Origin of the sequence: Streptomyces sp. AC555_RSS877, assembly GCF_019049245.1 — a bacterium.
Taxonomy (GTDB): Bacteria; Actinomycetota; Actinomycetes; order Streptomycetales; family Streptomycetaceae; genus Streptomyces.
Genome location: NZ_JAGMUK010000038.1, coordinates 72,287 through 127,184, shown reverse-complemented (window position 1 = coordinate 127,184; position 54,898 = coordinate 72,287). Strand labels below are relative to the sequence as shown.

Annotated in this window: 53 protein-coding genes (1 of these 53 only partly in view); 19 read left to right on the top strand and 34 right to left on the bottom strand. The window is 71.5% G+C overall.

The features are described 5' to 3' along the window. The 7 genes from egtC to KUM49_RS16745 all read right to left on the bottom strand — a co-directional run. Positions 1–98: the start of an ergothioneine biosynthesis protein EgtC gene (egtC, locus tag KUM49_RS16775; protein ID WP_217237656.1), read on the bottom strand. Its footprint begins 694 nt before the window's first position; only the first 98 of its 792 coding nucleotides appear in the window; the start codon lies at positions 96–98; its stop codon lies off the left edge, out of view. Then, a complete protein-coding gene (gene egtB / locus KUM49_RS16770) occupies positions 98–1,444 on the bottom strand; it encodes an ergothioneine biosynthesis protein EgtB (RefSeq protein ID WP_217237655.1) in 1,347 nt (448 codons plus the stop codon). Before egtB ends, egtC begins: the two co-directional genes overlap by 1 nt. Continuing rightward, complete coding sequence (gene egtA, locus KUM49_RS16765; protein ID WP_217237654.1) at positions 1,441–2,778, bottom strand: ergothioneine biosynthesis glutamate--cysteine ligase EgtA; 1,338 nt, start codon at positions 2,776–2,778, stop codon at positions 1,441–1,443. The genes egtB and egtA overlap by 4 nt, the downstream gene beginning before the upstream one ends. Positions 2,779–3,145: 367 nt before the next feature. Beyond that, the gene (locus tag KUM49_RS16760; RefSeq protein WP_217237653.1) at positions 3,146–3,592 is read right to left on the bottom strand and encodes a type II toxin-antitoxin system PemK/MazF family toxin; all 447 of its coding nucleotides are present in this window, start codon (positions 3,590–3,592) and stop codon (positions 3,146–3,148) included. A gap of 417 nt (positions 3,593–4,009) precedes the next feature. Beyond that, positions 4,010–5,497, bottom strand: a complete 1,488-nt coding sequence (locus tag KUM49_RS16755; RefSeq protein WP_217237652.1) for a flotillin family protein — start codon at positions 5,495–5,497, stop codon at positions 4,010–4,012. A 135-nt stretch (positions 5,498–5,632) separates the two neighbouring features. Next, positions 5,633–5,851: a hypothetical protein gene (locus KUM49_RS16750; protein ID WP_254401349.1), complete on the bottom strand. Its 219-nt coding sequence runs from the start codon at positions 5,849–5,851 to the stop codon at positions 5,633–5,635. Positions 5,852–5,877: 26 nt separating this feature from the next. Then, on the bottom strand, positions 5,878–7,302 hold the full coding sequence (locus tag KUM49_RS16745) for an amidase (RefSeq protein ID WP_217237651.1): 1,425 nt from the start codon (positions 7,300–7,302) through the stop codon (positions 5,878–5,880). Between the two features lie 256 nt (positions 7,303–7,558). On the opposite strand from KUM49_RS16745, the gene KUM49_RS16740 reads away from it, so the two are divergent. Continuing rightward, positions 7,559–8,947, top strand: a complete 1,389-nt coding sequence (locus KUM49_RS16740) for a glycoside hydrolase family 43 protein (RefSeq protein ID WP_217237650.1) — start codon at positions 7,559–7,561, stop codon at positions 8,945–8,947. Between the two features lie 31 nt (positions 8,948–8,978). Here the strand turns inward: KUM49_RS16740 and KUM49_RS16735 are convergent, their stop codons facing one another. The 4 genes from KUM49_RS16735 to KUM49_RS16720 form a co-directional block, all read right to left on the bottom strand. Next, a complete protein-coding gene (locus tag KUM49_RS16735; protein WP_217237649.1) occupies positions 8,979–10,010 on the bottom strand; it encodes a LacI family DNA-binding transcriptional regulator in 1,032 nt (343 codons plus the stop codon). Positions 10,011–10,085: 75 nt separating this feature from the next. Next, positions 10,086–10,922, bottom strand: a complete 837-nt coding sequence (locus tag KUM49_RS16730) for an ATP-binding cassette domain-containing protein (protein ID WP_217237648.1) — start codon at positions 10,920–10,922, stop codon at positions 10,086–10,088. Next, entirely contained in the window at positions 10,919–11,914 is a 996-nt protein-coding gene (locus tag KUM49_RS16725; protein ID WP_217237647.1) for an ABC transporter permease, read from the bottom strand. Before KUM49_RS16725 ends, KUM49_RS16730 begins: the two co-directional genes overlap by 4 nt. 179 nt (positions 11,915–12,093) lie before the next feature. Further along, the gene (locus KUM49_RS16720; protein ID WP_217237646.1) at positions 12,094–13,122 is read right to left on the bottom strand and encodes a sugar ABC transporter substrate-binding protein; all 1,029 of its coding nucleotides are present in this window, start codon (positions 13,120–13,122) and stop codon (positions 12,094–12,096) included. A gap of 261 nt (positions 13,123–13,383) precedes the next feature. Between KUM49_RS16720 and KUM49_RS16715 the strand changes: the two genes are divergently transcribed. Together KUM49_RS16715 and KUM49_RS16710 are read left to right on the top strand one after the other, a co-directional pair. Then, positions 13,384–14,346, top strand: a complete 963-nt coding sequence (locus tag KUM49_RS16715) for a carbohydrate kinase (RefSeq protein ID WP_217237645.1) — start codon at positions 13,384–13,386, stop codon at positions 14,344–14,346. Positions 14,347–14,551: 205 nt separating this feature from the next. Further along, positions 14,552–14,860: an antibiotic biosynthesis monooxygenase family protein gene (locus KUM49_RS16710; RefSeq protein WP_217237644.1), complete on the top strand. Its 309-nt coding sequence runs from the start codon at positions 14,552–14,554 to the stop codon at positions 14,858–14,860. On the opposite strand, the gene KUM49_RS16705 is transcribed toward KUM49_RS16710, so the two are convergent. The 6 genes from KUM49_RS16705 to KUM49_RS16680 form a co-directional block, all read right to left on the bottom strand. Continuing rightward, positions 14,853–17,135, bottom strand: coding sequence for a cation-translocating P-type ATPase (locus tag KUM49_RS16705; protein WP_217237643.1), 2,283 nt, complete (start codon positions 17,133–17,135; stop codon positions 14,853–14,855). The two genes, KUM49_RS16710 and KUM49_RS16705, sit on opposite strands and share 8 nt — an antisense overlap. A 111-nt stretch (positions 17,136–17,246) precedes the next feature. Beyond that, positions 17,247–17,540 (bottom strand): heavy-metal-associated domain-containing protein, encoded by a 294-nt coding sequence (locus KUM49_RS16700; RefSeq protein WP_217237642.1) that lies wholly within the window; start codon positions 17,538–17,540, stop codon positions 17,247–17,249. A gap of 491 nt (positions 17,541–18,031) precedes the next feature. Continuing rightward, positions 18,032–18,892 carry a DUF5134 domain-containing protein gene (locus KUM49_RS16695; protein WP_217237641.1) on the bottom strand — a complete coding sequence of 287 codons (861 nt, stop codon included), beginning with the start codon at positions 18,890–18,892 and terminating at the stop codon, positions 18,032–18,034. A gap of 157 nt (positions 18,893–19,049) precedes the next feature. Next, entirely contained in the window at positions 19,050–20,075 is a 1,026-nt protein-coding gene (locus tag KUM49_RS16690) for a C40 family peptidase (protein ID WP_217237640.1), read from the bottom strand. 158 nt (positions 20,076–20,233) lie between these two features. Continuing rightward, on the bottom strand, positions 20,234–21,145 hold the full coding sequence (locus tag KUM49_RS16685; RefSeq protein WP_217237639.1) for a M56 family metallopeptidase: 912 nt from the start codon (positions 21,143–21,145) through the stop codon (positions 20,234–20,236). Beyond that, positions 21,142–21,510 carry a BlaI/MecI/CopY family transcriptional regulator gene (locus tag KUM49_RS16680; protein ID WP_217237638.1) on the bottom strand — a complete coding sequence of 123 codons (369 nt, stop codon included), beginning with the start codon at positions 21,508–21,510 and terminating at the stop codon, positions 21,142–21,144. The genes KUM49_RS16685 and KUM49_RS16680 overlap by 4 nt, the downstream gene beginning before the upstream one ends. 98 nt (positions 21,511–21,608) lie before the next feature. On the opposite strand from KUM49_RS16680, the gene KUM49_RS16675 reads away from it, so the two are divergent. Then, a complete protein-coding gene (locus KUM49_RS16675) occupies positions 21,609–22,052 on the top strand; it encodes a hypothetical protein (RefSeq protein WP_374200164.1) in 444 nt (147 codons plus the stop codon). Continuing rightward, positions 22,049–23,140 carry a serine hydrolase gene (locus tag KUM49_RS16670; RefSeq protein ID WP_217237636.1) on the top strand — a complete coding sequence of 364 codons (1,092 nt, stop codon included), beginning with the start codon at positions 22,049–22,051 and terminating at the stop codon, positions 23,138–23,140. Before KUM49_RS16675 ends, KUM49_RS16670 begins: the two co-directional genes overlap by 4 nt. 90 nt (positions 23,141–23,230) lie before the next feature. On the opposite strand, the gene KUM49_RS16665 is transcribed toward KUM49_RS16670, so the two are convergent. The 3 genes from KUM49_RS16665 to KUM49_RS16655 all read right to left on the bottom strand — a co-directional run bounded on the left by KUM49_RS16665 (position 23,231) and on the right by KUM49_RS16655 (position 27,089). Continuing rightward, complete coding sequence (locus tag KUM49_RS16665; RefSeq protein WP_217237635.1) at positions 23,231–24,595, bottom strand: carbohydrate-binding protein; 1,365 nt, start codon at positions 24,593–24,595, stop codon at positions 23,231–23,233. A 167-nt stretch (positions 24,596–24,762) separates the two neighbouring features. After that, positions 24,763–26,427 (bottom strand): alkaline phosphatase, encoded by a 1,665-nt coding sequence (locus KUM49_RS16660; RefSeq protein WP_217237634.1) that lies wholly within the window; start codon positions 26,425–26,427, stop codon positions 24,763–24,765. A gap of 170 nt (positions 26,428–26,597) precedes the next feature. After that, entirely contained in the window at positions 26,598–27,089 is a 492-nt protein-coding gene (locus KUM49_RS16655) for a nucleotidyltransferase domain-containing protein (protein WP_217237633.1), read from the bottom strand. 467 nt (positions 27,090–27,556) lie between these two features. Between KUM49_RS16655 and KUM49_RS16650 the strand changes: the two genes are divergently transcribed. Beyond that, positions 27,557–28,843 carry an MFS transporter gene (locus KUM49_RS16650; RefSeq protein WP_254401348.1) on the top strand — a complete coding sequence of 429 codons (1,287 nt, stop codon included), beginning with the start codon at positions 27,557–27,559 and terminating at the stop codon, positions 28,841–28,843. Between the two features lie 311 nt (positions 28,844–29,154). Here KUM49_RS16650 and KUM49_RS16645 read toward each other — a convergent pair whose 3' ends face one another. The 3 genes from KUM49_RS16645 to KUM49_RS16635 all read right to left on the bottom strand — a co-directional run bounded on the left by KUM49_RS16645 (position 29,155) and on the right by KUM49_RS16635 (position 31,068). Beyond that, on the bottom strand, positions 29,155–29,418 hold the full coding sequence (locus KUM49_RS16645) for a helix-turn-helix transcriptional regulator (RefSeq protein ID WP_217237631.1): 264 nt from the start codon (positions 29,416–29,418) through the stop codon (positions 29,155–29,157). Then, positions 29,418–29,900: a DUF2975 domain-containing protein gene (locus KUM49_RS16640; protein WP_217237630.1), complete on the bottom strand. Its 483-nt coding sequence runs from the start codon at positions 29,898–29,900 to the stop codon at positions 29,418–29,420. The genes KUM49_RS16645 and KUM49_RS16640 overlap by 1 nt, the downstream gene beginning before the upstream one ends. 91 nt (positions 29,901–29,991) lie before the next feature. Continuing rightward, positions 29,992–31,068 carry an acyl-CoA desaturase gene (locus tag KUM49_RS16635; RefSeq protein ID WP_217237684.1) on the bottom strand — a complete coding sequence of 359 codons (1,077 nt, stop codon included), beginning with the start codon at positions 31,066–31,068 and terminating at the stop codon, positions 29,992–29,994. A 673-nt stretch (positions 31,069–31,741) separates the two neighbouring features. On the opposite strand from KUM49_RS16635, the gene KUM49_RS16630 reads away from it, so the two are divergent. Then, the gene (locus tag KUM49_RS16630; protein WP_217237629.1) at positions 31,742–32,929 is read left to right on the top strand and encodes a N(5)-(carboxyethyl)ornithine synthase; all 1,188 of its coding nucleotides are present in this window, start codon (positions 31,742–31,744) and stop codon (positions 32,927–32,929) included. Between the two features lie 58 nt (positions 32,930–32,987). On the opposite strand, the gene KUM49_RS16625 is transcribed toward KUM49_RS16630, so the two are convergent. Both KUM49_RS16625 and KUM49_RS16620 read right to left on the bottom strand, forming a co-directional pair. Beyond that, positions 32,988–33,860, bottom strand: coding sequence for an LCP family protein (locus tag KUM49_RS16625; RefSeq protein WP_374200162.1), 873 nt, complete (start codon positions 33,858–33,860; stop codon positions 32,988–32,990). Between the two features lie 313 nt (positions 33,861–34,173). Continuing rightward, positions 34,174–34,830, bottom strand: a complete 657-nt coding sequence (locus KUM49_RS16620) for a pectate lyase (protein ID WP_374200161.1) — start codon at positions 34,828–34,830, stop codon at positions 34,174–34,176. On the opposite strand from KUM49_RS16620, the gene KUM49_RS48345 reads away from it, so the two are divergent. The 4 genes from KUM49_RS48345 (at position 34,817) to KUM49_RS16605 (ending at position 37,901) form a co-directional block, all read left to right on the top strand. Continuing rightward, positions 34,817–35,212 carry a hypothetical protein gene (locus tag KUM49_RS48345; RefSeq protein ID WP_254401375.1) on the top strand — a complete coding sequence of 132 codons (396 nt, stop codon included), beginning with the start codon at positions 34,817–34,819 and terminating at the stop codon, positions 35,210–35,212. The genes KUM49_RS16620 and KUM49_RS48345 overlap by 14 nt on opposite strands. A gap of 336 nt (positions 35,213–35,548) precedes the next feature. Then, positions 35,549–36,166 carry a hypothetical protein gene (locus KUM49_RS16615; protein WP_217237628.1) on the top strand — a complete coding sequence of 206 codons (618 nt, stop codon included), beginning with the start codon at positions 35,549–35,551 and terminating at the stop codon, positions 36,164–36,166. A 100-nt stretch (positions 36,167–36,266) separates the two neighbouring features. Continuing rightward, complete coding sequence (locus KUM49_RS16610) at positions 36,267–37,160, top strand: hypothetical protein (RefSeq protein ID WP_217237627.1); 894 nt, start codon at positions 36,267–36,269, stop codon at positions 37,158–37,160. Between the two features lie 63 nt (positions 37,161–37,223). Further along, positions 37,224–37,901, top strand: coding sequence for an SUMF1/EgtB/PvdO family nonheme iron enzyme (locus KUM49_RS16605; protein ID WP_217237626.1), 678 nt, complete (start codon positions 37,224–37,226; stop codon positions 37,899–37,901). A gap of 57 nt (positions 37,902–37,958) precedes the next feature. Here the strand turns inward: KUM49_RS16605 and KUM49_RS16600 are convergent, their stop codons facing one another. From KUM49_RS16600 to KUM49_RS16585, 4 genes are all read right to left on the bottom strand, one after another. Next, a complete protein-coding gene (locus tag KUM49_RS16600; RefSeq protein ID WP_217237625.1) occupies positions 37,959–39,152 on the bottom strand; it encodes a CaiB/BaiF CoA-transferase family protein in 1,194 nt (397 codons plus the stop codon). Continuing rightward, the gene (locus KUM49_RS16595; protein ID WP_217237624.1) at positions 39,149–39,607 is read right to left on the bottom strand and encodes a MarR family winged helix-turn-helix transcriptional regulator; all 459 of its coding nucleotides are present in this window, start codon (positions 39,605–39,607) and stop codon (positions 39,149–39,151) included. The genes KUM49_RS16600 and KUM49_RS16595 overlap by 4 nt, the downstream gene beginning before the upstream one ends. Positions 39,608–39,766: 159 nt before the next feature. Continuing rightward, positions 39,767–40,759 carry a helix-turn-helix domain-containing protein gene (locus KUM49_RS16590; protein ID WP_217237623.1) on the bottom strand — a complete coding sequence of 331 codons (993 nt, stop codon included), beginning with the start codon at positions 40,757–40,759 and terminating at the stop codon, positions 39,767–39,769. A 412-nt stretch (positions 40,760–41,171) separates the two neighbouring features. After that, positions 41,172–42,155, bottom strand: coding sequence for an alpha/beta hydrolase (locus tag KUM49_RS16585; RefSeq protein WP_217237622.1), 984 nt, complete (start codon positions 42,153–42,155; stop codon positions 41,172–41,174). Positions 42,156–42,401: 246 nt separating this feature from the next. On the opposite strand from KUM49_RS16585, the gene KUM49_RS16580 reads away from it, so the two are divergent. After that, positions 42,402–43,370 (top strand): TerC family protein, encoded by a 969-nt coding sequence (locus tag KUM49_RS16580; protein WP_217237621.1) that lies wholly within the window; start codon positions 42,402–42,404, stop codon positions 43,368–43,370. A gap of 28 nt (positions 43,371–43,398) precedes the next feature. Here KUM49_RS16580 and KUM49_RS16575 read toward each other — a convergent pair whose 3' ends face one another. Further along, complete coding sequence (locus KUM49_RS16575) at positions 43,399–43,626, bottom strand: hypothetical protein (protein ID WP_217237620.1); 228 nt, start codon at positions 43,624–43,626, stop codon at positions 43,399–43,401. A gap of 113 nt (positions 43,627–43,739) precedes the next feature. Here KUM49_RS16575 and KUM49_RS16570 point away from each other — a divergent pair, with 113 nt between their 5' ends. Continuing rightward, the gene (locus tag KUM49_RS16570) at positions 43,740–44,645 is read left to right on the top strand and encodes a LysR family transcriptional regulator (protein ID WP_217237619.1); all 906 of its coding nucleotides are present in this window, start codon (positions 43,740–43,742) and stop codon (positions 44,643–44,645) included. Between the two features lie 122 nt (positions 44,646–44,767). Here the strand turns inward: KUM49_RS16570 and KUM49_RS16565 are convergent, their stop codons facing one another. Further along, complete coding sequence (locus tag KUM49_RS16565; RefSeq protein WP_217237618.1) at positions 44,768–45,331, bottom strand: NAD(P)H-dependent oxidoreductase; 564 nt, start codon at positions 45,329–45,331, stop codon at positions 44,768–44,770. A gap of 118 nt (positions 45,332–45,449) precedes the next feature. On the opposite strand from KUM49_RS16565, the gene KUM49_RS16560 reads away from it, so the two are divergent. From KUM49_RS16560 to KUM49_RS16545, 4 genes are all read left to right on the top strand, one after another. Continuing rightward, positions 45,450–46,118 (top strand): TetR/AcrR family transcriptional regulator, encoded by a 669-nt coding sequence (locus tag KUM49_RS16560; RefSeq protein ID WP_217237617.1) that lies wholly within the window; start codon positions 45,450–45,452, stop codon positions 46,116–46,118. Positions 46,119–46,189: 71 nt separating this feature from the next. Then, entirely contained in the window at positions 46,190–47,224 is a 1,035-nt protein-coding gene (locus KUM49_RS16555) for a LacI family DNA-binding transcriptional regulator (protein WP_374200160.1), read from the top strand. Between the two features lie 18 nt (positions 47,225–47,242). After that, the gene (locus tag KUM49_RS16550) at positions 47,243–48,421 is read left to right on the top strand and encodes a 4-hydroxybenzoate 3-monooxygenase (RefSeq protein ID WP_217237615.1); all 1,179 of its coding nucleotides are present in this window, start codon (positions 47,243–47,245) and stop codon (positions 48,419–48,421) included. 30 nt (positions 48,422–48,451) lie between these two features. Next, on the top strand, positions 48,452–49,888 hold the full coding sequence (locus KUM49_RS16545) for a benzaldehyde dehydrogenase (protein ID WP_217237614.1): 1,437 nt from the start codon (positions 48,452–48,454) through the stop codon (positions 49,886–49,888). A gap of 18 nt (positions 49,889–49,906) precedes the next feature. On the opposite strand, the gene trxA is transcribed toward KUM49_RS16545, so the two are convergent. Continuing rightward, positions 49,907–50,293: a thioredoxin gene (gene trxA, locus KUM49_RS16540; protein WP_217237613.1), complete on the bottom strand. Its 387-nt coding sequence runs from the start codon at positions 50,291–50,293 to the stop codon at positions 49,907–49,909. 119 nt (positions 50,294–50,412) lie between these two features. On the opposite strand from trxA, the gene KUM49_RS16535 reads away from it, so the two are divergent. Then, entirely contained in the window at positions 50,413–51,846 is a 1,434-nt protein-coding gene (locus KUM49_RS16535; protein ID WP_217237612.1) for an NAD(P)/FAD-dependent oxidoreductase, read from the top strand. 162 nt (positions 51,847–52,008) lie between these two features. Here the strand turns inward: KUM49_RS16535 and KUM49_RS16530 are convergent, their stop codons facing one another. Continuing rightward, positions 52,009–52,710 carry a peptide deformylase gene (locus tag KUM49_RS16530; RefSeq protein WP_217237611.1) on the bottom strand — a complete coding sequence of 234 codons (702 nt, stop codon included), beginning with the start codon at positions 52,708–52,710 and terminating at the stop codon, positions 52,009–52,011. Positions 52,711–52,859: 149 nt separating this feature from the next. On the opposite strand from KUM49_RS16530, the gene KUM49_RS16525 reads away from it, so the two are divergent. Next, positions 52,860–54,308 (top strand): PepSY domain-containing protein, encoded by a 1,449-nt coding sequence (locus KUM49_RS16525; RefSeq protein ID WP_217237610.1) that lies wholly within the window; start codon positions 52,860–52,862, stop codon positions 54,306–54,308. 82 nt (positions 54,309–54,390) lie between these two features. Here KUM49_RS16525 and KUM49_RS16520 read toward each other — a convergent pair whose 3' ends face one another. Then, positions 54,391–54,738: a tetratricopeptide repeat protein gene (locus tag KUM49_RS16520; protein WP_217237609.1), complete on the bottom strand. Its 348-nt coding sequence runs from the start codon at positions 54,736–54,738 to the stop codon at positions 54,391–54,393. Positions 54,739–54,898 lie beyond the last annotated feature (160 nt).

Genomic DNA, 54,898 nt, shown 5'->3' with positions numbered 1-54,898 from the left:
CTCGGCGCCCAGGACTGCCGGTACAGACTGTGCGGCGGCTCGACGAGGATCCGTCCGAGCGGCTCCTCTGGGCCCAGATAGGCCAGGTGACGGCACATCAGACGGCCTCCGAGCGGGCCGTGCGGAATCCGGAGAAGATCTGCCGCCGGATCGGGTAGTCCCAGTTGCGGAACGTGCCCCGGCAGGCCACCGCGTCCACGGCGAACGAACCGCCGCGCAGCACCTTGTGGTCGGGGCCGAAGAAGACCTCCGAGTACTCCTTGTACGGGAACGCCTCGAAGCCGGGGTACGGCAGGAAGTCGCTGGCCGTCCATTCCCAGACGTCCCCGATCAACTGCCGTACGCCGAGCGGGGACTCGCCCTGCGGATAGCTGCCGGCCGGCGCCGGGCGCAGGTGCCGCTGGCCCAGGTTGGCGTGCTCCGGCGCCGGGTCGGCGTCGCCCCACGGGTAACGCGTCGAACGGTCGCCGGCGGGGTCGTGCCGTGCGGCCTTCTCCCACTCGGCCTCGGTGGGCAGCCGGCGCCCGGCCCAGCGGGCGTACGCGTCGGCCTCGTACCAGCACACGTGCAGCACCGGCTCCTGGGGCGGGACGACCTCGGTCACGCCGAAGCGGCGCCGCAGCCACTGCCTGCCGTCGCGGCTCCAGTACAGCGGCGCGTGGATGGAGTTGCGGCGGATGTGCGCCCAGCCCGCCGCCGTCCACCAGCGCTCGTCGTCGTAGCCGCCGTCCTCGATGAACGCCTGGTACGCGCCGTTCGTGACAGGAGTCGTGTCGATGGAGAACGACGCCACCTCGCGCCGGTGCGCCGGGCGTTCGTTGTCCAGCGCCCACGGCTCGGTGGAGGTGCCCATCGTGAACGGGCCGCCCGGGACGAGGACTTCGGCCGGGCCGGTGAACAGCGGCACCGGGTCCGGGGCCGGGGCGGTCAGGGCCTGCGGCCCCGTGCGGAGCTGATGGGTGATCAGCATCGTCTCGTCGTGCTGCTGTTCGTGCTGCGCGACCATCCCGAAGGCGAATCCCGCCTCCGTCAGCCGCGTCCCGTGGAACGCGGCGCGCTCCAGCACGTCCATCACCCGGCCGCGCACGTCCGCCGCGTACGAGCGGGCCTCGGCCGGAGCCAGCAGCGGCAGCGAGGGCCGCTGCGAGCGCGGGTGCTCGAACGCGTCGTAGAGGCTGTCGATCTCGGGCCGTATCGCCTCCTGCCCGGCGACGGCCCGCAGCAGCCACTGCTCCTCCTGGTTGCCGATGTGCGCGAGGTCCCACACCAGCGGCGACATCAGCGGGGAGTGCTGCGCCGTCAGGTCCGGGTCCTCAACGCAGCTGGTCAGCAGCGTCGTACGGTCGCGGGCGGTGGTCAGGGTGGTGAGCGCCCGGTCGCGGAGCGCTTCGGCATCGAGGGCCTCGTCGACGACGGGTTCGGTGTCGAGGGCGGGGTCGGTCATGTGCGGATGTCCTTCCCGTGGGCGGTGGAGGTCCCCTCGGTCGAGCCGAACCGGGACGGGGCGAGGTCCATGCCGTACAGGTGTTCGAGCAGGTCGTCGGCGGGGCAGCGGCCGGGGACGACGTACCGGTCCCGGTACGTCGTGACGGCCGCCGTGACCTCGGCGGTGGCGCCGAGCCGGGGCAGGGCCTTAAGGGCCGCCTCGAAGCAGGCGAGGGCCGCCTCGTGCAGCTCGGGGTCGGTCAGGCCGTGCCGGGCCGCGTCGATCCACAGCGGATTGTGCGGCGCGGGCAGCGACAGGGCCCGCTCGGCCAGCGGCTTCACGATCCGGTAGGCGCTCTCGGCGGCCTCCGGGTCGTCGAAGAGCGCCGTCGTCACCGCCAGCGGCACGATCCAGCCGTCGTCGCCGGGCTGGGCGTCGATCATGCGCAGCTCGAGATGGCCGCGCGGCCTGACCGGCGGGAACAGCGTGCTGACGTGGTAGTCGAGGTCCTCCCGGGTCGGCGGCCTCGGCGCCCCCGACCTGGTCCACTCCCGGAACGTCAGCTTCTCGGGCACCTCCCACGGGCCGCCGTCGCGCCGTACGCACATCACCGGGGCGTCCAGCACGTGGCGGGCCCAGGCGGTCCGCGGATCGACGTCGAGCGAGGGAGCGCCCGCGCGGCCGGGGCCGATGTCCATCCACAGCAGCTGGCGGCTGGAGAGCCAGCCGGTGGGCTGGTGCCCGGCCGCCGGGGAGTTCGCGAACGCGGCCACCAGGACCGCCCCCAGCTGGTGCGCCAGCCACCAGCGCCGCCCGAGACCGAGCGGCCCGGGCTCCTCGTGGCCGGCGTCCAGGCACACCTGGACGGAGGCGGAGGTGCACATCATGGCGCGGCCGGCCGGGCCGGTGCGGTCCAGGCAGGCCTCCATGGCGTCGTAGCGCGGCTCGCGCAGGAAGCGGCGGGGCGTGTGCCAGGGGTCCTGGCCGATGCCGACGAGGCCCAGGCCGTCCTCGGCCAGCACCGTGCGGACGGCGGTCAGGTCGGCGGAGACGGTACCGATGCACTCCATCAGGGAGGCGGCGGGCGGCGAGCTCAGTTCCAGCTGGCCGCCGGGCTCTGTGGTGAGCGCCGACCTCAGGGGCACGGTACGCAGTGCGGCGTAGGCCGCTTCGAGGCGTTCGGGTGTCACGGGGAGCTGCGGTGTCCGCAGCTCATGGACGAGCCATTCCACTTCGACCCCGACGGTGCGGGGCGGACCGGTCTTGAAGCAGATGCCCCGGACCAGGGCCTCCACCTCGGCTTCGGTGACAGCGGTACGGGTCTCCGTACAGTCACTCGGCGTATGGGACATGTCGGGATCCTCCTGAGATTCCACCATGTCACCGGCCCGGAGTCTGATGGGGCGGGCCGGCGTCACTCGTTCCACCCAAGACCCTCGCGTCCGATCGCACAAGGGTGCACATCGTCGTATTAGGGGCCGAGGATCTCCGTTTCCTGGCTGTTCTCGAGGAGTTTTCCGGGCACGTCCGGCACGGAAAACCCTGTTGCGGGGCAAGACCAGAATCGCTCAGGATGCGTCTGTGAGCACGACGGGGGAGGTCGCGCGGACGCGCGGTCGTGGCGCGCACGGGGGTCGAGCCGCGAGCGCGCATCAGCGCGGCCTCACGTCGTCCGCGGCGATCGGCGGGAACGCTGGTGTGTTCCCGGCCCGGTGGCCGTCAGCTCCAGCCGTAGCGCTCCCGCAACCGGTGCCGGACGAGGTTGAACCGCATACGGTCCAGGGCGCACGCCTCTCGGCGCATCCCGGCCTCGTGCAGCCGCAGTACGCGGTCCACGTCGACCCACGAGTCCCGCCCCGACCGGTCCCAGGGTCCGCTGCCGATCGGCACCCACTCCCGGTCGCCGTCGTGCCGCTTGCTCGACAGCTGGACGGCCAGGAAGGTGCCGCCGGCCTCGCGGGCGACGACCAGCAGGGGGCGGTCCTTGCCCCGGCCGTCGTTCTCCTCGTAGGGGACCCAGGTCCAGACGATCTCGCCGGGATCGGGGTCCCCGTCGTGCGCGGGCGAGTACTCCGTGCGCACCCGGCCCACCTCGCGGGGGTCGGCCTCGGTGGTGGCGGAGGGGCCGAACCGGCCGGGGGCGTTCTCATCGATAGGCGCAGTCACGGACGTAACATTAGAGGCCGCGCCCCGAGCCGGTTCTCTCACCGTTCCTGTGGACTGAGCGGGAGTGAGTCCGTTCAGCCGCGCGCCCCGAACGGTCTTGGGCGAGCTGGTCCCCGGCGTTCTCGACCCCGGGTGGCGACACGCATCCTGTGCGTGGTCCGTGCCAGGGAGGCCAGTTCCCTCACCACCTGGCCAAGTGGGTATGGCCAGAGGCGACGGGGAGACCCTGAACCATCCTCTGGTGGAGCAGGGCCCCGCATGCTGACGCCGTACCCGGTGTCCCAGGTCGCACGATCACGTTAGCCCGATCAGCCCAGGGCACCGCAAGCCCGCAAGCGGACGATCACACGATCGAGCTGATTCGGCCCTTGTGCGCACTCCTTGGTGAGCAGTTCCACCCCTGGGCCCGGTCGTCCGTCATCCTCCGTCCTGCTCCACCGGCACCTTCTGGAGCGGTGGCGGCACGACCCCGTTGCGGGGCGAAGTCCCGTTCGCGGCAGGCCCGTTCTGGTTCATCGAGGCGAGCAGCTGGCGGGCCAGGCCGAGGCCCGTGCCGCCCATGGTGAGCGCCTTGGTGAGCATGTCCGCCATGCCGTCGGCGCCGTTGAGCACCACCATGTTGTCGACGCTGCCGAAGGCGGACGCGCCGGCCCTGACGATCTCCGGCCAGTTCTCGGCGAGTTGCTGGGCGACGACGGCTTCCTGGTTCTCGGCGAGGGCGGCGGCGCGGGCCTTGATGGCGTCCGCCTCCGCGAGCCCCTTGGCCTTGGCCGCCTCGGCCTCGGCGAGGCCCCTGGCCTGTGCCGCGGCCGCCTCGGCCTCGCCGGTGGCGCGGGTGGCCGCCGCCATGGCGGTGCCCCGGGCCCTGGTGGCTTCCGCCTCGGCGCCCGCGGCCGTCTTGACCCGGGTCGCCTCGGCCGCTGCCGCCAGCTCCGTCTCCTGCGCCTTGGCCTGGGCCGCGGAGATGCGTGCGTCGCGCTCCGCCTCGGCCATCGTCCGCTTCTCGTAGGCCTGCGCGTCCGCCGGCTTGCGCACGTCCGCCTGGAGCTGCTGCTCACGCCGCTGGGCCTCCAGCTCGGCGACCCGCGTCTCCTGGACGACGACTTCCTGCCGGGCCGCGGCGTCGGCGAGCGGTCCGGCCTGGCGGGACTTGGCACCCGCCTTGTCGCGCTCGGCCTGGTAACCGGCCTGCAAAATCTCGCTGTCCCGGGTTGCCTCGGCCATCCGGGCGTACGACTGCTGCTCCGCCTCGGTGGCCAGCCGGTTCGCCTCCGCCTGCGCGATCCTCGCGTCCCGCTGGACGGCCGCCGCGTGCGGCATCGCCAGGTTCTGGATGTACCCGGTCGGGTCCTCGATCTCGTGGATCTGCAGCGAGTCGACGATCAGGCCCAGCTTCTCCATCTCCGTGCCGCAGGCCGCCCGGGTCTGCCCGGTGAGCTTCTCCCGGTCGCGGATCATGTCCTCGACCGTCAACCCGCCCACGATGGAACGCAGATGACCGGCGAAGACGTTGTGCACCCGCTCGGACATCAGCTTCTGCTGGTCGAGGAAACGGCGGCCCGCGTTCGCGATCGACACGAAGTCGTCGCCCACCTTGAAGATGACCACGCCCCGCACCTTGAGCGGAATGCCCTGGTGGGTCACGCAGTCCACGTGCAGTTCGGTCTCGTTCAGGTCGAGCGAGAGCTTGCGCACCGCCTGCACTCCGGGCAGCACGAGCGTGCCGCGTCCGGTGACGATCCGGAAGCCCATGCCCGCCTCGAGGCCCTCCGTCTTGTGCTTGGAGCCGGAGATGATCAGTGCCTCGTTCGGTTCCGCGACACGCCACATCATCTTGAACAGACCGATCAGAACGAGGGCGGCGGCAACCGCCACCCCCGCAACGACGCCGACAATCATCGGCATACGCCCCCTTGTGATGGTGCCCTTTCGGCACCGAACGAAGGGAGTGTGCGCCTGTGCGAGGCCCTGGGTACAGACGCTGACCCATCCTTGTCGAAACCTTGATACAAACCCGGTCTCACCTGCGGGGAAGCGGGCTCAACTGTCGTACGCCGCTTGCACGTAGACCGTTCTCGGCGGCAGGTACTCCACGACCATGACCACCGTGCCCCGCTCGATGCGGTCCGTAGCGGTGGCGGGGTAGGCGAGGAAGTGCTCGGCGCCACCCCGCACGCGGACGATCACCTCACCGACCAGTCCGGGCCCGACCGCCCCGGTGACCCGTCCCATGAGCCCGACCATCGACGCGTCGTCCATGGTCACAGGGTACGGGCCGAACGCCGTTATGCGGCCGGTGAGTCCGTGACCGCGTGCTCCGGCGGCCACGCCGAGTGCCAGCGCAGTTCGGCCTCCAGCTGCGCGGCGAGGCAGACCAGCAGCGGCTCACTGTTCGCCGGCCCCAGCAACTGGGCGCCGACCGGCAGACCGCCGCCCACGAAACCGGCGGGCACGTTCACCCCCGGCCAGCCCAGCACGTTCCACGGCCAGGCGTAGGGACAGGCCGCGATCATGGCCCGGTCGGTGGCGAGGCCGCCCAGGCTCAGCAGCGCGCCGATGCGGGGCGGGGGAGCGGCCGTGGTCGGCGCGAGGATCACGTCGTACGTCGTGAAGAACGCTCCGATACGCCGGTGCAGAACCGCCTCCGCGCGTCGCGCCGCCCGCAGCGGCACCCCGCCGAGGAGCCCGCCCAGCCGGGCGGCGTCGCGGGTGCGGCGGTCGAGCAGGGCGGGGAAGGGTGCCTCGCGGACGCGCTCGGCGATACCGGCAGTGGCGCGGGGCACGAAGGTCAGCCCGATCTGGCCGTACGGAGGGTCGGCCTCCTCGACGACATGCCCCAGGTCGCTCAGCTTCTCGGCGAGTTGCACGACCCGAGCGCGCACCTCCGGCCGCAGCCGCGCGGGCATGGCGGTGAACGGCGGCTTCAGGGAGAGCGCGATGCGCAGCCGGCCGGGGTCCCGCTTCGTCGCTGCCAGGGCGTCGACGACCGGCGGCCGGTGCGGGTCCCGTTCGTGGTTGCCGGCCGCCGCGTCCAGCAGGAGGGCCGCGTCGGCGACCGTACGGGCCAGCGTGCCGTTGACCGTGATGCCGTGGAAGGACTCGCCGCGCGGCCAGGTGGAGATCCGGCCGCGCTGCGGCTTGATGCCGACGAGATGGGTCCAGGAGGCCGGAATGCGCACCGAACCGGCGCCGTCCGAGCCGAGCGCGGCCGGCACCAGACCGGCGGCGACGGCGGCGGCCGAACCGCCGGACGAGCCGCCCGGGGTGTGCTCCGTGCTCCACGGGTTGCGGGTCGCGCCGAAGGCGGGCCCCTCGGTGAACGGCCACTGCCCGAACTCGCAGGTATTGGTCTTGCCGACGATCACGGCTCCGGCCGCGCGCAGCCGCCGTACCGCCTCGCCGTCCTCGGTGACCGGCGGGAACTCGCCCCGGCAGCCGAACGCGGTCGGCTCGCCCGCCACGTCCATGTCGTCCTTGACCGCCACCGGCACCCCGAGCAGCGGCCTGCGCACGCCCGCGGCCAGCTCCTCGTCCGCTGCCGCCGCCTCGGCGAGCGCCGCCTCGGTCCGTACGATCCGGAAGGCGTTCAGCGTGGTCTGCGTCGCCTCGATCCGCGCCAGCGCCCGCTCCACGAGCGACCGGGACGTCACCTCCCCGTCGGCGAGCGCACGGGCCAACTCCGCGAGGCCTTCGGAACGGTCGAGCGTCATGCGGGACACCTCCGGGACGGCGTTGTCTACCGAACGGTAACGTCCGGTGGGGTCGCGGCGGAATGCCCCGGCGCTTGATACCGGTGGCAGCTCGCCGCATCAGTGCACGCCACAGCTTTCCCGCAGGGCCCATGAGTCCTGCGCGAACCATTGACGCGTCCCACCCTCGGCCCTACCTTCTGATCGACTTTCCGAACTTGGTTCGGAATATCGAACATCAGAGTCGCATGTGTTTGTGTCCGAGGGAGAGCCGCCCGTGACCACACGACCCCCCGCGCCGTCGCGCCGCACCCTGCTGCGGGCGATGGCCGTCCTGCCCGCCTCGGCGCTGGTCCTGGGCGAGATGCCCGGACTGCTCGGCACGGCCTCGGCCGCCGCCCCGCCGAGCGGCTCCGCCACCCGCTACACCATCGTGCCGTTCCTCGACAGCAACGACGGCACCGTGAACGTGTACCAGTCCGACGACGCCACCGACTTCCGGCTGGCCAAGTCGTCCGCCTACACCCCGCCCAGCAACCGCATCCGCGACGCGAGCATCTTCAAGCACACCAACGGCTACTACTACATCACCTACACGACCCACACCTGGCAGGACCCGAGCACCACCATCGGCTTCGCCCGCAGCACCGACCGGGTCAACTGGACCTTCCTGTACGACTACACGGTCCCGATCGCCAACCTGTCCCGCGCCTGGGCGCCGGAGTGGTTCGTCGACAGCGACGGCAGCGTGAACATCATCGTCTCCTGCTCGACGGCCAACGACGAGTGGATCTTCACCCCGTACCTGCTGAAGGCCACCAACACCGGCCTCACCGCGTGGAGTTCACCGGTCGCGCTGTCCGGCATCGGTGCCAACCACATCGACACGTACATCGTGAAGATCGGCTCGACCTACCACGCCTTCACGAAGAACGAGACGGCGAAGTACATCGAGTACGCGACGGCGACCAGCCTCACCGGCCCCTACACCATCAGCCGCACCGGCAACTGGGCGGGCTGGGGCAGCTACCGCGAGGGCGCGGCGCTGGTGCAGCTCGACAACGGCGGCTGGCGGATCTTCTTCGACGGCTACGGCGACGGCACCTACTACTACAGCGACAGCTACGACACCTTCGCCACCTGGTCCGCCCCGGCCGCGCTCCCCGTCGTCTCCGGCACGGCCCGGCACTTCACGGTGATCAAGGAGACCGTCTCGGGCGGCCCGAGCCTGGCGAAGAACGTCACCCGCTCCTTCCGCTCGGTCAACTTCACCACCCGTCACTGGCAGAACCAGTCGTCCCTGCTCAACCTCCCCGTGGTCAGCGCCTCCAGCACCACCGCCGAGAAGCAGGCGTCCACCTTCACGGTCGTCGCCGGCCTCGCCGACGCGAACGCCTACTCCTTCCGGGACGCCTCCGGCAACTACCTGCGCCACTGGGACTTCCGCGGCCGCTTCGACGCGAACGACGGGACGTCGACCTTCGCCAAGGACGCCACGTTCATCGCCCGCACCGGCACGGCGAGCGGCTCACTGCGCTTCGAGTCGTACAACTACCCGGGCTACTACCTGCGCCATTACAACTACCAACTCCGGGTGGCCCGGACCGACGGGACGGACCTGTTCCGGCAGGACAGTTCGTTCGTGCCGGTGACCGCCTGGGCCTGAGCCGTACCCCTGCCCACCCGGTGACGGGGGGTCATGCCTCGCGCAGCGCGAGAGCCGGCCGCTCCCCCGACCCCCGGACGATCAGCCGGGTGGGCACGGTGATCGTGCGGGCGCGCGAGCGGTCGCCGTCCAGGCGCGCCAGGGCGGTGGTCGCCGCCGTTCTGCCGATCTCCTCGGCGTCCTGGGCGACGACGGTCAGGGCCGGCTCGAGCGCCTCGGCGAGCTCCACGTCGTCGAAGGCGACGACGGCGACGTCCTTGCGCTTGCCGCGGGCGAGTTCGGCGACGATCCCCAGCGCGACGATGTTGTTGCCGGCGAACAGGGCGGTGGGGGGATCCGCCAGGTCCAGGAGCTGGGCGGTCACGGCGGAGGCCCCGTGCCGGTCGTGGGCGTTGGCGACCAGGGCACGGTCGGCGGGGAGGCCGGCTTCCCGCAGGGCGGAGCGGTATCCGGCCAGTCGCTCGCGGCGTGTGTAGAGCGTGGTCGGCAGATCGCCGATGAAGCCGATGCGCCGGTGTCCGTGGGCGATCAGATGGGCGACGCCGTCATGGGCGCCCGCACGGTTGGAGCTGACGACGCTGTCCGTGGCCAGACCCACGCCCGGACGGTCGATGAAGACGACGGGCAGGCCCGTGGCGCGGTGGGTCTTGAGGTGGGAGTGGTCGGCGCCGACGGACGGCACGACCAGCAGGATGCTGATGCGCCGGGCGAGGAACTTGTCCGTCAGCGCGCGCTCGCGGCCCGGATCGTCCGCGGAGGAGCCCATGAGCAGGGTCAGGCCGCGGTCGCGGACGCTGTCCTCGATGCTCCGGGCCACGGCTCCGAAGAAGGGGTTGCCGAGGTCCGGGATGACCAGTCCGATGGTGGTGTCGGGCCCGCCGACGCGGATGTTGCGGGCCATGAGGTTGGGCTGGAAGCCGAGCTTGGCCACGGCGGCGAGAACCTGCTCCCGGGTCTGCGCCGAGGCGGGCCCGTCCTCGTTGAGGACGCGGGACACGGTCTTGGCGCTGACGCCCACTTCTCGGGCGACGTCTGCCAGGGTGGGGCGGCGGTTCGCTGCCATGGAGGAAACGGTCTCCTGTGCTCGTCGGTTCCGGCCGCGGCCTCGGCCGGAATCGGTGAGTGCTTCAGTCGTACGTCAGGTGGCCTGGACGCCCGCGGCCTTCGCCGCCTTGGAATCCGCTACGACAGTATCTCCGGCCTCGTCGACGGTGAGCGCGCCGGTCATGATGGCGACGACCTCCGCCATGGAGTAGTCGGAGGGCTTGATCACGGCGGCCCTGCGGCCCAGCCGGTGGACGTGGATCCGGTCGGCGATCTCGAAGACGTGCGGCATGTTGTGGCTGATCAGGACGACCGGCATGCCCTTGTCCCGGACGCGGCGGATGAGGTCCAGGACCTGACCGGACTCCTTGACCCCGAGGGCGGCGGTGGGCTCGTCCATGACGACGACGCTGCGGGCCCAGGCGACGGAACGGGCGACCGCGACGGCCTGCCGCTGCCCTCCGGACAGGGTCTCCACCGCTTGCGTCAGCGAGCGCAGACCGATCTTCAGGTCGGCCATGTGTTCGGCGGCCTCCTGGCGCATCCGCTTCTTGTCCAGCATGCGGAAGACACTGCCGAGGGCGCCGGGGCGACGCAGCTCACGCCCGAGGAACATGTTCGAGGCGATGTCCATGGAGGCGGCCACGGCAAGGTCCTGATAGACCGTCTCGATGCCGTGGGCGCGTGCGCTCTGCGGCCCGGAGAAGGTGATGGGTTCGCCGTTGAGGCGAATCTCGCCGGCGTCGGGGACCAGCGCGCCGGTGAGCGCCTTGATCAGGCTGGTCTTGCCGGCTCCGTTGTCGCCGATGACGGCGAGGACCTCACCGGGCAGCAGGTCGAAGTCGGCGCCGTCGATGGCGGTGACGTGACCGTAGCGCTTGACCAGACCGCGGGCCTGCAGCACGGGGGCGGGGGAGGAGGTGGCGGTCATCGTGCCTTCTTCCGGGAGAGCTGGTCGACGGTCACCGCGAGGATCACCAGGACTCCGGTGATCAGGGTCTGGTAGATGGAGGCGACGCCCATCAGCTGCAGGCCGTTGCGGAAGACGCCGACGATGAGGACGCCGATGAAGGTGCCCAGGACCGAACCGCGTCCGCCGAAGAGGCTGGTACCGCCGAGGACCACGGCCGTGATGCTGTCGAGGTTGTCGGTCTGTCCCGCCTGGGGGTCGCCGACTCCGGTGCGGGAGATGAGCAGCAGGGCGGCGATGCCGTAGAGGACACCGGCCACGGTGTAGACGCCGATGGTCAGCCGGGAGGTGCGGATGCCGTTCAGCCGCGCCGCTTCCGGGCTGTCGCCCAGCGCGTGGACGTGCCGGCCCCAGCCGGTGCTGCTCAGCGCGTAGGCGAGCAGCAGGAACAGGGCGATGGTGACCAGGGAGCCGTACGTGATGTCGGTGCGGCCGAGCGGGAAGGTCTGCCCGAGGGCCGTCAGCGGGCCGGGCAGGTTGGTGACCGTCTGCTCCTCGGAGTAGATGTGGGTCAGCGCGAACGCCACGTTGAGCATGCCGAGGGTGACGATGAACGGCGGCAGCGGGATCTTCTGCACCAACACCCCGTTGAGCAGCCCGAATCCGCCGCAGACCGCCAGGCCCAGGGCGATCGCGACGAGCGGGGGCAGGGAGCCCTCGGCGGCCATCTTGGCGATCACGATGCTGCCGAAGGCCATCACGGCTCCGCACGACAGGTCGATGCCCGCCGTGAGGATGATCAGGGTCTGTCCGATGGCGAGCGTGCCGACGACCATGACCTGCTGCACGATCAGCGAGAAGTTGCCGCCCGTGAGGAACTGGTCGGTCGAGAGGGAGAAGAAGGCACAGGCCAGGAGGAGAGCGACCAGTGGGCCGGTGGTCGGTGCCGTGAGCAGTCTGCGGGCCGTGGTCGGTGCTTTGAGCTCGGCGTACGGCGAGGTCGTGGCTGTCATGCGAAATCCTTGTCGGAAGACAGAAGTCGTTGCCCGCCTTGGTCAAAGGGCAAGGGGACAAGAGGACAAGCGGGCGGCCGCCCCCGGTCGGGGAGGGAAGGACGGCCGCCCCACTGAGGGGAGAAACGAAGGCATACGGTCCTGGCCGGAGGCGGACTCGTACGGGCCTCGGGGGCGGCTCAGCCCCAGCAGTTCTCCAGGCCGTAACCGGTGTCCTCGGACGTGACCCCGGCCTGCGCCTTGTCGGAGATCAGGGTGACGCCCGTGTCGGTGTAACCGGACGCCTTCTTGCCGTCCTTGGCGTACGTCACGACGGCCTTGACGCCCTCGGAGGCCATCTTCAGCGGGTACTGCTGCGAGGTGGCGGCGATCTTGCCGTCCTTGACGGCCTGGGTCCCGGTGCAGCCGCCGTCGACGGACACGATCAGGACGTCCTTCTCCCGGCCCTTGGCCTTGAGCGCGGTGTACGCGCCGAGTGCGGCCGGTTCGTTGATCGTGTAGACGACGTTGATGCCGGGCTCCTTCTGGAGGCAGTTCTCCATCGCCGTCTGGCCCTTGGCCTGGTCGCCCGCGGTGTCCTGGGAGCAGACGACCGCCGGGTCCTTCTCCCCGATGCCGAAGCCCTTCAGGAAGCCCTCGTGCCGCTGGACGCCGACGGACACACCGGGCGCGAGGTCGAGGGTGGCTATCTTGGCGGCCTTGCCCTTCATGGCGGCCTTGGCGTACTCGCCGATCAGCTCGCCGGCCTTGACGTTGTCGGTGGCGAAGAGGGCGTCGACCGCGCTCTCCGGCTCGGTCGGGGTGTCCAGGGCGATGACCAGGACGCCCTTGGCGCGGGCCTTCGCGATCGCGGGGACGATGGCCTTGGAGTCGCTCGGGGTGATCAGGATGCCCTTCACCCCGGAGGCCACCATGTTCTCGATGGCCGTGATCTGACCGGCGTTGTCGCCGTCGAACTTGCCGGCCGCGGTCATGAGCTTGACGCCCTCGGCCTTCGCGGCCTTCTCCGCGCCCTCCTTCATCTTCACGAAGAACGGGTTGGTGTCGGTCTTGGTGATCAGGCCGACCTTGACCTCGCCCGAACCGGAGCCGGCGGAGCTCGATCCGGAGCCGGATCCGGATCCGCAGGCGGTCAGGGTGAGGGCCGCGATGCCCGTGCACGCAGCGGCTCTGAGGAGGGACATGGGCAGACGAGCGGTGCGAGGCATGAACGACTCCTGCGGGATTGCGAGCGGCGCGGCCGGCATCGGAGCATGCCGTCCCTGGGGTGTCATCGTTGACTTATGTCATCGTTGACACCGCATGGCGAGGATGATGGACTCCGTCTCCCGGAAACGTCAATGCCCTGCGCTCGTCACAAATCGGCAACGCCCCGAGGCCGTTGCCCCTCGTAGCCGTCCGGCGGCTGCGCCACGACGCGTCCGGCCTGCCCGCACGTTCGTCAGAGGTCCGTCAGAGAAGAGCAGCCCATGAGCCCGCGCCAGATCACCGTCCTGGGGGAGTGCGTCGCGGACGCGTTCGCCGAACCCGCGAGCGCCGCGAACGAACTCGCCCTGCGCGTCCTGCCCGGCGGCGGCCCGGCGAACACGGCGGTGGCCCTGGCCCGGCTCGGCACCCCGGCCCGCTTCCTCGCGCGGTTGTCCGGCGACGTGTTCGGCCGCCTGTTCCGCGCCCACCTGGAGGCATCCGGGGTGGACCTGTCGAGTGCCGTCCAGGCCGCTGAGCCCAGCACACTCGCCGTGGCCGAACTGGACGCCGATGGGCAGGCCGCGTTCTCCTTCCACGCGCAGAACACGGCCGACTGGCAGTGGACGGCCGGGGAACTGGCGCGGGTGGACCTGGCGGAGGCCGCCTGCGTGCACACCGGATCCCTGGCCCTGGTCCAGCAGCCCGGGGCGGCGGTGGTGGAGGACTTCCTGGCTGCGGCCGCACCCCGGGCGACCATCAGCATCGACCCCAACGTCCGGCCCCTGCTCGTACATCCCGAGGTCTACCGTGCCCGGCTGGCGCACTGGTGCGCCCTCGCCGACGTGCTCCGGCTCAGCGAGGACGACCTCGAACTCCTGCTGCCGGGGACGCCGCCCGAGCAGGCGTGCGACATCTGGCACGCTGCCGGGGCGCGGCTCGTCGTGATCACGCGCGGCGCCGGCGGAGCCCTGGCGTCACTCGACGGCGAACGCACCCAGGTGCCCGCGGTGTCGACGACCGTCGTCGACACGGTCGGTGCGGGGGACTCCTTCACCGCCGGTCTGCTGCACCACCTCGGCGTACGCGGTCTCCTCGGCGGCCGGCTGACGGAACTCCGTATCGGTGATGTCGCGGAGGCCTGCCGGTTCGCCACCCAGGTCGCGGGCCTGACCTGCTCGGTGGCCGGCCCCAACCCGCCGTGGCGGAGCCAGTTGGCGCAGCTCACCACAGCCGACGGCGCATGACAGGCGGGCGAGCCTGTAAGGGCTCGTCCTCAGCGAATCGGTTGACGCACGGGCCGGGTTGCCCGCATCATCGGGCACTCGATGTCATCGATGACACACGTCAACGATGACATTCCTTGTTCGTCGAAGCCCGCCCAGGCCCGCGTCCGCCACCTCGACTTCCCCTGCGACCGATCCCCATCCCGACCACGGAGGACCCCGCACCGTGAACAAGACCCTGCTCGCCGAGTTCACCGTCCGCGAGGGCGCGCAGGAAGAGGTCGCCCGCCTCACCCTGGAGTACGCGCGGAAGGTGCGCCAGGAGGAAGGCAACCTCGCCTTCGACGTCTACACCAAGGCGACCAACCCCCGTGCCTACTGGATCTTCGAGGTGTACCGGGACGAGGACGCCTTCCAGGCGCATCTGAAGGCCCCCTACGGCGGCCCGTTCAACACCGCGCTCACCCCGCTGATCGAGGAGGACGCCTCGGTGCTGACCTTCCTCGCCCCAGTTGCCGGAGTCACGCTTACTTGAAGGACCGCAGCCGCAGGCTGTTGGTCACCACGAACACCGAGGAGAACGCCATCGCCGCTCCCGCGATCATCGGGTTGAGCATGCCGGCGGCGGCGAGCGGCAGGGCGGCGACGTTGTAGCCGAAGGCCCAGAAGAGGTTGCCCTTGATGGTGGCCAGCGTCCTGCGGGACAGGCGGATCGCGTCGGCGGCCACCCGCAGGTCGCCGCGTACGAGGGTCAGGTCGCCCGCCTCGATCGCCGCGTCCGTGCCGGTGCCCATCGCCAGCCCCAGGTCGGCGGTGGCGAGAGCGGCCGCGTCGTTGACGCCGTCACCGACCATCGCGACCGTACGGCCCTCGCTCTGGAGTCGCCTGACCACGTCCACCTTGTCCTGCGGGAGGACTTCGGCGATCACCTCGTCGATGCCGACGGCCCTGGCGACCGACTCGGCGACGAGCTGGTTGTCACCGGTCAGCAGGACCGGCTTCAGGCCCAGCCTGCGCAGTTCGGCCACCGCTTCGGCGCTGGTCTCCTTGATCGCGTCGGCGACGGTGAGGACACCGCGCGCCTTGCCGTCCCAGGCGACGGCGACCGCCGTACGTCCCTCACCCTCCGCGGCGGCCTTGGCCTCGGCCAGCTCCTCAGGGAGCTCGATGGCCCACTCCTCGAGAAGCTTCTCCCGCCCGACGAGCACGGCGTGGCCGTCGACGACGCCCTGGACGCCGAGGCCGGCTACGTTCTCGAAGTTCTCCGGCACGGGAAGGCTCCCGGCCCTGTCGGCGGCACCGGCCGCGATGGCCTGGGCGATGGGGTGTTCCGAGGCGTGCTCCAGCGCGCCCGCCAGCCGCAGCAGTTCGGTCTCGTCGACGCCCGGTGCGGCGAAGACGTCCTGGAGCTTCATGCGGCCGGTGGTCACGGTGCCGGTCTTGTCCAGGACGACGGTGTCGACGCGGCGGGTGGACTCCAGGACCTCGGGGCCCTTGATGAGGATGCCGAGCTGGGCGCCGCGTCCCGTGCCGACCATCAGCGCGGTCGGCGTGGCGAGGCCGAGGGCGCAGGGGCAGGCGATGATCAGGACGGCGATGGCCGCGGTGAAGGCGGCCACGGTGTCGCCGGTGGCGCCGAGCCAGACCCCGAAGGTCGCGACCGCGATGAAGATGACCACCGGCACGAAGATCCCGGAGATCCGGTCGGCGAGCCGCTGCACCTCGGCCTTGCCGTTCTGCGCGTCCTCGACCAGCCTCGCCATCCGCGCGAGCTGGGTGTCCGCGCCGATGCGGGTCGCCTCGACGACGAGCCGTCCCCCGGCGTTCACGGTCGCGCCGGTGACGGCGTCCCCGACGCTCACGTCCACCGGCACCGACTCGCCGGTCAACATGGAGGCGTCCACCGCCGACGTGCCCTCGACGACGGTCCCGTCGGTGGCGATCTTCTCTCCGGGCCGTACGACGAACTGGTCACCCACGGCCAACTGGCCGACGGGGATGCGTACTTCCTTGCCGCCGCGCAGTACCGAGACGTCCTTGGCGCCCAGCTCCATGAGCGCCCGCAGCGCCGCACCCGCCTTGCGCTTGGACTTCGCCTCCAGGTAGCGCCCGGCGAGGATGAACGTGGTCACCCCGGCCGCGGCCTCCAGGTAGATCGAGGAGGAACCGTCGCCCCGGGAGACGGCGAACTCGAAGCCGTGCCGCATGCCCGGCATCCCGGCGTCTCCCCAGAACAGTGCCCACACCGACCAGCCGAGCGCGGCGAGCGTGCCGAGCGACACCAGGGTGTCCATGGTGGCGGCGCCGTGCCGGACGTTCGTCCAGGCGGCCCTGTGGAAGGGCAGGGCACCCCACACCACTACGGGAGCCGCCAGGGTCAGTGACAGCCACTGCCAGTTGTCGAACTGCAGGGCCGGCACCATCGTCATCAGGACGACCGGGACGGTGAGTGCCAGCGACACGTACAGGCGCTGGCGCAGGGACAGCAGCTCTCCGTCCGCCGCCGGAGCGGTCCGGGCCTCGCCCTCGTCCGTGGTGCTCGACGGGGGCGGAGGCGGTTCCTCGGCGGTGTATCCGGTCTTCTCGACGGTGGCGATGAGGTCGGCGACCTCGATCCCGTCCGCGTAGGAGACCTTCGCCTTCTCCGTGGCGTAGTTGACGGTCGCGGTGACGCCGTCCATGCGGTTGAGCTTCTTCTCGATGCGGGCCGCGCAGGAGGCGCAGGTCATGCCGCCGATGGAGAGCTCGACCTCGGCGGCGGGTGCGGGCGCCGGGCCGGGGAGGGTCTTCTCGGGAGCCGTGCTGGTCATTGCGTATCTCCAGGGGGAGGCCGGGACGTGCGGCGTCCGTATCAGCGGAGCGGTACGTCCCGGCGCGGGAGGAATTCGCGGTCCGGGGCCGTGGTGGCCCCGACCAGGGTGTCAGGCGCGGCCGACGAGGTCGTAACCGGCCTCGTCGACGGCGGCGCGGACGGCCTCCTCGTCGAGCGGGGCGGCCGAGGTGACGGTCACCTCTCCGGTGTCGGCGACGGCCTTGACCGCGGTGACGCCCTCCAGAGCGGTGATCTCCTGGGACACCGCGCCCTCGCAGTGGCCGCAGGTCATCCCGGACACCTTGTAGACCGTGGTGACGCCGACGCCCTGGACGTCGACCGCGGTGTCGGAACCGCAGGAGTGGGAGCCGCAGCAGGAACCGGGGTTCGTCTCGGTGGTCATGGCTACTTCCTCAGTGTGTGGACGCGTGGGCCGTTCTCCGGGAGGGGTGCGGTGCCCCGACCCTCCCGCAGATTGCCTCCACTATACCCCCTAGGGGTATTCATGGCACCTCCGCTCGCCCCGAAGTCATTCCTGCGGGGCGAGCGGAGGTGGGACACGTGCGCCGGCCGGGGTCTCCGGTGACTCGACGCACGGCCAAGGTGCCCGTCATGTCCGGGTCGGAGGCCGGGGAGGGTTCGCCATCCCCGCCGGAAACAGGCCGACGCGAGCGGCAGGGCGCCGGCGACTCAGAGCGCCAGTGGTACGGCACGTAGGCGGCGATGTGAAGGCGACATCGGAACTCGGAACGGGCGCTTCGCAGGGGCGCCCACCGGGCGGCCCGGGCTGGGGATCACGGAGCCCCGCCACGGAGAACGGACCCGAGCGATTCGTGCGCCCGGGTGGACCAGCGCCAGGCAGCCTCGTGCGGCGCGGCACAAGGTGCCCGGCCCTCACACCGCCATCATCAGCAGCATGGCGGACATGGTCCCGCCCATCCCGATGTGGGCCGCCAGCGCCGCGTCGGGGGCGGCTCCGAGCTTGCGGCGCCGCCCGTGGCCGGTCCGCTGTGCGGTCCGGCCCCTGTCCCACACCGAGATCGTCAACGACGCCAGGACGACGAACACGGTGTCCGGCATGGCGAGCAGCCAGCGACCCCATCCGGCCCCGGAGCCCGCACCCCGGCCGCGCCTGCCGGTGCCCCGGGCCCTGGCCCAGACGGACGCGCCGATCGACAGCACGAAGTACACGGCGAGCGCCACGATCAGGAACCGCCACAGGGAGCCGGAACCCGCGGAGCCGCCGGTGTCGGCCGCGGCGTGCGTCATGCCGGACATGTCCATCCCGTGCAGGGATTCCCCTCCCTCCGCGGACTCCATGCCGTCCGTCCCGTGCGTGTGCGACGAGCCCGCCGTGTTCTCCATGCCCGGCATGTGCGCCATGGACGAATGACCCAGGGCGAGTACCGGGCCGGAGGACGTACTCGTCATGGCGAGCGTCATGATCACCATGCCCGTGCTGCCGACGATGAGATGCACCCAGTGACGGCCGCGCTTCCACCCCCGCGTGCGGGTGTGCTTGACCGCCATCGCCACACCGGCGAGCCCGAGGAGGGTGAACGCCCCCGACCACCACATGCCGTGGTCCGCGTACCAGGCGACCGTCGCAGGCAGCGCCATGGCGACCATGGACAGGCCCATCAGGAGATCACCTCCGGCCACGAACCGGGGTTCACCGCCGGTGGTCACGACGCGGACCGCGCTGACGGCGGCGACCAGGGCGGCGACCGCCGCGATGGCCCAACTGAGCGCCATGGTTCCCATCTTCACCTTCCCGGTTCGTCCGAGCGTGGTCGCAGCGCGGTGCCGAGGCGGCTTCGTCACGCGGAGCACTCGTGGGCGCCTCCCGGGCCGCCAACTGCTAGTGCCCTTAGTACGTACCGAGGCCGGCAGGTGTTCAGGGGCCGCCGGCTCAGGGCCGGGACGCGGCGAAGAACGGCATGGAGTCCAGCGGGACGATCTCGATGTTCTTGCCGGTGCGGGGCGCGTGGATGGCCTTGCTGTCGCCGACGTACATGCCGTTGTGCTGGTTGCCGTTGTACCAGTAGACGATGTCGCCCGGCTGCAGGTCCGCCTTGGACACCTTGCGGCCCGCGTCGTGCATCTGCTGGACCGTGCGGGGCAGGGACATACCCGCCGAGCGCCAGGCCGCTCCCACGAGCCCTGAGCAGTCGTAGGAGTCGGGGCCGGTCGAACCCCACTCGTACGGCTTGCCGAGCTGCGCGTACGCGAAGTCGAGCGCGGTCTTGGCGCGACCGCTCGCGGGGCCGGTGTAGCCGGCGGGGGAGTCGTCGGCGCCCGCGGAGGCGTCGTCGCGCTCCTGGGCGGCCTCCATTTCGGCGCGCTGCTGCGCGGTCAGACTGTTCAGGATCCTGCGCGCCTCGGCGAGCCTGCCCTGGATCTCTTCCTTCTTCTCGGCCGCGTCGGTGCGTGTCTCCTCCAGGGCCTCGAGACGCTTCTGGGCGTCCTCCCGCTCCTGGGTGAGTTCGCGCTGCTTGGCGTGCATCGTCCGCAGGGCGTCGGCATGCCGACTGCTCGTACGGTCCAGCATCGCGGCCTGGTCGAGGTAGTTGTCGGGGTCGCCGGACAGGAACAGCTGCACGCTCGGGTCGATGGCGCCACTGCGGTACTGCGCGGCCGCCAACGGGCCGATCTCCGCCCGAAGTTCGTTGACCTCCTGCTGCTTGCGGGCCAGCCGGTCCCGCGCGCCGTCCACCTCGCGCCGCAGCTTCTCCTGCTTCTCGCTGATGGCGTTGAACTCCTCCGTGGGAGCCTCGGACTCCTCGTAGAGCTTCTCGACCTGCTTGCGCACCTCGTCCACCGTGGGCCCGGGCGCCGCCTGACTCTGCGTCGGCAGGAGGCTGACGGCGCCGACGGCCATGCCGAGGGTGGCTGTCCGGGCACGGCTGGGCGGCTTGGGTCGACAGCGGGTTCCCATCGCGGTGACTCCTCTGCGCGGTCTGTGTACCAGGCGACGGGGCCGGTGGCCGTCGTACCGGCGCTCGGGGCGCCGACCAGTCAAGTGCGGTAGAACTTAGTAGCTTAGTAGTTCGCATCGCAAGTCAGTCCGAGTCGCAGGCGTCTCAGGTGAATCGGTCAGCCGAGGCCGGGCGGGCAGGCGAACAGGAGCGGCAGCAGCAGGACCGCCACGGCCGTGGCGGCGATTGACCCCCACAGGGCCGGGTGGGGCGCCTTGCGCGGACCGAGGATTCGCTTCAGGCGGATGAGCACGGTGTGACCCCCCGCGGCGAGCGCGCCCTTGGGAGCACGCGCTGCGGCCATCTCGTACATGGCGGTGGCCAGCACCTCGTCGGAGTGGCTGCGCAGGGCACGGTCGTCCGCGACCATCTCCAGCAGCAGTGCCGTCTGCTCACGGGCGTGGCGGGCCAGCGGGAGCCGGCGGAACACCGAGTGGAAGGCTTCCACGGCCGCCAGGGCCAAGTGGTGGCGGCCCGAGATGTGGGCCTGCTCGTGCTCCAGTACGGCGCCGACCTGCGCCGGCGTCAGCTCGCGCACGGCCGCGTCGCTGATCACGATCCGGGGGCGGCGGCCGGGCAGACAGTACGCGGCGGGGATGTCGTACGGCAGGACGGTGGCGCTCAGCCGCGGCGAGTGGCGGCCCACCAGGTCGAGGGCCTCCCGGTGCTCCGTCCGCGCCCGACGGGCCCGCGTCAGGTGGAAGGCGAAGCTGCCCGCCAGGGCGATCGCGATGGCGGCGGGCACGCCGACGGCCAGTCGGTCCGCCGTCCCGGGACCGGGCCTGTCCGCACCCACGTCGAGCCCGCAGGAGTGCAGCAGGCCCGTCAGGCCCGCGTGCACGTGTTCGGTCGGCATGGCGAGGTTGTACGCGGACAGTGCGATCCCGATCGAGAAGGACACCGCGAGGGTGTGCCACACGGCGACGGCCAGGGCGGGCGCCCGGTGCGGCCACCCTGCCCGCAGCATCAGACGCGGAGCCACGAAACCCACCGCGACCGAGTAGCCGATGAGCACGGGGGCCGCGTTCACGGCTTCGCCTGTCGTCCCACGCTTCGCAGGGCCTTCCGCAAGGCGGCCACCTCGTCCTCGGACATGTTCTCGACGAAGTGGACCAGCGCCGTCGGCCGGTCCTTGCTCTCTCCGAGGCCGTCCTCCATGAGCGCGGCGGCGTACGCCTCGCGGCTGCGGACCGGCGTGTACAGCCAGGCGCGGCCCTGCTTGTCGCGCAGCAGCCAGCCCTTGGTGTAGAGGATGTTGGTGACGGTCATGACCGTGGTGTACGCGACGGGCCGGGTCCTGTTGATGTCGTCGACGACCTCACGCACCGTGGCCGGGCGGTTCCACGTCCAGAGACGGTCCATGATCTCCGCCTCGAGTTCCCCCAGCCGCCGCATGACCCTGACTCCCTTTCACCATCGAATGCGCAAGCGAATACGCAAGGTCATGGTAGACGGCCGGGTTGCCGGGCTTCCTGGGACGGACGAGTTCCAGAATGACCGCCGCGCGCCGCAGGTTCATCAGCCGTCCCGCCGTCCCGCCGTCCCGGACCCGACCCGACCTGTACGACTCTCAGCCGCCGACGGCCTCGGCGGGCGCCGTGCGCCGGAGTTCGTGGGCTTCGGCGGGCGCCGACTATCTCGCGGCCTGGCTGCCGGCCTGGCTGGACGACTGGCTCGACCTGCAACGCTGGGACCTGCTCGGTGAGCTGCTGGTCGTCGATGCCTGCCTGCCCCGCCCCACGCTGGACGAGCGGGCCTGGGAGGGCTTCGCCGCCGCCCAGCAGCCCGATGGCGCGATGCCCGCCCTGCGCACCATGCCCCAGGGCGAGCCCGACGAGGTCTTCGACGTCGTCTACCACCCGACACTGGTCGCCGCCTTCGCCTCCGTCCTGGCCACCTCCCGAGCCCTGACGCAGCTGGCGCACGCACCGGCATGACCACCCGACCCGCTCCCTGGCCGGGCGTTCCGCTCGACGGCAGCGACACGTTCCCACCCGACGGCCCGTCGACGGACGCGTCCTCGGACGCCGACGTGGTGCGGCGGCTCGACGCGGCCGTCAACGTCGTGGACGCCCCCGACGTCGTCTTCGCGCTCTCCCGGAACGGTCACCGCACCGTGCGGTGCGGTGGCACCGCGCCGCCCCCGCCCGTCCCGCGTCACCGGCTGCGCTACGAGCTGGGATCAGCGTCCAAGACGTTCACCGGACTGCTGCCGGCCCACCTGACACAGACGGGTCTGCTGTCCGCGGGCGAGCCGGCCGCGGCCCTTCTGGACCCGGCCGGGCGAACCGGCCCGGACCCCGTCACGCTCGCCCACCTCATCACCCACACCTCCGGACTGCCCGCCCTGCCCGCCGACTTCTTCGTCCGGGCACTGCCCGCGTGGCGTACCAACCCCTACGCCCGCTATCCGGCCGAGCGGGTGGTCGACGCGTTTCTGCGGCATCGGCACCACCGCAGTCCCGGCACGCGCTGGCACTACTCCAACTTCGGTGTCGCCGTACTCGGTCACGCCCTGGCGGCGGCAACCGCGACGCCGTGGGACGACCTGCTCACCGCGAACGTGCTGCGTCCCCTGCGGCTGAGCGACACCGTCCTGCGTCCCGGCGGCCCGGACGCCGACGCCACCGGACACCGCAGGGACGGCGCGACACCCACGCCCCCGTTGTTCGTCGGCGGCTTCCAGGCGGCCGGCGCCGTCCGGGCCACCCCGAACGACCTGCTCACGTTCCTCGAAGCACACGTGGAACCGTCGGGCCGGCCCCTGACCGGTGCGCTGCGGGCGGTACGCCACCCCGTGCTCCGGCGCGGTCTCGGGCACCGGCATGTGCACACGGTGGCCTGGTTCCAGCACCCCACGGAGCATGGTCCTCTGTACTTCCACGGTGGGGCGACACTCGGACAGCAGGCCTTCCTGGGCTTCCGGCCCGACACCGGAACGGCGCTGGCCGCCCTGTGCACCCGCCGCTTCCGCGTCCGCGACGCCTTCGTGCCGACCGCGTACGCACTGCTGGCCGAGGCATGACCGAGGAGCCGGGCGGACCGAGACCATGGAGCGGCGCGAGAACCGAGTCCGCAGACCAGGACCTCGCGCCGCGCCGACATCATCGCTCCGTCAGAGGCGCTGCCACAGGGCAGGGGTGAGGGCGGGCTGCCAGGCGCCCTGCGCCTGATGCGCCTGCAGGCACTGGTAGGAGACGCCGTCGAGGGTCACCCGCGCTCCGATCTCGTAGACCCGCCCCGTGGCCCAGCCGCCCGACTGGCCGTCCTGGGGGGCGGGCGTACCGCTCTCGGCCGTGCTGGTCCTGAGGGTGAGGTCGTACGTGCTGAGCAGCGGGTTGATCGGCTGGTAGAAGGTCGTTCCGCCGCTCGTGCAGTCGCCGGAGCCGCCCGACGTGACCCCCTGGGCCTGGGTTCCCGAGACGTAGGAGCCGCCGGAGTCGCCGGGTTCCGCGCACACCGTCGTGCGGGTCACGCCGTCGACGGTGCCCTCGGCGTAGCTGACGCTGGTGTCGTGCTGCTCGATCGTCCCGCAGTGCCAGCCCGTGGTGGAACCCGACCGGCAGATCGCGGCGCCCGCAAGGGCCTGCACCGAGCCGGCGGTCTGAACGTTCTGGCCGCCTTCCGCCGTGACGTCGGGCGTCGCGGTCCAGTCGCTGTTGACGCCCACCCATGCCATGTCCTGGCCGGGGAAGACCGAGGCCTGGAAAGTGCCCTGGTCGACCTTGTTGAAGCCGGTGGTCCTCGCCCCCGCCTTCCCGCAGTGGCCGGCCGTGGCGAACCCCTGCTGGGCGCCCTTGGTGACGGCGAATCCCACGGAACAGCGGTCCATGTCGTCGATGTAGTAGGCGTCACCGCCCCGGATGTCGTGCAGGGCGCGCGGCCGGTCCGCCGACACCCTGATGTTCACGACCCCGCGGCCGAGGCCCGCGGCCGCGATGAGCTTGTTCGCGGCGGCACGGCTCGTCGCCTGCACCGTCACCCGGTTGGTCCGCACGTCGATGTACCGAACCGGCGTGTCGAGGGCCTTGCCGGTCACGGCGCCGTCCAGCTTCGCCTTGGCCTTCCGCAGGTCCTGCAGCGCGGTCTTGACGACCGCCGCCCGCGCTCCACCGGCCTCGATGGCGGCAACGTCCGCGGCGTCGGTGGTCGCGACGGTCAGGTCGGCGGAGGTCGCCCCGCGCACCCATGCGCCCGCGAAGTGCTCACCGAGCGCGTTCTGCAGCCGGCCGGCGCGCGTGCCCGCCTCCGCCTCGTTCACCAGACGCGTCCTGGCCTGGGCGTCCGTCAGGCCCAGATCGCGCTCCAGTGCGCGCAGGACCATCGGCGACGGACTGGCGGCGCCGAGCGTCTCGGCGGCGGTGGGCGCCGGCGTCGGCGCGGGGGGCTCGACGGCCGCGGCTTGGGGCAGCCCCGCCAGCACGAGTGCGCCGAGCACCGTCGAGGCGGCACAGCCGACTCCGGCGTGTCTGTGGACCATCAAAAGTCTCCTCGGTTTTCGGTGGCAGAAGGGCCTCGAAACCCTAGGTTTTGCCGAAAGCGACTCAGAAGATGTGCGCATCCGGCCCGTTCCGCGCATCGGACGACATGAGGGGCCCGGCCGGCGCAGTACCGGATGCTGACGCTCCGACACCAGGTACGGGTGCCTCACACCGGCGTGAGGCCCGGATTGCCGGCCTCCGTCATGAAGGACGCGACGGTCGCGATCGGCGCGCCCGGCGTCGTCACGGCGGACACGGTCTTGAAGTCGGCCCGTGCCGCCTGTCGGCCCAGTTCGACCCTCACATAGCCGCGCTGCCCGTTGTAGAACTGCAGATGAGGGTTGGCCTTGAGGTACGTGTCCCAGTTGGGGGGCCTCTCGGCGCCGTCCCTGCCGCTCGCGACGGACGTGGCGACGATCTCCGTGCCCAGGGTCGTGGACGCCGGATCGTCGAAGTCGTCCTTGATGTCGAAGGCGTAGCCGACGTGCACGTCCCCGGTCATCACCACCAGGTTCTCGACTCCGGCCGACTTCGCCCCGTCGAGGATCCGCCGGCGCGAGGCCCGGTAGCCGTCCCAGGCGTCCATGGACATCTTCGCCTCGGCGTTCAGGTCGAGTTTGCGCTGCGAGAAGCAGACCTGTTGCGGCATCACATTCCACAGGGCCTGTGAGGCGCGCCAGCCGTCGATCAGCCAGCTCTCCTGCGCGGCCCCGGTGATGGTGCGCGACGGGTCGTCCACTTCGGCTCCGAAAACGTGCTTGGTGTCGCCGAACAACTGGTCGGAGCGGTACTGCCGGGTGTCGAGGACGTCGAACTGGGCGAGCGTGCCCCACTGGAGCCGGCGGTAGAGCTGCAGGTCCGGCCCACTGGGCAACTGGGCGCTGCGCAGCGGCTGGTTCTCCCAGTACGCCCGGTAGGCGGCGGCGCGTCGCAACAGGAACGTTTCCGGCGGGTCGTTGTTCTCGCTGATGGGGCCCGCGTGGTTGTTCTCCGTCTCGTGGTCGTCCCAGGTGACGACGAAGGGGTGCGCGGCGTGGACCGCCCGCAGGTCCGGATCGCTCTTGTAGAGGGCGTAGCGCAGCCGGTAGTCCTCCAGGGTCATGGCCTCACGGTTGAAGACGTCGGGCAGCTTCCGGTCCGTGTAGTTGCGCGCCCCGCCCGTGGAGTTCACGGCGTACTCGTACAGGTAGTCCCCGAGGTGGAGAACCACGTCGACGTCGTCCTGGGCGAGATGGCGGTGCACCGTGTAGTAGCCGTCGTGGTAGGCCTGGCAGGCGACGGCGGCGTAGGAGAGCGTCGAGGCGGCGGCAGTGGTGGCAGGTGCCGTGCGGGTACGGCCTGTCTCGCTGATCCAGGCTCCGGTCTTGAACCGGTAGTAGTAGACGCGGTCGGGCTCGAGACCGTCGACCTCGATGTGCAGGGAGTGGTTGCACTCGGGATAGGCGACGGCGACGCCGCTGCGGACGGTCAGGGCGAAGCGCTCGTCGATGGCCACCTCCCAGTGGACGACCACGTACTGCTCGGGCAGACCGCCGCCCGGCTCGTACGGGGCCGGGGCGAGCCGGGTCCACAGCAGCACGGAACCGGGGAGCGGGTCTCCAGAGGCGATGCCGAGCGTGAACGGATCGGAGGAGATCCTCGCCGCGTCGAACTCGCGCGAGTTCGCCGCGCCCCGGGCCGGCAGGTTGGTGGTGAAGGCAAGGGCGGCGGCCGCCGCGGCGACCGTGAAAAAACGCCGCCGTCCGAAGTGCCGGGCGGCGGCCCGCAGTTCGGGGTCGTGGCGCGAAAAGGTGTCCTGCAGCAGCGATCTACGACGGCCTGTCGAGGCCATGAGGCCTCCTCTCGCGGGTGAGGGCACGAAGACCTGTGAGCTACGTAGGACAAAGCCGTAAGAAGCGGGCATCTGAATGCTAAACAGACAAAGATCGCAATTACGGCAGGTGCGGGATCCCGAGAGCGTCGGTGCCGTCTTCCGTGCATCGCGTCGGCCGCCCGTGCCGGTCAGAAGTGCGTGGCGATCCCGAAGGCGCGGCGGAGTTGTGCCATGTCGTGCCGGTCGCGTTCCGACGGCTCGTATCCCTGATGGAAGGAGACCTGCTGCCCGGCGGACAGACACGGGACGGGCACTCCCTTGATCGTGCCGGTCACGAAGCACGAGGAGGGGTACGTGAAAGGCCGGTCCGGTTCGGGTGATGCCTGTTCGGCTGAGCCGTCGCCGGCGAAGACCAGTGGGTGAAGGTCGATCTCTCGCCCGTCGGGAGCCGTCACGACGAAGCGGATGGGCCTCCAGTCCAGGCTCTCGGCGAAACCCGCCGCCGAGAGGGCGGCCGTCGCCGTGGCCTCCTGGTCCTGCCGATGCATCAGGTCCAGGTCACGGTGGTCTCGGGTCTGCTCCCCGAGCAGGGCGTCGATCCCCCATCCGCCACCGATCCAGACGTCCACCTTCGCCCGGCGCAGCAGGGCCAGGACGAACAACACGTCGTCGGCTGTCATCACTCGACGCAGGCTAGATCAGTTCGCCTCTTCCGGCACGCTCCGGAGCCGTCCGATCGCCGACGAGGCCGCTCGGAACGCCGGAAGGCCCCCGGTGGCCGTGCGTGCCGGGGCGGCGGCCCGGCCAGTCTGTGAGAAACCCCACTCGGCCCGGCAAATGTCCGTGGTCAAGGGGAGTTTGGGGTCCTGAGCGGGCTGCGGCGGGGTGCACCGTCCTCGACGCGCCCGTCCCGTCTGCCACGATGGTCCGCGCCGTGACCGACTCGGTGGAGTGACCGCGCAGCGCAGCCGGCGTCCCTCGGTTTCGCCGACCTGTCCGACCTCCCGCCTCGCCACTCGGGTACCGCACTGTGTCTTCCGCATCTTCTTCTTCCCCTGACCCCGTCCCCGCCCCTGCATCGAACACTTCTGCGGCCTTGGCCAAGGAGGCGTCACGCTCGCCGTGGCGGTCTCTGCGGTACCGCAGCATGCGCTGGTGGTCCGTCTCGAACTTCGTGTCGAACGCCGGCACCTGGATGCAGCTCACGGTGCAGAACCTGCTCGTGCTCCAGATCACCGGATCCGCGGCCGCGACCGGGTTGTCCATGTCGGTCCAGGCCGCGCCCGCCCTGTTCATGAGCATGCTGGGCGGTGCGGCCGTCGACCGCTGGCCGCGCAAGCTGACGGCCGCCGTCAGTCAGGCGCTTCTCGGTGCGGTCGCCTTCACGACCGCCGTGCTCGTGGCACTGGACCGGCTCGACATGACGTCCTTGCTGGTGCTGGCCGCCGTGACCGGCGCCATCGCCACCGTGGACGGTCCGGCCTGCGCCCTGCTGGGCAACGACCTCGTTCCCGTGGCGGACGTCCCCTCCGCCATCGGAGTCGGCGCGCTGGTGCACAACGCGGGCCGGCTCGTGGGCGCGGCGCTGGCCGGCGTGACGGTGGGCCTGCTGGGCACGTCCGCCGCGTACGCGGTCAACGGACTGTCGTTCCTGTTCGTCACCTCGGTCATTCCGTTCCTGCGGCCCGCGTACGGCGCGGCCGGGCATGCCGCCTCGGACCAGCAGGACGCTGCGCAGCCACGCGACAGGCGTGGCACCTCGAAGCAGCGCGACAAGGGTGACGACATGGGCGTGCGCGAAGGACTCGCCTTCTTCGTGCGCCGGCCCCGCCTGGTCGCGCTCGCCGGGGTCACCGGGATCAGCGCGATTTTCGGACGCAACTACGCACTCACCCTCGCCGTGCTGGTCACCGGGCCGCTCGCGGGCGGCGCGGGGGCGTTCGGCACGGTCTCCACCGTCCTCGCCGTCGGCGGCATCCTCGGCGCGGTCCTCGGCGCCCGGCTGCGCAGGCCCTCGGTCCGGCTCGTGGGCATCCTGGCGGCCGCGGGGGCGTTGCTGCAGGCGGTGGCGGGGTTGTCGCCGTCGCTGGCCGTGCTGCTGGTACTCGTTCTGCCCATGGCCGTGGTCGAGTCCCTCTCCGACACGGCGGGAACGGCCGTCCTGCAGACCGACCCGCCGGCTCATCTGCGAGGACGGGTGCTCGGGGTGTGGAGCAGCATCGGCACGGTGTGGGGCCTGGGCGGCCCGCCGGCGCTGGGCCTGCTCATGGAACTGGCGGGAGCGCGCGGTGCCCTCGTCACCGGCGGCCTGATCATCGCCGGCTCGATCGGCGCGGGCTTCGCCCTGCGTGCACGGCGGGTCCCGGAGCCGGTGGCCCTGCCGTCGAAGCCGGGCGACGCGGCGGATCGGGAAGCGCTGAGCACCGCCGCCTGACGGATCACCCCGAGCCAAGGGCCGCGCACGGCCCGACCGGGAGCAGGTGCCTCGCGGAGGCCCACCCCAAGGGCCGAGTGCCGTCTGGCCCGGCGTCCGGGCGCGCTCCGGGGCAAGGGCCGCCTGTCGGTCGGCTGAGGGCCAGGTGCCTCGCGGAGGGCCCACGTACAAGGGGCGCGTGCCGGCCGGCCGGGGCCCGGCTGCGCGTGCTTCCGCGCCGAAGGGCCGTGTGCCGCCGGGAGTCCCGGCACGCCCGCTGATCGGTCCGCCGTCGCCCCGCGGCCACCACGGCCGAACACCGTGGGTCGTCCCTACGTGCCGCCAGGCGCTGCCGGTGAGGCCGTGAGGTCGGCGAACTCGTCGTCGACGTCGTCGGCCTCCCAGCGCAGCAGGTCTCCCGGCTGGCACTCGAGCACCTCGCAGAGCGCGGCGAGCGTCGCGAAGCGCACCGCCTTGGCGCGGCCGTTCTTGAGCACCGCCAGGTTGGCGGGCGTGATGCCGACGCGGTCCGCGAGCTCGCCCACGGACATCTTCCGCCGGGCCATCATGACGTCGATGTCGACGGCGATCGGCATCAGATCACCTCTGCCAGCTCGGCCTGCAACTGCGCCGCCTCGACGTCGCGTGCGACGGCCTGGGCGAGCAGCATCCGCAGCACCAGCACGATGAGCGCGACCCCCAGGACGCCCAGGGCGATCCCGCCCAGCAGGAGCACGATGCCGGGGGCGACGGCCTCTCCCGGCGCCAGGACCACCCCGAGCGCGAACACCAGCAGTGCGGCCGTCACCATCGCGCCGATCACGATGTGCACGTACCGGAAGGCGGCGTGGGAGAACACGGTTCCCCGCCGCACCATCGTCACCAGCCGCCACACGCAGACCAGGACGACCTGGACCGTCACCATCCCGAGGACCACGATCACGAGGACCGGGGTGCGCCGGTCGAAGTCCCCCATGTCGAGGGCCAGCAGCGGCACCATCACCGCCTGCACGCCCAACGAACCGGCGAGCAGCATCACGAGCACGGCGCGCAGCGCAAGCACTGTCAGCTTCCCCATCGTCTCTCCTTCGATCGAGGCACGATGGAAATCTATCGATATTCGATAGGGCTGGCAAGTGGGGCCGCGTCAGACGGCAGTGCCGAAAGGATCAGTACTCGAGTTCGGGGCGGAGCGGTCCGCCGACCGCGTGGAGGTGCCGCAGCACCTGCGCGTAGGAGCTGAGCAGCCCGGTCTCGTGGTAGGCGATGCCGTGCCGGGCGCAGAACGTGCGCACGATCTCCTGGGCATGGCGCAGGCTGGGCCGCGGCATGGAGGGGAACAGGTGGTGTTCGATCTGGTAGTTCAGACCGCCGAGCGCGAAGTCGGTGAACCGGTGGCCTCGGATGTTGCGAGAGGTCAGCACCTGCCGGCGCAGGAAGTCGACCTTGTCGTCCTTGGCGAACATGGGCATGCCCTTGTGGTTGGGCGCGAACGAGCACCCCATGTACAGCCCGAACAGTCCCTGGTGCACGGCGATGAAGCACACGGCCTGGACGGGGGGCAGGACCAGGAACACGGCCACGAGGTATCCGACGAGGTGCCCGGTCAGCAGTCCCGCCTCGGACAGCTTGGTCACTCGCGAGGTACGGGTACCGGCGCGGTCGAACATCGCCCGTACGCCGGCCACGTGCAGGGCGAGCCCTTCGAGCAGCAGCATCGGGAAGAACAGCCAGGCCTGGTGACGGCCCAGCCAGGCGTACGCACCGCTGCGCACGCGGGCCTGGTCCTGGGTGAAGGCGATCGCGCCGTCGGCGATGTCGGGATCGCGGTCGACGTAGTTGGGGTGGGAGTGGTGCCGGTTGTGCTTGGCGATCCACCAGCCGTAGCTGAGACCGATCAGCAGGTCGGCGTGCACCCGGCCGAGCAGGTTGTTGACGCGCTTGGACGCGGCGATCTGGTGGTGCCCGGCGTCGTGCCCGATGAACCCGGTCTGGGTGAACATCACCGCGAGGAAGGCGGCCGTCAGCAGCTGCCACCACGAATCGCCGATCAGGGCGAACGCGGTCCATCCGGCGGCCAGCAGAAGCAGGTTCGCCCCCACCTTCACCGAGTAGTAGCCCGGGCGCCGTTTCAGCAGCCCGCTCTGCTTCACCTCGCGGGACAGCGCGGCGTACTCGCTGCCTCGGCTGCCGGGCGAGGGTTCTGAGATCCCGGCGGGATCCGCCGGCTCGGTGCCCCGGTTCATGATGTCAGTGGTCACGGTTTGCCTTTCGGAGAGCGTGCGGGCCGGTTCCGACGCGGGGGCAGGGCGTCGGGTGCGTGAAGCCCGTGGGGAAGCAGCGCAATGCAGGCCCGCGGCGCGGGCCTGCATCAGAACGGGGTGTCCTCAGAGCGCGCGGACCTGGTCGGCCCGTAGGTGCATCGAGGTGTCGATCGCCGAGTGGGGGGCGGAAAGGCCGGCCATGTGCGGTCTCCTTCGAGATGGCGAGTACGTCGGAGCACGCGCGCTCGCGCGTACTCCGGGCTGCTGGTCGCCAGCCGTCGAAGAAAACCCGAAACGACGAAGCGCCCGCTGTCAGAACTCCGCGGGCGCTCACACGTTCGCAAACTTCAACTACAACCACTCTCCAGAACGTCCGGGGTGCCGGCAAGGTTCCCGGCCGGGCGGGGGAGAGGCCGGCGACGCCTGGACGGTCGGGTCCGGGGTCCGCGGAGGAGTACGGTTGCGGTATCGAGCGCACCTCGCACGCCGTGAGCCGTTTCGGCGTCGCCCTCGGAGCACGGCACAGGCCGTCCGTATCCCGTTCCGCGCCGCGCCCCGCCTCGGCGGTTTTCCTGTTTCCCGAGGGCCCGAGAGGCATTCCGGGACCTCACGCACGACCCAAGCACCACCAAGAACTGAATGATTGAGGAAGCGCATGAGCCTGCTGAGCCTCGGAGTGTTCGCCTCCTCCCGCAAGGAAAATGAGTTCCGGCTGCCGCTTCACCCCGCCCACCTCGAGCGGATCGCGCCGGACATCCGCGAGAAGATCTTCCTCGAAGAGGGTTACGGCGACCGGTTCGGTGTCGCCGACGACGCTCTGCGGCCGCTCGTGGCGGGCCTGCGCTCCCGTGAGCAACTGGTCGCCGAGTGCGACGTGCTGCTGCTGCCCAAGCCCATGCACGAGGATGTCGCCGCACTGCGCGAGGGCCAGGTGCTGTGGGGATGGCCGCACTGCGTGCAGGACGAGAAGATGACCCAGCTCGCCATCGACCGGCGGCTGACCCTCATCGCCTGGGAGGCCATGAACCACTGGACCTCCACGGGCGCCTTCAGCGTCCACGTCTTCCACAAGAACAACGAGCTCGCCGGCTACTGCTCGGTGCTGCACGCCCTGCAGCTCGGCGGGCTGACCGGCAGCTACGGCCGCCGCCTGCGCGCCGCGGTCATCAGCTTCGGCGCCACGGCGCGCGGAGCGGTCACGGGCCTGGGCGCCATGGGCGTCTCCGACGTCACGGTGCTCACCCAGCGCGCCGCGGCGGCGGTGGCCTCGCCGATGCCGTCGGTCGTGATGGGCCACTTCGAGGAGCAGGACGACGATTCCTCGCGCCTGCTGGCGATCACCGCGGCCGGTCCCAAGCCGCTGGCGGAATACCTGGCCGGGTTCGACATCATCGTCAACTGTGTCCTGCAGGACACCGACGCGCCGCTGACGTTCGTCACCGATGACGAGCTTGCCCTGTTCCGGCCGGGAACCTTCTTCATCGACGTCGCCTGCGACGAGGGCATGGGCTTCGAGTGGGCCCGGCCGACCTCCTTCGGCGAGCCGATGCTCACGGTGGGCCCGGGCTGCCACTACTACGCGGTGGACCACAGTCCGTCCCACCTGTGGAACTCCGCGACGTGGGAGATCAGCGAGGCGCTCCTGCCGTACCTGCGCAAGGTCATGAGCGGGTCCGAGGCATGGGACGCGGACGCCACGGTCGGCAAGGCCATCGAGATCCGCGACGGTGTCGTACAGAACCCGAAGATCCTGTCGTTCCAGCACCGGACGGCCGCCTACCCCCACGTCCCCGAGGCCTCCGTCGGCGCCCCGGCGATGAGCTCCTCCGCCCAGCCCGCCTGACCGGCCGCCGGCCGGGGTGGTCACTTCTCCCGCGGGAGCGTCACCGGCCGGTCGGCCCTCACCCCGCGAAGAGTTTCCGCGCCTGGCGGTCGTCCCACTTCACGGCGCTGCCCTTGGAGGTGGCGAGGGCGGGGTCGGAGACGGGCACGTTGATCTGTCTGCCGCCGCCCGCCGTGACGCCCCGCATCGCCTGGAACAGCGACACGAGATCCCGTAGCTCCGTGTCCTTGTCCACGACGAGCGTGTCGAGGCCCGCGCCGAGGGTCGGAAGGGCCTTGGCGGGGTTGAGGAGCGTTTCCGGAGTGACGGCCTTCTTGGCGAGCGCGGTCAGGAACCTCTGCTGGTTGCGGGTGCGTCCCAGATCACCCAGGGCTTCCTGTTTGCGCTGCCGGACGAACGCCAGCGCCTGGCTGCCGTCGAGGTTCTGGCAGCCTTTCGGCAGGTCCGCGCCCGACTTCTCGTCCTTCACGGCACGGTCCAGGCACAGGTCCACGCCACCGACCGCGTCCACCACGCCGACGAAGCCCGCGAAGCCGATCTCCGCGTAGTGGTCGACGCGCAGCCCGGTGTTGCGCTCCACGGCACGTACAAGCAGGTCGGGGCCGCCGAGGGAGAACGCGGCGTTCAGCTTGTCGGGCTCGGCGCGGTGGTTCCTGCCGGTCTCGGGACGGACGTACGGCGGGAGGGTCACCCACAAGGCGCGCGGCAGGCTCAACATCGTGGTGCCGTTCGCGCCGGTGTGCAGCAGCATCATCGAGTCGGTGCGGCGGCCCTCGGCCGAGCCGGTGCGCAGATCCTTCCGGGCCTGCTCCGACAGGCCCGCACGACTGTCGGAGCCCACGATCAGGTAGTTGGTCCCCCTCCCCTGCGCCGGCCGGTCCGGGAGCGCACCGAGGTCGACCTTCTGGTCGAGCTCGGTGTCCCCCCACACGTACGCAGCCAGTGTCCGCGCGGGTCGCGGGACTGTTTGTGCCGAGCTTTCACGGAACGTCGTCCCCCCTCTCGGCCGGTGTGCCGAGCGGCTTGCACGTGGCCTGCGGCACAGGCGCCTTGAGGCGCCTCGCGCTCCGACGGGCCGCGTTCCGGGCCGTTCTTCTCCAGTCGTGGGTGTCGGGGCGCGAGGCGCGAGGGGACGTCTTCTTCCACTGCCTGATGGGACTGGAGTTACGCATGGGGCGGGAGTCTAGCCACGGTATTTCGTTTGCATGGCCGTAACACCGAGTCTCACAGGAACGCGCCGTCGGTCACTTGTAGGCGATGCCCGATGCGCTGTAGTGGCAGGACGTGCCGTCCGCACCGCTGCCGATCTTGCTCGGCTCCGCGCCGCTGGTGTTGCCCTGGAAGCGCTCGCAGACGGTGATGTCCCTGCCGCTGTCGCCGATGATCGTCACACGGGAAAGGGTGGCGGTGTCCCCGTAGTTGGCGTTGACGCCGGCCAGCACCTTGCCGGGGGCGGTCACCCTGACGTTGTCGATCACGACGTGGCGCTTGTACTGCGTCTCGCAGTTGCCGCACGAGCGGTAGAGCTTGCCGAACTCGGCGACCTGGAAGTTGCTGACGGTCAGTGTGCCGGCACCGTTGTGCTGGAAGACCTTGTCGTCCGCCTGCCGGGCGCCGCCGCCGACGACGAGGTACGTGGCGGAGGGCGAGGTGCCCTTGAAGGTGGCCGCGTCTTCGCCGACGTCCTGCCACCACACGTTCTGCAGGGTGCAACTGCCCAGGCAGTGCACGCCGTCGGCGGCCGGCGCGCCGAGGACGACGTTCTTCAGGACGGCTCCGTCGGCGAGTTCGAAGACGGGGTCCTGGTTTTCGTCCTGCCCGTCGCCGCCCAGGGCGCCGGAGCCGTAGAAGCGTCGCAGGCCGCCGTCGTAGCTGCCGGAGACCTGGATGGTGGACGTCACCGGCTTGCCCCCGGTGGCGGTCGGCCAGGAGCCGAGGGCGGAGGCGGGGGAGGGGCGCCTGGCGGCGGAGGCGGACGCGCTCTTGCTCGCGGATGCCGAAGCCGAAGCCGAAGCCGAGGGCGAGGCGGATGCCGAGGCCGACGAGGACGCTGAGGGGGAGGGAGAGGATGCCGAACCCGAAGGGGAGGGCGACGCCGAAGCGGACGGCGCGGACCGGGTTTTGGCCGCCGCCGGCCCGGAGGCCGATGACCTCATCAGGACACCGCCGATGATCGCGCCCCCGACCAGTGCGGTGGCCACCACGCTGATCAGAACAGTCCGACGGTTGGTTCTCCCGCGCCGCGTCCGGCGGTGCAGGGCTGCTCTTGTACTCACGTGGTGACCTTCGTTCGGCAGTTCGTGGAGCGCGTCGCCCACCAGTCGCCACCGCTTCCGCAAGGGTTGCCGGAATTCTGTGAAGTTTCCGGATTCTGTGAGATGTGTGTCCATGCCCGGTCGCCCGTCCGGACGGAGCAGCAGAACTAAGGGTGGCGCACCCTGACGGGCGAGCGTGCCCGTACCGCCCGAAGCGGCCGTGCTGTCCGGGAAGGTGCTGGTCAGCGTGACCTCGCCGACGCGTAGGGCGGGTCACCGGTGGCAGGAGCGGTTGCGGAGGGTCGGGGTGCTTTCCACGGTGGGCCCAGAACAGCGTTGAACAGCGTGAGGGAAAGGAACGTGCATGCGTCCCCTGGTTACCCGCGGTCTCCTCCTGCCGCCCCTGCTGTGCTCGGCCCTGCTGCTCGCATCGGCCGGCACCGCCGCTGCCGCGAGCGACACCTCCTTGGAGGCCGTGGACCGGGCCGCCGTGGCACGCTCCGCCCCGGCGGCGGACGCGGTCGTGGAACGGTTCGACGCGCTGGAGAGAGCGGACCGCGCCGCCGTGTTCACCCCGCTCGTCGACGTGGTGAACTCCATCGCCGCGTCGGAGGGCAGCCGTCTCGACCGGGCGGACGCCGCCGCGTATGACCGCGCCGTACGGACCGCGCATGCCGCTGTTCAGCAGCGGCTGGCTTCTTCGGTGCCGGCGGCCACGGCCGCCGACCCGGTCTCGGACCTGCTCACCGGGCTCCAGTCGTCGATCGACGGAATCCTCGGGGCACTCACCTCACTCGATCTGGGCGCGGTACTGGGCCAGGTCACCGGGCTGCTGACGCCGGTGATCGGACTGGTCACGGGAGTGCTGGGCGGCGGCGCGACAGAGGCGACCACCGTGCCCACGGCGGAACTTCCGGCGGCGACGGAGCTGACCACCGTGCCCACGGGGGACGTGCTCGCGACGGCACCGCTTACCGGCTGAGCCGGGCGGGACGCGGCAGCCGGCCGGCAGGATGCGGCAACCTGCCGGGCATCGGCGGCGACACGAAGGTGAATCCCGTACCCCACCAAGGGAGTTCACCATGCGCACCCGCATTGCGCGTCTGATCGCCGTCCTGGCCGCCCTGGCCGCAGTGTTCGCCTTGCCGGGCGTGTCGGTGACCCCGGCACAGGCGGCGGCGACTCCGGCCGGGGCCGCGGTCATCCCGGCCCCGGCCGCCGACGACTGGAATCCCCCCGCCAACCTGGTCCAGCCCCTGAACGAGGTCTGGAACCACGTCCAGTCGACCTACCCGGACCTCCACGGTTTCCGGAACTACGGCTGGGACCAGGTCATGGCCAACAAGGGAAGCGTCAACTACTGCGTCCGCTGGGAGTCCGACGCCCCGGTCAGCGCCGCCCTGCGCGACCGGATCCACACCGCGCTGAAGAAGCAGTTCGGCAAGTGGATGGCGGCCATGGTCGAAGGCGGCAAGGGACACAACGCCTGGCCGTACACCACCGTCCCCGTCAACATCGTCGGCTGGGCGGTCAAGTCCCGGTCGACCCTGCAGTGGACCGACAACTCCGTCGACATCTACGCGGGCAACCTCGACGGCGGCGGCGCCCCGCAGTGCGCTCCGGACTGCGGCCGCTTCTTCCACCAGGACGGCGACTACTCCAGGTGCCCGGGCGGCGCGGCCCGCCACTACGACCAGTCGCTGTGGCTGACCAAGGGATTCCAGGGCGGTGCCGGCGGTGACTGGGGCCAGCGGGTCGGCCAGGAGTACTTCACCGGCGCGCTGGACCAGGAGAACATCCACATCTACCTGCACGAGGTCGGCCACACCTTCGGCCTCGACGACTTCTACGACTGGACCCCGACCGGCCAGTGCTGCTTCCTCATGAAGGCGGGCAGCGCCGCGCAGATCACGGAGTTCGACAAGTGGATGTTCCGCGACTTCTGGCGCCATGTGAAGAGTCGCTACGGCTACTGAGTAGGGCCGAGCGGCCGGGCCCCGGCCGGCCCGCCGTCCGCCCGCCGGTGAGATCATCCGCGCATGAACCTGAGCGCGGAGCACCGGATGACCGCCGTCCCCGCCGGACAGGTCACGCTGGCCGACCGGCGGACCGAACGCACCTGGAAGGTGGAGCTCGCGCCCTACCGGCTGGCCGCGTACCCCGTCACCCAGGAGCTGTACGCCCAGGTGACGGGGCATCGGCCAGGCTCGGCGCAAGGTGACCGGTTACCCGTCGAGGGGGTCTCCTGGTGGGACGCGGTCCGGTTCTGCAACGCCCTGTCGGAGCGCGCCGGGCTGACGCCCGCGTACCGGGTCCACCCCGACGGCGAAGGAGCCGACTGGGACGCGGACGCCGACGGGTACCGGTTGCCGACCGAGGCCGAGTGGGAGCACGCCTGCCGTGCAGGCACCACCGGGCCGCGGTACGGGCCGCTCGACGAGATCGCCTGGTACCGCGGCACCTCGGACGAACGGATCCACGAGGTGGGCGGCAGACGGCCCAACCCGTGGGGCCTGTACGACATGCTCGGCAACGTCTGGGAGTGGTGCTGGGATCTCTACGACCCGGAGGTCTACGGCAGTTACCGGGTCCTGCGCGGCGGCGGCTGGTTCGACGAGCACTGGAGCTGCCGGGCGTCCGTACGCCGCCGCAGCCATCCGACGTTCCGGGTGGACGACGTCGGATTCCGCGTCACGCGTTCGGGGACGTCCTGGTGAGACCCGCCCGCGGGCGGCCCGGCCGCACTCGGCCGCCGCGTCGGTGGTCCTCCGCGGTCAGATGACGGCGTCGGCGCGCAGTGCCTCGATGTCGGCGGGGCCGCGGCCGAGTTCCGCGAGGATCGCCTCGGTGTGCTCGCCCACACCCGGTACGGGGTCCATGCGTGCCGGCAGCCCCGCCAGGTCGGCCGGCGGCAGCAACGCCTGCACCGTCGCCCCGCCGGGCACGCCCACCTGGCGCCAGCGACCACGGGCGGCGAGGACCGGGTGGCCGAGGAACCCGGCGATGTCGTTGACCCCGGCACAGGCGATGCCGATGGCCTCCAGGTCCTTCAGGATCTCCTCGGCGGCGGAGCGCTCGACGCGCTCGGCGACGACGGCGTTGAGCTCATCGCGATGGACGACCCGGTCGGAGCCGGTGGCGAAACGCGGGTCGGCGGCCAGTTCGGGCCGCCCGAGGAAGTCGGCGCACAGTGCGGCCCACTCGCGTTCGTTCTGGATGGAGAACAGCACGTCCCTGCCGTCGGCGGCCGTGTAGGCGCCGTACGGCGCGATGGTGGCGTGCTGGGTGCCCAGGCGCGGGGGCTGGGTGCCGCCGTACCGGGTGTAGTTGGCGGGCTGGCCCATCCACTCGGCCAGCGCCTCGAACAGGGACACCTCCACCGGGTGTGCCGTGCCGGTGGTGGCGCGCGTGAACAGGGCGGTGAGGACGCCGGAATAGGCGTACATCCCGGCCGCGATGTCGGCGACGGAGATGCCGACGCGGGCGGTCTCGTCGGCCGTGCCGGTCAGGGACACCAGGCCCGTCTGGCACTGCACCAGCAGGTCGTACGACTTGCGGTCGGCCCACGGCCCGGAGGTGCCGTAACCGGAGATCGTGCACGGGATCAGTCGCGGCCACCGCTCCTGGAGGCAGTCCACGCCGAGGCCGAGCCGGTCGGCGGCTCCGGGTGCGAGGTTCTGCACGAACACGTCGGCGCCACCGAGGAGTTCGTGCAGGATCTCGCGGCCCCGGGGGTCCTTGAGGTCGAGCGTGAGGGACTCCTTGGACCGGTTGAGCCACACGAAGTAACTGGAGTGGCCGTGCACGGTCGTGTCGTAGCGGCGCGCGAAGTCGCCGTCGCCCGGCCGCTCCACCTTGATCACCCGGGCACCGAGATCGGCGAGCTGCCGGGTGGCGAAGGGAGCGGCCACCGCCTGCTCCAGGCTGACCACGGTGATCCCGGACAGCGGAAGCGGCGGCAGGCTCATGCGGCCACGCCGAGGGTCTCGACGGCCCGTACCAGCGGGGCGAGTTCCCGGTTCCGCGCGGCCTCGTCGAGGGCTTCGCGCAGGGCCCTCTCGTTGGTGGGACGGGCTTCTTCGAGGAGTTCGCGACCGGCCGGGGTGACGTCGGTGTAGATGCCGCGGCGGTCGGTGGGGCAGAGGTAGCGGGAGAGCAGGCCGCGGTCTTCGAGGCGGGTCACCAGGCGGGTGGTGGCGCTCTGGCTGAGGACGACGGCGTCGGCGACCTGCTTCATCTGGAGGTGACCGCCCTCGCCGTCGTGCTGGCGGCCGAGGACGTCCAGCAGGGAGTACTCGCGCACGCTCAGGTCGTGCCCCGTCTGCAGGGCCCGCTCGATGTGGGCCTCGATCCTGCCGTGCAGCAGGGAGAGGGCGCACCAGCCCTGTGCGAGGGCGGTGAGTGCGGGGTCTGTGGCGGTCATGGGGCCTGCTCCTCCGTCCCGAGGTGACTGACCATCCAGGATAGGCCATGCTTGAAATTTCCAGCGGATGCGCTTATAGCGCGCATGCAAGCATCGCCGGGATCGATCGTCGTGATCGTCGTGATCGCCGTGGCCGTCCGACAGCACGCGCGCGACCCGCTACGACCGCGCCAGATGCCGCATCGTCAGGGCCAACTGCAGGCGCAGTCGGCCCTGCGGTGTGCGCAGGGGCCAGCCGAGCAGGTGCTCGGCGTGGGTCAGCCGGTCCTGGAGCGTGGAGTGGTGCACGTTGATCTCGACGGCCGCCGCGCGCAGGCTCGCCGTCGCGGCCACGGCGTGCAGGGTGGCCGGCAGCCAGGGCGTGGTCGCGGCCGCCGCTTCCAGGGCCCGGACGTCGGGCGGCGGTTCGGCGCCCGGGGCGACCAGGTCGGCCAGCAGGGCGATGCCGCCGAGCTCGTCGGCGTACACCACGCGCGGTCCGGGGTCCTGTGCGGTGCCGTCCGCGGTGAACCGCAGGGCGGTACGGGCGGCGGCCCAGGAAAGCGGCAGGTCCAGCACCGGGACGGCGGGGCCGACGCCGAGCCGGTCGGCGGGGAGTCGGGCCTCCGGGTGCGCGGCGACGATCCGGGGCCGGCCGTCGCGCGGGGCCAGGGCGCGTGCGGGTGCAGCGGGGTCCAGGCCCAGTTTGCGGACCGCGTGCAGCCGGGCGGGTTCCGGGGCCGAGGCGTCCAGGGCCGTCTCGATCAGCGCGGGATCGTCGGAGCGAGCCCGGCCCCGGGTGCGGTCGAGGACGAGCCGTACGGCGCCGGCGGCCCGCTCCAGGATCACCGCGTCCACCACGCTGGGGGGCGCCGCCTCCGCCCGCTCCAGCCACAGGGCCGCGGCCCCGCCCGGCGCCAGCGCGGCGGACGGCCAGGCGGCGTCCGGCGGACGGTCCGTCTCCCGGCGGGTGCCGTCGGCCTCGACACGGACGTGCACCCGCCGGTCGGCGTCGACCAGCCGCGCCGGCACCCCGGCCAGCACCGCGGCCCCACGGACCAGCGCCTCCAGCCCGGCCCGGGACTCGGCCAGTCGGTCGAAGTAGGCGATGACCTGGACGGCGGCGCCGGCGTCCGGGTCCAGCTCGGTCAGGCGCCCGGCCAGCTCTTTCATGCGTCCATGGTGCGCTATTCCGTCCCGTTCGGCGGAGCCTGTGCAGTGAGGTCATTCGGTCGCACGGCCCTGGAGGTCGCCATACGCCCCCGGAGCCTGCGCTCCGAGTGCCCGCGCCCGAAAGGCTCGCGCCTCCAGCGTCCTGCGTCTGCAGTGCCCGCGCCCGAGAGGCCTGGCGTTCCCGGAGACCTGTGCCCGGAGGTTTGCGCCCCCGGAGGTCTGCGCCCCATGGACCTGCGTCCGTGCGACCCTTCCCCGAGAAAAAACTTGCCGCTCCATGGGCCTGCGCCCGAGTCCCGTGCCGAGAGCGGCGCCCAAGGCCACGCTCCAAGGGCCTGCGCTCCGCGGGCCTGTGCCCAAGAGACCTGTGCCAGAGAGCCCCGTGTCCCAAGCCCCCCGCGCTTCAGAGGCCTCAGATCCCCCCGCCCAGCAGCCTCCGCAGCCACGTCGACTGGGCCGCGCGGGCCGTCTGGGAGAGTGCCGCCTGGGGGGCGGAGCCGTCGAAGCCGTGGAAGCCGCCGGGCCACACGTGCAGCTCGGCCACCCCTCCCGCCTGCCAGAGCCGGGAGGCGTAGGCGACGACCTCGTCCCGGAAGGTCTCCGCGGAGCCCACGTCGAGGAAGGCCGGCGGCAGCCCGGACAGGTCCTCGGCGCGGGCCGGCGCCGCGTACGCGGACACGTCGGAACCGCCGCGCGCCTCGCCGAGAAGCGCTCCCCAGCCGGTCTCGTTGGCGGTGCGGTCCCACACGCCGAGGCCCGCCATCTGGTGCGAGGACGGGGTGTCGTTGCGGTCGTCCAGCATCGGGCACAGCAGTACCTGGCCGATCAGCTCCGGCCCCTTGCGGTCCCGCGTGAGCAGGGCCAGCGCCGCGGAAAGACCGCCGCCCGCGCTGGCGCCCGCCACGACGATGCGGTCCGGGTCGCCGCCGATCTCCGCGGCGTGCTCCGCCGTCCAGACGAGGCCGGCGTAGACGTCCTCGACCGGCGCCGGGTGCGGGTGCTCCGGCGCCAGTCGGTACTCCACCGACACCACGACCGCGCCCAGCTCCTTCGCCCAGGCCAGCGGCACGTCCACGCCGACCCGGTTGTTGCCGAGGATCATGCCGCCGCCGTGCACGTGGTAGACGACCGGCAGCGGCACGCCCGCGAGTTCAGGTGCGGCCGGCCGGCAGATCAGCAGCGAGATGTCGGGCTCGCCCTCGGGACCCGGCACCGTACGGTCCTCGACCTCGAAGTGCCCGTCCAAGGTCAGGTCCAGCTCGGCCAGCATCAGGATGGCCGGCCCGGTGCGCAGGACGTCGATCTCTTCCGGGGTGAGCCCGGGGGACAGCACGTCCTTGATCATCTCCAGGGCGGCGGCGAGTTCCGGGTCGAACGGGGGTGGGACGAGGCTCATGGGATCTCCTGACGCGGGGCGCGGCGGCTCGTTGCGCCATGATTCGCGCACGCGACGGGCGCGGAGCGCCGCCGTACGGCGGAACCTGCCCGCCGTACGGCGGGTGGGTGCCCGTACTTTTCCGCCATGTCCCGGTCTGACCTGCCGTTCTTTGCCGAGACATGGCCAGTTCTTCATCTTCCGTCGGTGGAAGGGATCCGATGCGCTGACGACGCTGTCGATGCCCCCCACGCACCAGGAGTATCAGTGAACGTCTCTGTCACCGTCTGGCTGCTGACCGTCGCAGCCCTGTGCGCGCTGGTCGCCGCGGACTTCTTCATCGGCAGGAAGCCCCATGACGTCTCGGTGCGGGAGGCGGGGACCTGGACGGTCGTCTGGATCGTCCTTGCCTGCCTGTTCGGCGTCGCCCTGTTCGTCTTCGGTGGTGCCAAGCCCACCGGTGAGTTCTTCGCCGGATACGTCACGGAGAAGTCGCTGAGCGTCGACAACCTCTTTGTCTTCGTACTCATCATGGGGAAGTTCGCGGTTCCGTCCCAGTACCAGCAGCGCGTGCTGATGGTCGGCGTGATCATGGCACTCGTGCTGCGGGCGGGTTTCATCGCGGCCGGTGCGGCGATCATCTCCGCGTTCTCGTGGGTGTTCTACCTCTTCGGTGCCTTTCTGATCTGGACCGCCTGGAAGCTGATCCAGGACGCCCGTAAGGAAGGGCACGACGAGGAGTACCAGGAGAACAAGCTGCTGAAAGCGGTGGAGAAGCGCTTCGGTGTGGCCGACCGGTACCACGGCACCAAGCTGTGGGTGCAGGAGAACGGCAAGCGGGTGATGACCCCGATGCTGGTCGTGATGCTCGCGATCGGCTCCACCGACGTGCTGTTCGCCCTGGACTCGATTCCCGCCATCTACGGGCTCACCCAGGACCCGTACATCGTGTTCACGGCCAACGCGTTCGCGCTGATGGGCCTGAGGCAGCTGTACTTCCTGATCGGTGGTCTGCTCAGGAAGCTGGTCCACCTCAGTTACGGCCTGTCGATCATCCTCGGCTTCATCGGCGTCAAGCTGGTCCTGCACGCGCTGCACGAGTCCGGCGTCCACGTCCCGGAGATCGGCATCCCCTTCTCGCTGGGCTTCATCGTGCTCGTCCTGACGGTCACCACGCTGACCAGCCTGCGGGCCGCGAGGAAGCAGGAGGCCGCCGAGCCCGAACGCGTGGCCTGACGGCACCCCGGTCACGTTCGACTTCAGTTCAGCGGCCGGCGGAGCCGGCCCGAGCGGTGGCCGGGCGGCTGCGGGAGACGATCCGCGTGCCCCGGCCGTCCGCGACGCGCACCTGCAGTGAACCGCAGCCGCAGCGGGTCCACACCGTGGTTCCCGCCGCCGTGCCGTGCCGGGACACCACCTGGAAGGGCTCGGCGCCGTCGGGCCAGCCGCAGTGCGGGCAGACGGCGCCGGTCGTGCCGGTCGTGCTGGTCATGGGGACTCCTGCGTACGGGGGCTGATGGGCCGTCGCGACACAGCCAGGGTGCGTCGGGGTCTTCGGGCACGTCCAGGTTGACTTTCCGGAGCCGACCTTGAAGCGTGGACTTCATGATTGACCTGCGTCGGCTTCATGTCCTGCGGGCGGTGGCGCACTACGGCACGGTCACCGCCGCGGCGGCCGCCCTGCACTTCACGACCTCCGCAGCCTCCCAGCAGATCCGCCAGCTCGCCCGCGATCTGGGCGTCGACCTCCTCGAACCGCAGGGGCGCGGAGTACGGCTCACCCCGGCCGCCGAGAGTCTGCTCGCGCATGCCGACGCCATCCAGGCCCGCTGGGAACAGGCCGAACTCGACCTGCGGGCCGACCACGGCGAGCCCGCCGGGCCGCTGCGTGCGAGTGGTTTCCCGGTGCTCATCTCGGTGCTGCTGGCCCCGATGGCGGCCCGGCTGCGCGAGCGGCACCCGCGGCTGGCTGTCCGGATCCGGGAGGCGGGCGTGCCGGAGAGCTTCGACCTGTTGTTCGAGGGGGAGACCGATCTGGCGGTCGTCGAGGCGACCCCGCACAACCCGCCGCTCGGCGACGCGCGCTTCGACCAGCAGCCCCTCCTGGACGACCCCTTCGACCTGGTCGTCCCCGCGGACCATCCGCTGGCCGGGCGCGGACGCGTCGACCTCGCGGAGGCGGCGCGCGAGGACTGGATCGCCCCGCTCCCGGAAAGCCCCTGTCGTCCGCATGTGCTGTCGGCCTGCGGCGAGGCCGGGTTCACGCCGGACATCGTCCATCACGCGCTGGACTGGAACGTCACGGCCCACCTGGTCGCCAACCGGCTGGGCGTCGCGCTGATCCCCCGGCTGGCCCACCTCACCCCGCACCTGCCGATCGCCCGCGTGCAGTGCACGGGCGACCCGCACCGCAAACTGCTCACCTGCACCCGCCGGGGCGGCCGGACCCGCCCGGCCGTGGTGGCCGCGCTGGCGGAGCTGCGGGAGTTGGCGCCCACGGCGGTGGCGTGATGTACGAGCGGCGCGGCCCGCGCAGGACGACGCCGAGGGGGCCGGAGCGCTGCGTGCGCTCCGGCCCCCTCCGGGACCTGTGGTGATACGGCGGTTCCAGCCCTGTGCGGGGTCCTGACCCGTCAGGCGGCGACCACTTCGCCGGCGTGGCCGTGCAGGCGGGCGACGACCTCGGTGAGCTGCGCGGCGACCTCGGCGTCGTCGGCCGGGTGGGTCTCGGCGAAGCGGGTCAGGGAGCCGGGGATGGACAGCTTGAGGTCCTCGATCACCTTGCCGCCGGCGATGCCCACGGCCTTGCGGGCCTCGTCCTGCGCCCAGACGCCGCCGTACTGGCCGAAGGCGGTGCCGACCACGGCGACGGGCTTGCCGCCGAAGGCGCCGGCGCCGTACGGGCGGGACAGCCAGTCGATCGCGTTCTTCAGGACGGCCGGGATGGTGCCGTTGTACTCGGGAGAGAAGAACAGGAAGGCGTCGGCGGAGCCGGCGGCCTCACGCAGCTTGGCGGCGGCGGCCGGGACGCTGCCCTCGACGTCGACGTCCTCGTTGTAGAAGGGGATGTCGGCCAGGCCCTCGAACAACACCACGTCGGCGCCCTCGGGCGCGTGCTTGACGGCTGCCTCGGCGAGCTGGCGGTTGGTCGAACCGGCGCGGAGGCTGCCGACGAGCGCGAGGATGCGAACAGACATACGAAACTCCCGGGTGCTGAAAAGGTGCCGTGACGATCCGGACCGAGGTCCGTTTAACTTTCTAGCATCCTAACCGGACCGCGGTCCAGTTTTGTTCCCGATGCTTTACGCTGATTTCATGTCCGCCGTCCTGCCCCCCTTCCCGCAGCCTCAGGAGCCCGCCGTCCAGCCCGAGTTGCTGCAGGTCGGTTCCTTCGAGGAGGAGCCCGGCCTGCGCGCCGACGCCGCGCGCAACCGGGCCCGGCTGCTGGAGGCAGCCGCCCGGCTGGTGGCGGAGCACGGCGCGGCCGGAGTGACGATGGAGGCGGTGGCCGTCGCCGCCAACGTCGGCAAGGGGACGGTCTTCAGGCGCTTCGGCGACCGCACCGGCCTGCTGACCGCCCTGCTCGACCACTCCGAGAAGAAGTTCCAGGCCGCCTTCCTCAGCGGCCCCCCGCCGCTGGGCCCCGGGGCGCCCCCTGTCGAGCGGCTGCGGGCGTTCGGCTGCGCCCTGCTGCGCCGTTCGGCCGACGAACTCGACCTGCAGCTGGCTGCCGAACCGAGCGCGGAACGACGGTTCTCCAACCCGCCCCGCCGCGTCCTGCACAGCCATGTCGCCCTGCTGCTGCGCCAGGCGGTCCCGGACGCGGACGTCGAGCTCCTCGCCCACACGCTGATGGGATACGTGAGCCCCGACCTGGTCCATCACCTGACCCGGCAGTGCGGGATGCCCTCGGAGCGCCTGGAGGCCGGCTGGTGCGACCTGGTCGACCGGATGACGGCCACCGCGGACGAACAGTCGCGCTGAGCGTCTTTTCCGCCGCGAAGTTCCCCCACCCGAAAGTTCCACGCACAGGTTCTGCAAAGATGCGGTACGTCATGGTGCAGATACCGAAAACGCCCGCGCCCGTGTCCGCCGTGCCGCGCTCCGTGCCCACGAGCGCCGATGTGGCCCGCCTGGCCGGCGTGTCGCGCGCGACCGTCTCCTACGTCCTCAACAACACCAGCGCCGTCCGGATCAGCGAGCCCACCCGCCGCCGCGTCCACGAGGCCGCGAAGGAGCTCGGGTACGTCCCGCACGCGGCGGCCCGCAGCCTGCGCGCCGGGCACAGCCGGATGGTCCTGATGCCCGCGCCGACCTTCCCGGTCGGTCCGCTCTACAGCCAGTTCATCAGCGAACTCCAGTCGGCCCTGGGCCGTCTCGACTACACGGTCGTGCAGTTCGGTGCGGTCGGCGCGCATGGCGACGAGGCCGCCCGCGCCTGGGCCGAACTGCGGCCGGTCGCCGTACTGGTGCCCGGCACCGGCCTCGGCCCCAAGGGCGTAGCGGTGCTCAAGCGCTCCGGCGCCCGGGCCGTGGTCACCCTCGGCCCCGAGGCCGTCGAGGGCGCCCACGCCCTGCTCATGGACCACGAGGCGGTCGGCCACTCGGCCGGAGGCCACCTGTACGCCCGCGGTCGGCGCCGCATCGGTGTCGTCGTCCCCGAGGAACCCGGCCTGGACGCCTTCTCCACGCCCCGCCTCGAAGGCGTACGACGGTCCCTGTACGGCACCGACGCGACCGTCACCGGCCTGCCTCTCGCCTACGAGGAGGCCGCCGCCGCGCGCCTCGCCGCCCGCTGGCGCGCGCTCGACCTGGACGCCGTGTTCGCGTACAACGACGAGTACGCGATGCTGCTGATGCGCGCCCTGCAGGACGAGGGCGTCGGCATTCCCGAGGAGACGGCGGTGATCGGTGCCGACGACCTGATGCTGGGACGGCTGCTGCGGCCCAGACTGAGTACTGTCCACATCGAGCTGCCGTCCGGCCGTGACCTGGCCGAACTGGTCGACCGCGCGGCGCGCAACCCCGGCGCCGCGCCCGAGACGCACACGGTGCTGGGAGCCTCGGTGGTCCACCGCGACTCCAGCTGATGCCCAGGGAGGCGGGCCATGCGTACGACGGTCGGCGTCATCGGCGGTGGCCCCGCCGGACTGCTCCTGGCCCGGCTGCTGCATCGGGCCGGCATCGACTGCGTGGTCCTGGAGAGCAGGACGCGGGAGTACGTCGAGCAGCGCCAGCGTGCCGGAATGCTGGAGCAGGGCACGGTCGACGCCCTGCGCGAGGCGGGCGCCGCCGACCGGCTCGACGCCGAAGGGCTGGTCCACCACGGCATCGAGCTGCGGTTCGCGGGCGAACGCCACCGCATCGACTTCCCGTCCCTCACCGGCGGCCGCAGCGTCACGATCTACGCTCAGACCGAGATCGTGAAGGACCTCATCGCGCTCCAACTGGACCAGGGGCCACCGCTGTTGTTCGGGGCCGAGGCGCTGGCGGTCGAGAAGCCGGACAGCGAGCGGCCCGTCGTACGTTTCCGGCACGAGGGCCGTGAACGGACGCTGACCTGTGACTGGGTCGTCGGCTGCGACGGCTCCCACGGCGTCGCCCGCGACGCCTTCCCGACGGCGACGAGCCGGACGTACGCCCACGACTACCCGTACTCCTGGCTGGGGATCCTCGCCGACGTCCCGCCCTCCTGCGAGGAGCTGGTCTACGCCCGGGGTGAGCGCGGCTTCGCCCTGCACAGCATGCGATCCCCGGCCGTCTCCCGGCTCTACCTCCAGGTCCCGAACGGGACCGATCCGGGCGACTGGCCCGACGAGCGGATCTGGGACGAACTCGCCGCCCGCTTCGCGATCGACGCCGACTGGACCCTGGCCCGCGGCCCGATCACCGCCACGTCGGTGACGCCGATGCGCAGTCACGTGCACGAGCCGATGCGCCACGGACGGCTGCTGCTCGCCGGGGACGCCGCCCACATCGTTCCGCCGACCGGCGCCAAGGGCCTCAACCTCGCGGTGTCCGACGTCCGCGTCCTGGCCCGCGCCCTCACCGAGCTGCACCGCACCGGATCGGCGCAACTGCTGGATCGCTATTCGGAGTTGTGCCTCGCGAGGGTGTGGCAGGCGACCCGGTTCTCTTACGACATGACTAGGATGTTGCATGCTCAACCAAATGGGGATGTGTTCGACGACCGGATGCAGCTCGCACGGCTGCGCCGGATCACCGCATCCCGCCACGCGGCGGCCGAACTGGCCGCGAACTACTCGGGACTCCCACTCACCCTGTGAGTCCCGCCGGTGACCGAACGGAGAGCCGTCATGCCGTTGCTCGACCCCAAGACCTGGCAGTTGCGCAGCCTGTCAGGACCTGAACACGCCGTCACCGAACCCGCCACCGGCGACACACTCGGCACCGTCACCCTCGCCACCGCCGAGGACGTCGCGACCGCCGCCGAGGCGGCCCGCGCCGCCCAGGCCGAGTGGGCCCGCGTGCCCCACTTCGTCCGCGCGGGCGTCCTGCGCAAGGCCGGCGACCTGTTCGCCGCGCACGCCGACGAACTGCGCGAGTGGCTGGTCCGCGAGTCCGGCTCCATCCCCGGCAAGGCCGACTTCGAGCTGCACGTCGCCGCCCAGGAGTGCTACGAGGCCGCGGCCCTCGCCTCCCGCCCGGCCGGGCAGGTCCTGCCCAGCGAGGCGGCCCGGCTGTCCTACACGCGGCGCGTTCCCGTCGGGGTCGTGGGGGTGATCGCCCCGTTCAACGCCCCGCTGATCCTCTCCATCCGCTCCGTCGCCCCGGCGCTCGCCCTCGGCAACGCCGTCGTCCTGAAGCCCGACCCGCGTACGGCGGTCTGCGGCGGACTGTCACTCGCCGCGGTCTTCGCCGAGGCGGGCCTGCCGGAAGGCCTGTTCCACGTCCTGCCGGGCGGTCCGGACGCCGGTCAGGCCCTGGTCGCCGACCCGAGGGTGCCGGTCATCTCCTTCACCGGGTCGACCGCGGCCGGCCGGGCCGTCGGCGAGGCTGCCGGACGCCACCTCAAGCGCGCCCACCTGGAACTCGGCGGCAACTCCGCCCTGATCGTCCTGGAGGACGCCGACCTCGACGCCGTGATCTCCACGGCCGCCTGGGGCTCCTTCTTCCACCAGGGCCAGATCTGCATGACCACCGGCCGCCACCTGGTGCACGAGTCGCTGTACGGCGAGTACGTCGAGCGGCTGGCCGCGAAGGCCGACTCGCTCGCCGTCGGCGACCCGTTCCGCGGCCAGGTCCACCTCGGCCCGATCATCGACTCCGGCCAGCTCGCCAAGATCCACGGCCTGGTGCAGGCGAGCACGGCCCACGGCGCCAAGCTGGCCGCGGGCGGCACGCACGAGGAGCTCTTCTACCGGCCGACAGTCCTCGCCGGCGTCGACGAGGACACGCCCGCGTACGCGGAGGAGGTGTTCGGCCCGGTCGCGCCCGTGCGATCCTTCAGCACGCCCGAGGAGGCGGCCGCCCTGGCCGCGACCGGCCCGTACGGACTCTCGCTCGGCATCGTCACCCGGGACGCCGCCCGCGGCCTCGACCTGGCCGAGCGGATCCCCACCGGCATCGTGCACATCAACGACCAGACCGTGAACGACGAGGCGGTCGCCCCCTTCGGCGGCATCGCCGCGTCCGGCACCGGCGCCCGCTTCGGGGGCGAGGCCAACCTGGAGGCCTTCACCGACGTGCGCTGGACGACCGTGCGCGCGGACGTGGCGCCGTACCCCTTCTAGGGCCTCCGGCAGGGCAGGTCACTGGCCGTTCTGCTCGGCCTGCTCCTGCTGGTGCTCGACGGCCTTGCGGACCTCGTCCATGTCCAGCTTGCGGGCCTGCCCGATGACGTCCGTCAGGGCGGCCTCGGGCAGGGCGCCCGGCTGGGCGAACACGGCGACCTGGTCACGCACGATCATCAGGGTCGGGATCGACTGGATACCGAAGGCCGCGGCCAGCTCCGGCTGCGCCTCGGTGTCCACCTTGCCGAACACCAGGTCAGGGTTCTCCTCGGCCGCCTTCTCGTAGACCGGCGCGAACTGACGGCACGGACCGCACCAGGACGCCCAGAAGTCGATCAGGACGAACTCGTTCTCCGTGACCGTCTCGTCGAAGTTCTCCTTGGTGAGCTCCACGGTGCTGCTCATGGCGTGATCCCTACTTCCTGGTGTGGGGCGAGGCCGTCGGCACAACACGGCGGCCCTGGTGCATATTCCGCGCACGTACCCATGTGGCCTCGGCGCACACCACCCACCAGACTGACCCCATGACGGAAACGGAATCCATCGCGTACGACGTCGTGGTGCTCGGTGCCGGACCCGTGGGGGAGAACGTCGCCGACCGCACTCGTGCGGCCGGCCTCTCCACCGCGGTCGTGGAGAGCGAACTGGTCGGCGGCGAATGCTCGTACTGGGCGTGCATGCCCAGCAAGGCCCTGCTGCGCCCGGTCATCGCCCGCGCCGACGCCCGCCGCACACCCGGCCTCAGCCAGGCCGTCCAGGGCCCCCTCGACACGGCCGCGGTCCTAGCCCACCGCGACTACTACACCTCCCACTGGCAGGACGACGGCCAGATCCAGTGGCTCGACAGCATCGGCGCCGACCTCCACCGCGGACACGGCCGCCTCACCGGACCGCGCACGGTCACGGTCACCGGCCCCGACGGCGGGCACAAGGTACTGACCGCCCGGCACGCCGTGGCCGTCTCCACCGGCACCCGCGCCGTCCTGCCCGACCTGCCCGGCCTCGCCGAGGTCAAGCCCTGGACGAGCCGTGAGGCCACCAGCGCCAAGGCGGCGCCCGGCCGGCTGGTCGTCGTCGGCGGGGGAGTGGTCGCCACCGAGATGGCCACCGCCTGGCAGGCCCTCGGCTCGCAGGTCACCCTCCTCGTCCGCGGCAAGGGCCTGCTGAACCGCATGGAGCCCTTCGCCGGCGAACTGGTCGCCGAAGCCCTCGTCGAGGCCGGCGCCGACGTGCGCACCGGCACCTCCGTCGAGTCGGTCACCCGCGAGAACGGCACGGTCGTGGTCGTCACCGACACCGGTGACCGTATCGAGGCCGACGAGATCCTCTTCGCCACCGGACGCGCCCCGCGCACCGACGACATCGGCCTGGACACCATCGGTCTGGAGCCCGGCTCCTGGCTGGAGGTCGACGACAGCCTGCGCGTCCCCGGCAGCAAGTGGCTGTACGCCGTGGGCGACGTCAACCACCGAGCCCTGCTCACCCACCAGGGCAAGTACCAGGCCCGCATCGCGGGCGCCGCCATCGCCGCCCGAGCCTCCGGTGTCCCCCTCCTGGAGTCCGACCCCTGGGGCGCCCACGCCGCCACCGCCGACCACGCGGCCGTCCCCCAGGTCGTCTTCACCGACCCCGAGGCGGCCTCCGTGGGCCTCTCCCTGGCGGAGGCGGAACAGGCCGGCCACCGCGTCCGCGCGGTCGACCACGACCTCGCCGCCGTCTCCGGAGCGGGCCTGTACGCCGACGGCTACAAGGGCCGCGCCCGCATGGTCGTGGACCTGGAACGCGAGATCCTGCTCGGCGTCACCTTCGTCGGCCCCGGCGTCGGCGAACTGATCCACTCGGCGACGATCGCGGTCGCGGGACAGGTGCCGATCAGCAGGCTGTGGCACGCGGTGCCGTCCTACCCGACGATCAGCGAAGTGTGGCTGCGCCTGCTGGAGACGTACCGGGACAACTAGGGCCTGTCCGGCGGATCATGCCGCAGACGCGGGGCCTGGCACGCCGATCTGCGGTGTTGTCGTCGGTTGCCGACTCCCCCACTCTCGACTTCGCCCGAGCGGGGGGACCCCCGTCGCGTCGACGCCCTCCTCCGCCTTGCAGCTCGACGCACCAGGCCCCGCTCACCTGCGTCGATGAGGCGCCGCGGATGTCCTGCGACTTGATCCGCCGGACAGGTCCTGGGGCAACGGGAAGCCCAGGGACGCGGCCGCCTCCTGAGGTGACGGCTGCGTCCACCGCTCCGCCATCGCCTGGTTCGAGGACAGCGAGCGGAGTTCGGCCCGGTCCAGGTACAGCATGCCGTCCAGGTGGTCCGTCTCGTGCTGGACGATCCGTGCGGGCCAGCCGGTGAACACCTCGTCCACCGCGCGGCCCGCCTCGTCCTGGCCGGTCAGCCGGACCTCGGCGGGCCGGGCCACCACCGCCTGCCAGCCCGGCACGCTCAGACAGCCCTCGAAGAACGCGGCCCGGGCGGTGCCCACGGGCTCGTACAAGGGATTGACCAGCACCCGGAACGGCTGCGGCACCCGCCCGCGCACCAGCCGAACCTCCTCCGGCACCAGGGCGGGATCCTCGATGACGGCGATCCGGAGCGGCACGCCCACCTGAGGTGCGGCGAGGCCCACGCCCGGCGCCGCGTGCATCGTGACCCGCAGGGCCTCGACGAAACGGGCCAGCAGCGCGGGCTCCAGCTGTCCGTCGAAGCGCTCGGTGCCGCGCCGCAGCACCGGATCACCGGCGGCGACGATGGGCAACGGGCCGTTCGTGGCCAGGAGTTCCTCGACCAGTTCCGCCAGGGGCGCGCGATCACGGGGAGCAGCCATCGCGCCAGGATGCCACGAGGCCTGCGAGCACCTCCCACCGTTCGGTGTGACGCACGCCACACGTGCCCCCGGGAACTCGGCGCCCCTTCTCCCCGACTTCTGGACCGCTACAGCCGAGATACGTCCCCTGCCCCGGGAGAAGCCCGCCGATGTCCACCGCTCCCTCGACCTCCCCCACTTCCGGCTCCGCTCCAGCGGGGGGACCCCCATCGGACGAGGCCCCGCAACCCGCCGCCCCGGTGCCGTCGTCCCCCAGCAGATGGGCCCCCCTGCGTCCGCTGATCCTCCGTCTGCACTTCTACGCCGGTGTGTTCGTCGCACCGTTCCTGTTCGTCGCCGCCGTCACCGGCTTCCTGTACGCCGGCGCGTTCCAGGCCGAGAAGATCGTCTACGCCGACGAGATGACCGTCTCCGCCGTCGGTGACGCCAAGCTGCCGATCTCCGAGCAGGTGGCCGCCGCCCGCGAAGCCCACCCCGGGGGCGCGGTCTCGGCGATACGCCCCTCGCCCGAGGACGACGCGACCACCAGGGTCCTGCTGTCCGGCGTCGAGGGCGTCGACCCGAATCACACCCTCGCGGTGTTCGTCGACCCGTACACCGCCAAGGTGCAGGGCGCGCTGGAGCAGTACGGCTCGACCGGCGCGCTGCCGCTGCGCACCTGGATCGACGAGTTCCACCGCGACCTGCACCTGGGCGAGAACGGCCGCCTCTACAGCGAGTTCGCCGCGAGCTGGCTGGGGGTGATCGCGGTCGGCGGCCTGGTCCTGTGGCTGTCCCGCCGCCGCGCCCTGCGCAAGGTGCGCGGCACCAGCGGACGCCGCCGCACGCTCGGCCTGCACGGCACCGTCGGCGTGTGGGCAGCGGCCGGCTTCATCTTCCTGTCGGCGACCGGCCTGACCTGGTCGACCTACGCCGGCGCGAACATCGACGAACTGCGCACCTCGCTCGGCCAGTCCACCCCGTCGGTCACGTCGACCGCGGCCGGCGAGCACTCGGGCCACGGCGCGTCCGCCTCGGCCGGGGACGCGGAGCACGGCGTGGGCCTCGACAAGATCCTGGCCGCCGCCCGCGCGGAAGGACTCGGCGACCCCGTCGAGCTCGTCCCGCCGGCGGACGCGTCGTCGGCGTACGTCGTGAGGCAGGTGCAGCGCAGCTGGCCCGAGAAGCAGGACTCGGTCGCGATCGACCCGGCCACCGGTGAGGTCACCGACGTCCTGCGGTTCGCCGACTACCCGGTGTTGGCCAAGCTGACCCGCTGGGGCATCGACCTGCACACCGGCGTCCTGTTCGGTCTGGTCAACCAGATCGCGCTGATGCTGCTGGCGCTCTCGCTGATCCTGCTGATCGCGCTGGGGTACCGCATGTGGTGGCAGCGCGGCCGCGGTTCCTCCTTCGGCCGGCCGATCCCGCGCGGTGCCTGGCAGCAGGTGCCGCCGCAGATCCTGCTGCCGTGTGTGGCGGTGATCGCCGTGCTCGGCTACTTCGTCCCGCTGCTCGGCATCCCGCTGGCCGCGTTCGTCGTTGTGGACGTCGTGCTCGGGGAGATCGCCCACCGGCGGGGCCGGCGCACCCGGACGAGCGGCGCCGACGCCACGTAGCAGGTGCGACAACCGAGGGTGACGTGACACGGAGCGCGGGCCCGGCTCCCAGAGAGGGAACCGGGCCCGGACAACGGTCGGTTCAGAGCTGCTCGAAGTCGCCCGCGAGCGCCGAGGCGAGGCGCATGTGCGGCTCCGCCTCCTCGTGCCGGCCCTGCCGCTGCAAGGTGCGGCCCAGCATCAGCCGGGCATAGTGCTCCACCGGGTCCCGCTCGACGATCACGCGCAACTCGCTCTCCGCGCGCCGCAGTTGCGCCGAGTGGTAGTAGGCGCGGGCCAGCAGCAGCCGGGGTCCGGTCTGCTCCGGCACCTCCTCGACCAGCTCGCCCAGGACCCGCGCCGCGGCGGCGTAGTCCTTCGCGTCGAAGAACATCCCCGCCCGCTCCCAGCGCTCGGCCGGCGTTCCGTGGTCGTAGTACGTCATGTCCACTGCTGACCTCCTTCGACGCCTGCAACCGCGCGAGATGGTCAAACATTCCACTACTTCTTCGTGGCCACGGCGGCTTAGGGGTCCTTGCACTATGCCCGTCCGGGTCGCGTGGTCTGGCACCGCACCTCGCCGCGTTGCCGAAACGGCCACGTGGCTCCTC

What these genes read in the sequence shown, in the direction of transcription:
- KUM49_RS16570 (WP_217237619.1), top strand. Translation starts at nt 43,740, where the DNA reads ATGATTGACCTGCGTCGGCTTCATGTCCTGCGGGCGGTGGCGCACTAC.
- KUM49_RS16590 (WP_217237623.1), bottom strand. Translation starts at nt 40,759, where the DNA reads ATGAAAGAGCTGGCCGGGCGCCTGACCGAGCTGGACCCGGACGCCGGC.
- KUM49_RS16675 (WP_374200164.1), top strand. Translation starts at nt 21,609, where the DNA reads ATGACCGCCGCGCGCCGCAGGTTCATCAGCCGTCCCGCCGTCCCGCCG.
- KUM49_RS16560 (WP_217237617.1), top strand. Translation starts at nt 45,450, where the DNA reads ATGTCCGCCGTCCTGCCCCCCTTCCCGCAGCCTCAGGAGCCCGCCGTC.
- KUM49_RS16730 (WP_217237648.1), bottom strand. Translation starts at nt 10,922, where the DNA reads ATGACCGCCACCTCCTCCCCCGCCCCCGTGCTGCAGGCCCGCGGTCTG.
- KUM49_RS16750 (WP_254401349.1), bottom strand. Translation starts at nt 5,851, where the DNA reads ATGGACGACGCGTCGATGGTCGGGCTCATGGGACGGGTCACCGGGGCG.
- KUM49_RS16610 (WP_217237627.1), top strand. Translation starts at nt 36,267, where the DNA reads ATGCGCACCCGCATTGCGCGTCTGATCGCCGTCCTGGCCGCCCTGGCC.
- KUM49_RS16705 (WP_217237643.1), bottom strand. Translation starts at nt 17,135, where the DNA reads ATGACCAGCACGGCTCCCGAGAAGACCCTCCCCGGCCCGGCGCCCGCA.
- KUM49_RS16630 (WP_217237629.1), top strand. Translation starts at nt 31,742, where the DNA reads ATGAGCCTGCTGAGCCTCGGAGTGTTCGCCTCCTCCCGCAAGGAAAAT.
- KUM49_RS16530 (WP_217237611.1), bottom strand. Translation starts at nt 52,710, where the DNA reads ATGGCTGCTCCCCGTGATCGCGCGCCCCTGGCGGAACTGGTCGAGGAA.
- KUM49_RS16605 (WP_217237626.1), top strand. Translation starts at nt 37,224, where the DNA reads ATGAACCTGAGCGCGGAGCACCGGATGACCGCCGTCCCCGCCGGACAG.
- KUM49_RS16615 (WP_217237628.1), top strand. Translation starts at nt 35,549, where the DNA reads ATGCGTCCCCTGGTTACCCGCGGTCTCCTCCTGCCGCCCCTGCTGTGC.
- KUM49_RS16755 (WP_217237652.1), bottom strand. Translation starts at nt 5,497, where the DNA reads ATGCCGATGATTGTCGGCGTCGTTGCGGGGGTGGCGGTTGCCGCCGCC.
- KUM49_RS16650 (WP_254401348.1), top strand. Translation starts at nt 27,557, where the DNA reads ATGCGCTGGTGGTCCGTCTCGAACTTCGTGTCGAACGCCGGCACCTGG.
- KUM49_RS16575 (WP_217237620.1), bottom strand. Translation starts at nt 43,626, where the DNA reads ATGACCAGCACGACCGGCACGACCGGCGCCGTCTGCCCGCACTGCGGC.
- KUM49_RS16665 (WP_217237635.1), bottom strand. Translation starts at nt 24,595, where the DNA reads ATGGTCCACAGACACGCCGGAGTCGGCTGTGCCGCCTCGACGGTGCTC.
- KUM49_RS16600 (WP_217237625.1), bottom strand. Translation starts at nt 39,152, where the DNA reads ATGAGCCTGCCGCCGCTTCCGCTGTCCGGGATCACCGTGGTCAGCCTG.
- KUM49_RS16745 (WP_217237651.1), bottom strand. Translation starts at nt 7,302, where the DNA reads ATGACGCTCGACCGTTCCGAAGGCCTCGCGGAGTTGGCCCGTGCGCTC.
- KUM49_RS16645 (WP_217237631.1), bottom strand. Translation starts at nt 29,418, where the DNA reads ATGCCGATCGCCGTCGACATCGACGTCATGATGGCCCGGCGGAAGATG.
- KUM49_RS16680 (WP_217237638.1), bottom strand. Translation starts at nt 21,510, where the DNA reads ATGCGGCGGCTGGGGGAACTCGAGGCGGAGATCATGGACCGTCTCTGG.
- KUM49_RS16720 (WP_217237646.1), bottom strand. Translation starts at nt 13,122, where the DNA reads ATGCCTCGCACCGCTCGTCTGCCCATGTCCCTCCTCAGAGCCGCTGCG.
- trxA (WP_217237613.1), bottom strand. Translation starts at nt 50,293, where the DNA reads ATGAGCAGCACCGTGGAGCTCACCAAGGAGAACTTCGACGAGACGGTC.
- egtB (WP_217237655.1), bottom strand. Translation starts at nt 1,444, where the DNA reads ATGACCGACCCCGCCCTCGACACCGAACCCGTCGTCGACGAGGCCCTC.
- egtA (WP_217237654.1), bottom strand. Translation starts at nt 2,778, where the DNA reads ATGTCCCATACGCCGAGTGACTGTACGGAGACCCGTACCGCTGTCACC.
- KUM49_RS16715 (WP_217237645.1), top strand. Translation starts at nt 13,384, where the DNA reads ATGAGCCCGCGCCAGATCACCGTCCTGGGGGAGTGCGTCGCGGACGCG.
- KUM49_RS16695 (WP_217237641.1), bottom strand. Translation starts at nt 18,892, where the DNA reads ATGGCGCTCAGTTGGGCCATCGCGGCGGTCGCCGCCCTGGTCGCCGCC.
- KUM49_RS16660 (WP_217237634.1), bottom strand. Translation starts at nt 26,427, where the DNA reads ATGGCCTCGACAGGCCGTCGTAGATCGCTGCTGCAGGACACCTTTTCG.
- KUM49_RS16725 (WP_217237647.1), bottom strand. Translation starts at nt 11,914, where the DNA reads ATGACAGCCACGACCTCGCCGTACGCCGAGCTCAAAGCACCGACCACG.
- KUM49_RS16555 (WP_374200160.1), top strand. Translation starts at nt 46,190, where the DNA reads ATGGTGCAGATACCGAAAACGCCCGCGCCCGTGTCCGCCGTGCCGCGC.
- KUM49_RS16670 (WP_217237636.1), top strand. Translation starts at nt 22,049, where the DNA reads ATGACCACCCGACCCGCTCCCTGGCCGGGCGTTCCGCTCGACGGCAGC.
- KUM49_RS16700 (WP_217237642.1), bottom strand. Translation starts at nt 17,540, where the DNA reads ATGACCACCGAGACGAACCCCGGTTCCTGCTGCGGCTCCCACTCCTGC.
- KUM49_RS48345 (WP_254401375.1), top strand. Translation starts at nt 34,817, where the DNA reads ATGGTGGACGTCACCGGCTTGCCCCCGGTGGCGGTCGGCCAGGAGCCG.
- KUM49_RS16635 (WP_217237684.1), bottom strand. Translation starts at nt 31,068, where the DNA reads ATGAACCGGGGCACCGAGCCGGCGGATCCCGCCGGGATCTCAGAACCC.
- KUM49_RS16640 (WP_217237630.1), bottom strand. Translation starts at nt 29,900, where the DNA reads ATGGGGAAGCTGACAGTGCTTGCGCTGCGCGCCGTGCTCGTGATGCTG.
- KUM49_RS16595 (WP_217237624.1), bottom strand. Translation starts at nt 39,607, where the DNA reads ATGACCGCCACAGACCCCGCACTCACCGCCCTCGCACAGGGCTGGTGC.
- KUM49_RS16655 (WP_217237633.1), bottom strand. Translation starts at nt 27,089, where the DNA reads ATGACAGCCGACGACGTGTTGTTCGTCCTGGCCCTGCTGCGCCGGGCG.
- KUM49_RS16545 (WP_217237614.1), top strand. Translation starts at nt 48,452, where the DNA reads ATGCCGTTGCTCGACCCCAAGACCTGGCAGTTGCGCAGCCTGTCAGGA.
- KUM49_RS16585 (WP_217237622.1), bottom strand. Translation starts at nt 42,155, where the DNA reads ATGAGCCTCGTCCCACCCCCGTTCGACCCGGAACTCGCCGCCGCCCTG.
- KUM49_RS16535 (WP_217237612.1), top strand. Translation starts at nt 50,413, where the DNA reads ATGACGGAAACGGAATCCATCGCGTACGACGTCGTGGTGCTCGGTGCC.
- KUM49_RS16525 (WP_217237610.1), top strand. Translation starts at nt 52,860, where the DNA reads ATGTCCACCGCTCCCTCGACCTCCCCCACTTCCGGCTCCGCTCCAGCG.
- KUM49_RS16690 (WP_217237640.1), bottom strand. Translation starts at nt 20,075, where the DNA reads ATGGGAACCCGCTGTCGACCCAAGCCGCCCAGCCGTGCCCGGACAGCC.
- KUM49_RS16735 (WP_217237649.1), bottom strand. Translation starts at nt 10,010, where the DNA reads ATGGCAGCGAACCGCCGCCCCACCCTGGCAGACGTCGCCCGAGAAGTG.
- KUM49_RS16565 (WP_217237618.1), bottom strand. Translation starts at nt 45,331, where the DNA reads ATGTCTGTTCGCATCCTCGCGCTCGTCGGCAGCCTCCGCGCCGGTTCG.
- KUM49_RS16550 (WP_217237615.1), top strand. Translation starts at nt 47,243, where the DNA reads ATGCGTACGACGGTCGGCGTCATCGGCGGTGGCCCCGCCGGACTGCTC.